General features: G+C 52.7%; 57 protein-coding genes, 1 pseudogene and 4 riboswitches (2 of these 62 running past the window's edge). Of the genes and pseudogenes, 36 read left to right on the top strand and 22 right to left on the bottom strand.

The genetic code is table 11. The annotated features are described in order from the left end of the window. Together PEH01S_RS05700 and PEH01S_RS05695 are read left to right on the top strand one after the other, a co-directional pair. A protein-coding gene (locus PEH01S_RS05700; RefSeq protein ID WP_025850112.1) for a carbohydrate ABC transporter permease crosses the window boundary here: on the top strand, positions 1 to 520 show its 3' portion. The gene continues 374 nt to the left of window position 1, outside the view; the window shows 520 of its 894 coding nt (coding positions 375-894); its start codon lies off the left edge, out of view; it ends in the stop codon at positions 518 to 520. Positions 521 to 535: 15 nt separating this feature from the next. Continuing rightward, positions 536 to 1,372: a carbohydrate ABC transporter permease gene (locus tag PEH01S_RS05695; protein WP_025850113.1), complete on the top strand. Its 837-nt coding sequence runs from the start codon at positions 536 to 538 to the stop codon at positions 1,370 to 1,372. Positions 1,373 to 1,469: 97 nt separating this feature from the next. Here PEH01S_RS05695 and PEH01S_RS05690 read toward each other — a convergent pair whose 3' ends face one another. Beyond that, complete coding sequence (locus PEH01S_RS05690) at positions 1,470 to 2,456, bottom strand: NAD(P)/FAD-dependent oxidoreductase (RefSeq protein ID WP_025850114.1); 987 nt, start codon at positions 2,454 to 2,456, stop codon at positions 1,470 to 1,472. A 418-nt stretch (positions 2,457 to 2,874) separates the two neighbouring features. On the opposite strand from PEH01S_RS05690, the gene PEH01S_RS05685 reads away from it, so the two are divergent. Both PEH01S_RS05685 and PEH01S_RS05680 read left to right on the top strand, forming a co-directional pair. Continuing rightward, on the top strand, positions 2,875 to 4,065 hold the full coding sequence (locus tag PEH01S_RS05685) for an NAD(P)/FAD-dependent oxidoreductase (protein WP_025850115.1): 1,191 nt from the start codon (positions 2,875 to 2,877) through the stop codon (positions 4,063 to 4,065). 4 nt (positions 4,066 to 4,069) lie between these two features. Continuing rightward, entirely contained in the window at positions 4,070 to 4,327 is a 258-nt protein-coding gene (locus PEH01S_RS05680; protein WP_010493665.1) for a hypothetical protein, read from the top strand. A 68-nt stretch (positions 4,328 to 4,395) separates the two neighbouring features. Here PEH01S_RS05680 and hemQ read toward each other — a convergent pair whose 3' ends face one another. Beyond that, positions 4,396 to 5,142, bottom strand: coding sequence for a hydrogen peroxide-dependent heme synthase (hemQ, locus tag PEH01S_RS05675; RefSeq protein WP_025850116.1), 747 nt, complete (start codon positions 5,140 to 5,142; stop codon positions 4,396 to 4,398). A gap of 400 nt (positions 5,143 to 5,542) precedes the next feature. Between hemQ and PEH01S_RS05670 the strand changes: the two genes are divergently transcribed. After that, positions 5,543 to 5,827: a YuiB family protein gene (locus PEH01S_RS05670; RefSeq protein WP_025850117.1), complete on the top strand. Its 285-nt coding sequence runs from the start codon at positions 5,543 to 5,545 to the stop codon at positions 5,825 to 5,827. Between the two features lie 11 nt (positions 5,828 to 5,838). Here the strand turns inward: PEH01S_RS05670 and PEH01S_RS05665 are convergent, their stop codons facing one another. After that, complete coding sequence (locus tag PEH01S_RS05665) at positions 5,839 to 6,777, bottom strand: DMT family transporter (RefSeq protein ID WP_025850118.1); 939 nt, start codon at positions 6,775 to 6,777, stop codon at positions 5,839 to 5,841. Positions 6,778 to 7,011: 234 nt separating this feature from the next. On the opposite strand from PEH01S_RS05665, the gene PEH01S_RS05660 reads away from it, so the two are divergent. The 5 genes from PEH01S_RS05660 to PEH01S_RS05640 all read left to right on the top strand — a co-directional run bounded on the left by PEH01S_RS05660 (position 7,012) and on the right by PEH01S_RS05640 (position 12,806). Beyond that, positions 7,012 to 8,511, top strand: coding sequence for a replication initiation and membrane attachment family protein (locus tag PEH01S_RS05660; RefSeq protein ID WP_127484228.1), 1,500 nt, complete (start codon positions 7,012 to 7,014; stop codon positions 8,509 to 8,511). Positions 8,512 to 8,592: 81 nt separating this feature from the next. Further along, positions 8,593 to 9,549: a primosomal protein DnaI gene (gene dnaI, locus PEH01S_RS05655; RefSeq protein ID WP_025850120.1), complete on the top strand. Its 957-nt coding sequence runs from the start codon at positions 8,593 to 8,595 to the stop codon at positions 9,547 to 9,549. A gap of 75 nt (positions 9,550 to 9,624) precedes the next feature. Next, on the top strand, positions 9,625 to 10,653 hold the full coding sequence (locus tag PEH01S_RS05650; protein WP_127484227.1) for a helix-turn-helix transcriptional regulator: 1,029 nt from the start codon (positions 9,625 to 9,627) through the stop codon (positions 10,651 to 10,653). 109 nt (positions 10,654 to 10,762) lie between these two features. Next, positions 10,763 to 11,557 carry an SDR family NAD(P)-dependent oxidoreductase gene (locus PEH01S_RS05645; RefSeq protein WP_127484226.1) on the top strand — a complete coding sequence of 265 codons (795 nt, stop codon included), beginning with the start codon at positions 10,763 to 10,765 and terminating at the stop codon, positions 11,555 to 11,557. Positions 11,558 to 11,906: 349 nt separating this feature from the next. Beyond that, entirely contained in the window at positions 11,907 to 12,806 is a 900-nt protein-coding gene (locus PEH01S_RS05640) for an SDR family oxidoreductase (protein WP_127484225.1), read from the top strand. An 86-nt stretch (positions 12,807 to 12,892) separates the two neighbouring features. Here PEH01S_RS05640 and PEH01S_RS05635 read toward each other — a convergent pair whose 3' ends face one another. Further along, a complete protein-coding gene (locus PEH01S_RS05635) occupies positions 12,893 to 13,042 on the bottom strand; it encodes a YqzM family protein (protein ID WP_127484224.1) in 150 nt (49 codons plus the stop codon). A 217-nt stretch (positions 13,043 to 13,259) separates the two neighbouring features. Between PEH01S_RS05635 and trxA the strand changes: the two genes are divergently transcribed. Further along, complete coding sequence (gene trxA, locus PEH01S_RS05630) at positions 13,260 to 13,577, top strand: thioredoxin (RefSeq protein WP_025850123.1); 318 nt, start codon at positions 13,260 to 13,262, stop codon at positions 13,575 to 13,577. Positions 13,578 to 13,667: 90 nt separating this feature from the next. Next, on the top strand, positions 13,668 to 15,737 hold the full coding sequence (gene uvrC / locus PEH01S_RS05625; protein WP_127484223.1) for an excinuclease ABC subunit UvrC: 2,070 nt from the start codon (positions 13,668 to 13,670) through the stop codon (positions 15,735 to 15,737). A gap of 130 nt (positions 15,738 to 15,867) precedes the next feature. Here uvrC and PEH01S_RS35345 read toward each other — a convergent pair. Next, positions 15,868 to 16,113: pseudogene (locus PEH01S_RS35345) on the bottom strand (CPBP family intramembrane glutamic endopeptidase); the annotation flags it as partial. A 1,453-nt stretch (positions 16,114 to 17,566) separates the two neighbouring features. Beyond that, a riboswitch (cyclic di-AMP (ydaO/yuaA leader) is annotated at positions 17,567 to 17,711 on the top strand. A 67-nt stretch (positions 17,712 to 17,778) separates the two neighbouring features. Between PEH01S_RS35345 and PEH01S_RS05615 the strand changes: the two are divergent. From PEH01S_RS05615 to PEH01S_RS05605, 3 genes are read left to right on the top strand one after another with little or no spacing between them, the layout of a single operon-like run. Beyond that, entirely contained in the window at positions 17,779 to 19,131 is a 1,353-nt protein-coding gene (locus tag PEH01S_RS05615) for a TrkH family potassium uptake protein (protein ID WP_025850126.1), read from the top strand. Between the two features lie 13 nt (positions 19,132 to 19,144). After that, positions 19,145 to 19,807 carry a potassium channel family protein gene (locus PEH01S_RS05610; RefSeq protein WP_025850127.1) on the top strand — a complete coding sequence of 221 codons (663 nt, stop codon included), beginning with the start codon at positions 19,145 to 19,147 and terminating at the stop codon, positions 19,805 to 19,807. Positions 19,808 to 19,861: 54 nt separating this feature from the next. Then, entirely contained in the window at positions 19,862 to 21,097 is a 1,236-nt protein-coding gene (locus PEH01S_RS05605) for a cation:proton antiporter (RefSeq protein ID WP_025850128.1), read from the top strand. Positions 21,098 to 21,115: 18 nt separating this feature from the next. On the opposite strand, the gene PEH01S_RS05600 is transcribed toward PEH01S_RS05605, so the two are convergent. Continuing rightward, positions 21,116 to 22,024 carry a LysR family transcriptional regulator gene (locus PEH01S_RS05600; RefSeq protein ID WP_025850129.1) on the bottom strand — a complete coding sequence of 303 codons (909 nt, stop codon included), beginning with the start codon at positions 22,022 to 22,024 and terminating at the stop codon, positions 21,116 to 21,118. 264 nt (positions 22,025 to 22,288) lie between these two features. Here PEH01S_RS05600 and PEH01S_RS05595 point away from each other — a divergent pair, with 264 nt between their 5' ends. The 7 genes from PEH01S_RS05595 to PEH01S_RS05570 all read left to right on the top strand — a co-directional run bounded on the left by PEH01S_RS05595 (position 22,289) and on the right by PEH01S_RS05570 (position 27,343). Continuing rightward, a complete protein-coding gene (locus PEH01S_RS05595; protein ID WP_025850130.1) occupies positions 22,289 to 22,945 on the top strand; it encodes a succinate dehydrogenase cytochrome b558 subunit in 657 nt (218 codons plus the stop codon). 15 nt (positions 22,946 to 22,960) lie between these two features. Continuing rightward, positions 22,961 to 24,721, top strand: coding sequence for a succinate dehydrogenase flavoprotein subunit (gene sdhA, locus PEH01S_RS05590; protein WP_025850131.1), 1,761 nt, complete (start codon positions 22,961 to 22,963; stop codon positions 24,719 to 24,721). Between the two features lie 2 nt (positions 24,722 to 24,723). Next, the gene (gene sdhB, locus PEH01S_RS05585) at positions 24,724 to 25,491 is read left to right on the top strand and encodes a succinate dehydrogenase iron-sulfur subunit (RefSeq protein ID WP_127484222.1); all 768 of its coding nucleotides are present in this window, start codon (positions 24,724 to 24,726) and stop codon (positions 25,489 to 25,491) included. A 183-nt stretch (positions 25,492 to 25,674) separates the two neighbouring features. Next, positions 25,675 to 26,334: a hypothetical protein gene (locus PEH01S_RS05580; protein WP_025850133.1), complete on the top strand. Its 660-nt coding sequence runs from the start codon at positions 25,675 to 25,677 to the stop codon at positions 26,332 to 26,334. After that, positions 26,327 to 26,845 (top strand): accessory gene regulator ArgB-like protein, encoded by a 519-nt coding sequence (locus PEH01S_RS05575; RefSeq protein WP_127484221.1) that lies wholly within the window; start codon positions 26,327 to 26,329, stop codon positions 26,843 to 26,845. The genes PEH01S_RS05580 and PEH01S_RS05575 overlap by 8 nt, the downstream gene beginning before the upstream one ends. Before the next feature lie 6 nt (positions 26,846 to 26,851). Beyond that, positions 26,852 to 26,983, top strand: a complete 132-nt coding sequence (locus PEH01S_RS35775; protein ID WP_275452160.1) for a hypothetical protein — start codon at positions 26,852 to 26,854, stop codon at positions 26,981 to 26,983. A gap of 18 nt (positions 26,984 to 27,001) precedes the next feature. Next, positions 27,002 to 27,343, top strand: a complete 342-nt coding sequence (locus PEH01S_RS05570; protein ID WP_025850135.1) for a LytTR family DNA-binding domain-containing protein — start codon at positions 27,002 to 27,004, stop codon at positions 27,341 to 27,343. Between the two features lie 4 nt (positions 27,344 to 27,347). On the opposite strand, the gene PEH01S_RS05565 is transcribed toward PEH01S_RS05570, so the two are convergent. Continuing rightward, positions 27,348 to 27,749 (bottom strand): LytTR family transcriptional regulator DNA-binding domain-containing protein, encoded by a 402-nt coding sequence (locus PEH01S_RS05565; protein WP_025850136.1) that lies wholly within the window; start codon positions 27,747 to 27,749, stop codon positions 27,348 to 27,350. A gap of 248 nt (positions 27,750 to 27,997) precedes the next feature. On the opposite strand from PEH01S_RS05565, the gene PEH01S_RS05560 reads away from it, so the two are divergent. Continuing rightward, entirely contained in the window at positions 27,998 to 29,062 is a 1,065-nt protein-coding gene (locus PEH01S_RS05560; RefSeq protein WP_127484220.1) for a LacI family DNA-binding transcriptional regulator, read from the top strand. Positions 29,063 to 29,121: 59 nt separating this feature from the next. Beyond that, positions 29,122 to 30,255, top strand: a complete 1,134-nt coding sequence (locus tag PEH01S_RS05555) for a glycoside hydrolase family 88 protein (protein WP_127484219.1) — start codon at positions 29,122 to 29,124, stop codon at positions 30,253 to 30,255. 91 nt (positions 30,256 to 30,346) lie between these two features. On the opposite strand, the gene PEH01S_RS05550 is transcribed toward PEH01S_RS05555, so the two are convergent. Together PEH01S_RS05550 and PEH01S_RS05545 are read right to left on the bottom strand one after the other, a co-directional pair. After that, positions 30,347 to 31,330: a cation diffusion facilitator family transporter gene (locus PEH01S_RS05550; protein ID WP_127484218.1), complete on the bottom strand. Its 984-nt coding sequence runs from the start codon at positions 31,328 to 31,330 to the stop codon at positions 30,347 to 30,349. A 445-nt stretch (positions 31,331 to 31,775) separates the two neighbouring features. After that, a complete protein-coding gene (locus PEH01S_RS05545; protein WP_025850140.1) occupies positions 31,776 to 32,381 on the bottom strand; it encodes a DUF1349 domain-containing protein in 606 nt (201 codons plus the stop codon). Positions 32,382 to 32,677: 296 nt separating this feature from the next. Here PEH01S_RS05545 and PEH01S_RS35995 point away from each other — a divergent pair, with 296 nt between their 5' ends. From PEH01S_RS35995 to PEH01S_RS05535, 3 genes are read left to right on the top strand one after another with little or no spacing between them, the layout of a single operon-like run. Further along, positions 32,678 to 32,947, top strand: a complete 270-nt coding sequence (locus tag PEH01S_RS35995; protein WP_307720073.1) for an RNA polymerase sigma factor — start codon at positions 32,678 to 32,680, stop codon at positions 32,945 to 32,947. Beyond that, a complete protein-coding gene (locus PEH01S_RS05540) occupies positions 32,944 to 33,255 on the top strand; it encodes an RNA polymerase sigma factor (protein ID WP_307720072.1) in 312 nt (103 codons plus the stop codon). Before PEH01S_RS35995 ends, PEH01S_RS05540 begins: the two co-directional genes overlap by 4 nt. After that, positions 33,242 to 34,333 (top strand): DUF4179 domain-containing protein, encoded by a 1,092-nt coding sequence (locus PEH01S_RS05535; protein WP_025850141.1) that lies wholly within the window; start codon positions 33,242 to 33,244, stop codon positions 34,331 to 34,333. The genes PEH01S_RS05540 and PEH01S_RS05535 overlap by 14 nt, the downstream gene beginning before the upstream one ends. A 38-nt stretch (positions 34,334 to 34,371) precedes the next feature. Here PEH01S_RS05535 and PEH01S_RS05530 read toward each other — a convergent pair whose 3' ends face one another. The 4 genes from PEH01S_RS05530 to PEH01S_RS05515 form a co-directional block, all read right to left on the bottom strand. Further along, entirely contained in the window at positions 34,372 to 34,575 is a 204-nt protein-coding gene (locus PEH01S_RS05530; protein WP_010493609.1) for a YbdD/YjiX family protein, read from the bottom strand. Beyond that, complete coding sequence (locus PEH01S_RS05525) at positions 34,568 to 36,655, bottom strand: carbon starvation CstA family protein (RefSeq protein WP_127484217.1); 2,088 nt, start codon at positions 36,653 to 36,655, stop codon at positions 34,568 to 34,570. The genes PEH01S_RS05530 and PEH01S_RS05525 overlap by 8 nt, the downstream gene beginning before the upstream one ends. A gap of 121 nt (positions 36,656 to 36,776) precedes the next feature. Further along, complete coding sequence (locus tag PEH01S_RS05520) at positions 36,777 to 37,520, bottom strand: LytR/AlgR family response regulator transcription factor (protein ID WP_127484216.1); 744 nt, start codon at positions 37,518 to 37,520, stop codon at positions 36,777 to 36,779. A gap of 5 nt (positions 37,521 to 37,525) precedes the next feature. Continuing rightward, positions 37,526 to 39,130 carry a LytS/YhcK type 5TM receptor domain-containing protein gene (locus tag PEH01S_RS05515; protein WP_127484215.1) on the bottom strand — a complete coding sequence of 535 codons (1,605 nt, stop codon included), beginning with the start codon at positions 39,128 to 39,130 and terminating at the stop codon, positions 37,526 to 37,528. A 166-nt stretch (positions 39,131 to 39,296) separates the two neighbouring features. On the opposite strand from PEH01S_RS05515, the gene PEH01S_RS05510 reads away from it, so the two are divergent. After that, positions 39,297 to 39,689: a hypothetical protein gene (locus PEH01S_RS05510; RefSeq protein ID WP_025850145.1), complete on the top strand. Its 393-nt coding sequence runs from the start codon at positions 39,297 to 39,299 to the stop codon at positions 39,687 to 39,689. 76 nt (positions 39,690 to 39,765) lie between these two features. Here the strand turns inward: PEH01S_RS05510 and PEH01S_RS05505 are convergent, their stop codons facing one another. Beyond that, positions 39,766 to 40,077, bottom strand: a complete 312-nt coding sequence (locus PEH01S_RS05505; protein WP_025850146.1) for an ArsR/SmtB family transcription factor — start codon at positions 40,075 to 40,077, stop codon at positions 39,766 to 39,768. Between the two features lie 112 nt (positions 40,078 to 40,189). Here PEH01S_RS05505 and PEH01S_RS05500 point away from each other — a divergent pair, with 112 nt between their 5' ends. Beyond that, the gene (locus PEH01S_RS05500; protein WP_127484214.1) at positions 40,190 to 41,380 is read left to right on the top strand and encodes an MFS transporter; all 1,191 of its coding nucleotides are present in this window, start codon (positions 40,190 to 40,192) and stop codon (positions 41,378 to 41,380) included. Between the two features lie 176 nt (positions 41,381 to 41,556). Then, positions 41,557 to 42,057, top strand: a complete 501-nt coding sequence (locus PEH01S_RS05495) for an RDD family protein (RefSeq protein WP_127484213.1) — start codon at positions 41,557 to 41,559, stop codon at positions 42,055 to 42,057. 556 nt (positions 42,058 to 42,613) lie between these two features. On the opposite strand, the gene gcvPB is transcribed toward PEH01S_RS05495, so the two are convergent. The 3 genes from gcvPB to gcvT are packed head-to-tail and all read right to left on the bottom strand — an operon-like array spanning position 42,614 to position 46,572. Then, the gene (gene gcvPB / locus PEH01S_RS05490) at positions 42,614 to 44,071 is read right to left on the bottom strand and encodes an aminomethyl-transferring glycine dehydrogenase subunit GcvPB (RefSeq protein ID WP_025850149.1); all 1,458 of its coding nucleotides are present in this window, start codon (positions 44,069 to 44,071) and stop codon (positions 42,614 to 42,616) included. Next, positions 44,068 to 45,426, bottom strand: coding sequence for an aminomethyl-transferring glycine dehydrogenase subunit GcvPA (gene gcvPA / locus PEH01S_RS05485; protein ID WP_127484212.1), 1,359 nt, complete (start codon positions 45,424 to 45,426; stop codon positions 44,068 to 44,070). The genes gcvPB and gcvPA overlap by 4 nt, the downstream gene beginning before the upstream one ends. A gap of 36 nt (positions 45,427 to 45,462) precedes the next feature. Then, the gene (gene gcvT, locus PEH01S_RS05480) at positions 45,463 to 46,572 is read right to left on the bottom strand and encodes a glycine cleavage system aminomethyltransferase GcvT (protein ID WP_127484211.1); all 1,110 of its coding nucleotides are present in this window, start codon (positions 46,570 to 46,572) and stop codon (positions 45,463 to 45,465) included. A gap of 103 nt (positions 46,573 to 46,675) precedes the next feature. Beyond that, positions 46,676 to 46,803: riboswitch (glycine riboswitch) on the bottom strand. Beyond that, positions 46,804 to 46,904, bottom strand: a riboswitch (glycine riboswitch). It lies immediately after the preceding riboswitch. 149 nt (positions 46,905 to 47,053) lie between these two features. Then, positions 47,054 to 47,174: riboswitch (glycine riboswitch) on the top strand. A 153-nt stretch (positions 47,175 to 47,327) separates the two neighbouring features. Between gcvT and PEH01S_RS34465 the strand changes: the two genes are divergently transcribed. The 4 genes from PEH01S_RS34465 (at position 47,328) to sdaAA (ending at position 49,617) form a co-directional block, all read left to right on the top strand. After that, positions 47,328 to 47,465: a hypothetical protein gene (locus tag PEH01S_RS34465; RefSeq protein ID WP_164827686.1), complete on the top strand. Its 138-nt coding sequence runs from the start codon at positions 47,328 to 47,330 to the stop codon at positions 47,463 to 47,465. Between the two features lie 80 nt (positions 47,466 to 47,545). Beyond that, on the top strand, positions 47,546 to 47,944 hold the full coding sequence (gene gcvH / locus PEH01S_RS05475; protein WP_025850152.1) for a glycine cleavage system protein GcvH: 399 nt from the start codon (positions 47,546 to 47,548) through the stop codon (positions 47,942 to 47,944). Positions 47,945 to 48,025: 81 nt separating this feature from the next. Then, entirely contained in the window at positions 48,026 to 48,709 is a 684-nt protein-coding gene (gene sdaAB / locus PEH01S_RS05470) for an L-serine ammonia-lyase, iron-sulfur-dependent subunit beta (RefSeq protein WP_025850153.1), read from the top strand. Further along, entirely contained in the window at positions 48,706 to 49,617 is a 912-nt protein-coding gene (gene sdaAA / locus PEH01S_RS05465; RefSeq protein WP_025850154.1) for an L-serine ammonia-lyase, iron-sulfur-dependent, subunit alpha, read from the top strand. The genes sdaAB and sdaAA overlap by 4 nt, the downstream gene beginning before the upstream one ends. Before the next feature lie 347 nt (positions 49,618 to 49,964). Here the strand turns inward: sdaAA and PEH01S_RS05460 are convergent, their stop codons facing one another. The 3 genes from PEH01S_RS05460 to PEH01S_RS05450 form a co-directional block, all read right to left on the bottom strand. Then, positions 49,965 to 50,318 (bottom strand): VOC family protein, encoded by a 354-nt coding sequence (locus tag PEH01S_RS05460; protein WP_025850155.1) that lies wholly within the window; start codon positions 50,316 to 50,318, stop codon positions 49,965 to 49,967. Between the two features lie 34 nt (positions 50,319 to 50,352). Then, positions 50,353 to 51,555, bottom strand: coding sequence for a macrolide family glycosyltransferase (locus PEH01S_RS05455; protein ID WP_127484210.1), 1,203 nt, complete (start codon positions 51,553 to 51,555; stop codon positions 50,353 to 50,355). Positions 51,556 to 51,636: 81 nt separating this feature from the next. Next, positions 51,637 to 52,212, bottom strand: a complete 576-nt coding sequence (locus PEH01S_RS05450) for a PadR family transcriptional regulator (RefSeq protein ID WP_025850157.1) — start codon at positions 52,210 to 52,212, stop codon at positions 51,637 to 51,639. A 201-nt stretch (positions 52,213 to 52,413) separates the two neighbouring features. Here PEH01S_RS05450 and PEH01S_RS05445 point away from each other — a divergent pair, with 201 nt between their 5' ends. Then, on the top strand, positions 52,414 to 52,911 hold the full coding sequence (locus PEH01S_RS05445; RefSeq protein ID WP_025850158.1) for a DinB family protein: 498 nt from the start codon (positions 52,414 to 52,416) through the stop codon (positions 52,909 to 52,911). 299 nt (positions 52,912 to 53,210) lie between these two features. On the opposite strand, the gene PEH01S_RS05440 is transcribed toward PEH01S_RS05445, so the two are convergent. Both PEH01S_RS05440 and PEH01S_RS05435 read right to left on the bottom strand, forming a co-directional pair. Then, on the bottom strand, positions 53,211 to 54,290 hold the full coding sequence (locus tag PEH01S_RS05440) for a hypothetical protein (RefSeq protein WP_174807101.1): 1,080 nt from the start codon (positions 54,288 to 54,290) through the stop codon (positions 53,211 to 53,213). Further along, positions 54,280 to 54,855 carry a sigma-70 family RNA polymerase sigma factor gene (locus PEH01S_RS05435; protein ID WP_025850160.1) on the bottom strand — a complete coding sequence of 192 codons (576 nt, stop codon included), beginning with the start codon at positions 54,853 to 54,855 and terminating at the stop codon, positions 54,280 to 54,282. Before PEH01S_RS05435 ends, PEH01S_RS05440 begins: the two co-directional genes overlap by 11 nt. 277 nt (positions 54,856 to 55,132) lie before the next feature. Between PEH01S_RS05435 and PEH01S_RS05430 the strand changes: the two genes are divergently transcribed. Further along, positions 55,133 to 55,539, top strand: the 5' portion of a protein-coding gene (locus tag PEH01S_RS05430) for an alanine/glycine:cation symporter family protein (protein WP_025850161.1). Its footprint extends 1,069 nt past the window's final position; 407 of the gene's 1,476 nt are visible here — the first part of the coding sequence; its start codon is at positions 55,133 to 55,135; its stop codon lies beyond the right edge, outside the window.

The raw sequence follows: 55,539 nt of genomic DNA, 5'->3' as shown, positions 1-55,539 counted from the left end.
GATGTGGCTGCTGAATCCCCATTTCGGCCTGGTGAACGGCATGCTGGATAAGCTTGGGATCGCCGGTCCCGCTTGGCTGGGAAGCGAATTTTGGTCCAAGCCGTCCCTCATCCTGATGTCCTTGTGGGGAATCGGTCAGGCCGTGGTCATCTATTTAGCCGGTTTGCAGGATATTTCGCAGGATTACTATGACGCGGCGGAAGTGGATGGGGCCAACTGGCTGCAGAAAGTTCGAAACGTCACGCTGCCTTTGCTGACGCCGGTTATTTTTTTTAATCTGGTCATGGGCGTCATCGGGGCGTTTCAACAATTTACTTTGCCGTATACGCTCACCAAAGGGCAGGGAACGCCGGCCCATTCGCTCATGTTCTACGTCATGCATTTATATGATAACGGGTTCAAATATTTCAAAATGGGCTATGCTTCGGCGATGGCCTGGCTCCTGTTCTTGGCGATCATGCTGCTGACGGGAATCTTATTTGCGACCTCCAAGCGGTGGGTTCATTATCAGGGGAAATGAGGAGGCGAGTCCACGGTGAACCAAAAATTGAAGAGCAGGCTGGCGAGCGTGTCGGCCCATGCGGTTTTGCTTCTGGCTTCCGTCTTTTTCATTACGCCGTTTATATGGCTGGTCTCTACCTCGCTCAAGCCGTCTACGCAAATATTCACCTGGCCTCCGGAGTGGATTCCGAAGCCGTTTACGTGGAAAAATTACTCTGACGCCATGGTGTACATCCCGTTCTTCACCTATCTCAAGAACACGGTTGTCATTACCGTTCTAAGCACGGCGGGCGCGGTCCTCTCGTGTCCGTTAATCGCCTACAGCTTCGCCAAACTGAGATGGAACGGCAAAAAAGCGCTGTTCGCGCTTACGGTAGCGGTGATGATGATTCCCGGTCAGGTGACGATGATTCCGTTATTCGTGTTGTTTAACAAGCTGGGATGGGTCGGCACGCCGCTGCCTTTAATCGTTCCCTTGTTCTTCGGCGCTCCGTTTTTTATTTTTTTGCTCAGGCAGTTTTTCCTCGGGCTTCCGGATGAATTGCTGGATGCGGCCAGAATCGACGGGGCGCACGAATTCACGATTTATTGGAAGGTCATTCTTCCGTTAGCCAAACCTGCCGTTTTGTCGGTTGCGCTGTTTCAATTTATGAACAGCTGGACGGATTTTATCGGTCCCTTGCTTTACTTGACGAATGAAGCCTCGTATACGATGTCGCTCGGGCTTCAGCAGTTTCAGAATCAGAAGGGGTCGGAGTGGGGGCTCATGATGGCGGTGGCTACGATGATGACGGTTCCCGTCGTGATTTTGTTTTTCTTCACCCAGAAAAAATTTATTCAGGGAATTACGTTTTCAGGAATTAAGGGGTAACTGATTCGCTGGGACTTGTGCTGTGTAATAATAAAAAGATCGCTCATTACCGAAGCAGAGCGATCTTTTCGTTAAAGCCTATATAGATGAAGCATTTTTACAATTTCATGTTGCTGCTGTGACCCGGAGACAGCTTGGCTGTCGGATCGATGTACACCTTCGCGTTATTGATGGCGGTCGGCGCTTCGCCGAAGCCGACAGCGATGAGCTTCAGCTTGCCGGGGTACGTCGTAATATCGCCGGCAGCGAAAATGCCCGGGATGCTGGTTTCCATCCGCGAGTCGACGACGATGGAGCCGTTGTCGATGTTGAGTCCCCATTCGGCGATCGGGCCGAGGGAGGAAACGAAGCCGAAGTTGACGATCACTGCATCGACATCGATGACGCGCTCTTCGCCCGACTTGCAGTTGGCCAGCGTGACTTGCTCGATTTGGTCGCGGCCTTCGAGCTTCTTGATTTCGGTCGGAGTGATAACTTCCACCTTGGACTTCATCAGATTCTCGACGCTGTGCTCATGCGCGCGGAATTTGTCGCGGCGGTGAATCAGCGTGACCTTCTCCGCGATCGGTTCCAGCATCAGAGCCCAGTCTACCGCGGAATCGCCCCCGCCGCTGATCAGTACCTTTTGGCCTGCGAAGCGGTGAAGGTCGCTGACGAAGTAGTGCAGATTTTTCTTCTCGTACTGCGCGGCTTCCGGGAGTTCAAGCTTTCTCGGTTCGAACGCGCCGACGCCTCCGGTAATGATGACCGCTTTAGATTGATGCACGCCTTTGTCCGTCGTAACTTCGAACAGGCGCTCGTCTTTTTTCTCCACCTTCATTACCTTTTCTTCCAGGCAGATGGAGAGCGGGAAATGCTTCATTTGCGCTTCCAAATTATTCACAAGCTCTTGCGCCGTTACCTTCGGAAAGCCGGCTACGTCATAGATGTATTTCTCCGGATAAAGCGCTGCGAGCTGACCGCCCAGTTGTGGCATGCTTTCAATCAATTTAACGGAAGCTTGGCGCATTCCTCCGTAAAACGCCGCAAACATCCCTGCCGGGCCGCCGCCCACGATAATAATGTCGACGATTTCGCTGCTCATGGTGGGTCAAACACCTCCGAAACATAGTAAAGTCCATTCTAATTATAATCGTACGGTTACGGCATGAAAATATAAATTAAACTTTTCAATGAGTGATATAATTAATTAGCCTGATAAAGTTTTTATATGGCAAAAGGCAGCAGCCGAAGGAATCGAGGGGATACCATGGTTAGTTTGGCGATTTTCTTGGGTTTTTAAACAAAATAAAACTTGCTATTTGCCTCGTATCATTATATTATTGCATTTGAATTGGTTAAAACTGTGGTATAAATACACATCATTTGCTTATATTTTCAAACGCCGGAGGGAACCCTGTAGGAAGGAAAACCATTTTTCGGCGTTGCTTGTGTAAAATTTCACAAACAGTTTTCAAACTCATATACTATATAGAAAAATATGTGATGGAAGGGATAGAACCATGAGTCGAATTCCAAGAATAGTCATTTTAGGCGCAGGCTACGGCGGTATCGTAACGGCTATTCGTTTGCAAAAAGAGCTGAATTATAATGAAGCCGACGTCACGCTCGTAAACAAACACGACTATCATTACATTACGACCCATCTGCATATGCCTGCTGCAGGGACAGATAATCCGGAAAATGCACGCGTGAACATTCTCAAGCTGATCGACGAGTTCAAGATCGATTTCGTGAAATCGACCGTTGTTCAAATTCGGCCGCAAGAGAAAAAAGTCATTCTGGAAGAGGGCACGCTCTCTTACGATTACCTGGTCATCGGCCTGGGCGGCGAACCGGAAACGTTCGGCATTCCGGGGCTGAAGGAATATGCGATGAATATTCGCTCCATCAACAGCGTCCGCTTCATCCGCGAGCACGTCGAGTACCAATTCGCGAAGTTCAAGCGCGAGCCTTCCCGCACCGATTATCTGACTTTCGTTGTGGGCGGCGCCGGCTTCACCGGGATCGAGTTTGTCGGTGAATTGGCCGACCGGATTCCGGACCTGTGCAAAGAATTCGACGTGGATCCATCCCTCGTAAAAATATATAACATCGAAGCGGCTCCGACGGCGCTTCCGGGCTTCGATCCCGAGCTTGTGGAGTACGCGATGAACGTATTGAAAAACAAAGGCGTCACGTTCAAAATCGCGACCGCCATCAAAGAGTGCACCCCGGACGGCGTCGTGCTTGCAACCGGTGAAGAAATCAAATCCGCTACCGTGATCTGGACAGGCGGCATTCGCGGCAACCATATGCTGGAGGAAGCCGGCTTCGAGACGATGCGCGGCCGCATCAAGGTCGACGATACGCTGCATGCTCCGGGGCATGACAACATCTACGTGCTCGGCGATTGCTCGATCGTGATGAGCCCGGAAGGCCGTCCGTATCCGCCAACGGCGCAAATCTCGATGCAGCAAGCCGAGGTGTGCGCGCACAATCTGGTAGCGCAAATCCGCGGCTCCGAGCTGAAAAAGTTCGAGTATAAACCGAAAGGCACCGTAGCCTCTCTCGGACGCGGCGAAGCGATCGGGATCGTCGGCTCCAAGAAGATCAAGGGCGGCACGGCGGCCGTGATGAAAAAGCTCATCGACCTGCGCTACTTGTACATTATCGGCGGTATTCCGCTTGTGCTGAAGAAAGGCCGCTTCTAGACCGATGCGCAACTGCAGCATTCAGGTTCGGGGGTTGCTGACCCGTGAGGAGCTTGACCGGTACAACGCCCTCCTTGAAGTAGGTCATTACCTCGAATCGCAGAACCGTTACGACCTGTCGTATATCGTGCAGAAAGAAATCGACATCCTCATTCTTCCGGCCATCGAGCGGCTGAAGGAAAAATCGCGGCAGCGCGACCGGGATACGGAAGAGTACTTGCGGCGCAAAGAGCTGGAGCTCTTGGACGAGGATGACGAATAAACGAGCAAACCCTTGCAGCTTTCGTTTCGGCGAATGCCAGCAAGGGTTTTTTTGGGCTGATGGGCCCGTTACAGCTTCAGCATCGAAGCCATTTTCTCTTGATTCAGCAAGTTGCCGACATAGAAATCGCCGAACTCCCCGAAGCGGGCGCTCGTTTCGTCAAAGCGCATTTCATGGACGATTCTCTTGAATTGCAGCGCATCGTCCGCGAACAGCGTAACGCCCCATTCCCAATCGTCGAGACCGATGGAGCCGCCGATGATTTGCTTCACTTTGCCGGCATAATTGCGGCCGATCATGCCGTGTCCGCGCATAAAGTTGCGGCGGTCTTCGGCAGGCAGCATATACCAGTTGTCGTTGCCCTCGCGCTTCTTGTTCATCGGGTAGAAGCAGATATGTCCCGCTTTCGGCAGGATCGGTTTGAGGCGCGCAACCACATCCGGGTCCTGCATCGGATCGGTTCCCGGCTTGGCCATATAAGCGCCGAGCTCGACCACGGAGACGTAAGAATACGTCGGAATCGTCACTTGCGCGAACATGGATTTGTTAAACTCGGTTTCCAGCTCGTTCAATTCTTCCAGCGTTTCACGCAGATGCATGAAGACGAAATCGGCTTTTTGTCCGACAATGGAATAAAACGCGGTGCTGCCCTGCTTCTGGTCCTCGGTGCTCTGGTATTTGCCGAGCAGGGTGTACAGCTCGTCCTCGGCGCGCGCTCTTTCTTGGGCGGTCAAGCTTTTCCAGGCGTTCCAATCGATAGCGCGGAAATCATGCAAGCTATACCAGCCATCCAATGGATGTACGACTTCACTCATTAACGGACACTCCCTTATTCCTTCAATATGGGCACTGCTGCCAGCTGCTTGTTTTATTGTAGCGAAATCGGCCGCAAAGGGCAAATGCGGGTGCGTGACGAAACGGTAAACTTTTTGTGAACGGCTTCCCGGAAAAAATGCTATTACAATTCGGAGCCCGTATGCCGATGTACCTGTTAAAGGAGGCGTCCGTCATGACAAACCGGTTAACGCTAGGCATTTTGATGGGGACGCTCATCAGCATCCCGTTCTGGATCGCGGCCATCGGCTGGTACCGCTTCATCCGTTCCTTTTTCTAGCCCGCCGCACCGCCAGGTTTCATATTTCGTTCACAACGGCTCACTTTACCGCGCCTTTGTTTTTTTATACAATATAGGCATATGGAAAGGAGCTGTCCGCTTTGCTGCAATTGATCATCGTAACCGTGCTGCTGTTCGTGCTGTTTTTCGGGCTCGGTTTTATTCTAAACATGCTTATGAAAACGACTTGGTTCCCCATTTACGGGTATATAGCGCTCATGATCGGACTGGTCATTTATTGGGGCTGGGGCACCGGCTCGCTCGCTTCGAACCTGGCCGAATATTCCTTCGCGGATTATGTCCCGGCTGTCGGCGGCCTGATCGGCGCCATCCTCAGCGGCTCTACGATCAAATCCTTGCGTCAAAAAGGGTTTAAAATGTTTTAGTGAAAGCGCTCCTATCCCTCCGGCGGGTTCCGGTACGGATGGGGGTGTTTTTTTGTATCAAAAATACGACTTACGTTAGTTTGTCCGGTGCGGAGTTTTCGGCCGGCAGGCGACCAGTTTGCCAGAAAAATGCCAAGGAAAATCAGAACTCCGCCTGCATAGACGTACCATTTAATCACTTCATCCAGAAGCAGCCAGCCCGACAGCACGCCAAAAAACGGAGCCAAAAATAAAAAGGCGCTCGTTTTTCCGGGATCTCCTTTTTCCAGCAGGTAAAACCAGACGGCGAATTGGACGATGGAGGCCATGACGGCCAGCCATAGAAGAATAAACACGGAAGCCGGAGTGACGATGAGCTTCGGCGTCTCCAGAGTGACGCTCATCCCAAGCAGAACCAGTCCGCCAAAAAGCATCTGAAAAGCGGTAAGCACCCGCAGGTGAAAGGCGGCGCCCCATTTTTTGATCAGAACGGTCCCGATGGACCAGCAGAGAGCGGCTCCCAGTCCCAAAATCGTACCGACCTGCCACTGCAAATGAAATCCGAGCGTGACGTATACCCCGATAAAGCCGAAGATCACCCCCAGCCATTGGGAGAACCGGTATCGGATGCCAAGAAACAGGGTGCCCAGCAAGACGACAAGAAGGGGGTTCAGGAAGGTAAGGATCGACGACTCGCCGGCTGTAATGGTTCGGAGGCTCAAGAAGATACAGCCCATCACTCCCGCGGTTTGAAACAGTCCGATGAGAAATAATTTGGTCCAGTGTCGGGCTGTTTGCGGAAAAGGCCTCCTCATTATCCATAAAACCATAAGCAAGCCTGCAATCGTAAAGCGGCACCCGACCAATAGGAGCGGAGAGAAGTAGGCCATCCCCATTTTCCCAATCGCGAAGGACGAGCCCATTAAGGAAGTTGTGGCCAGAACAAGGAGCCCGTAATAGATCGGATTCATATTTTCCTCACCTTTCGTAATGAGCTGGAAATTCCGGGGAAACCGTGAACTTTTCCGGATCTGTTCGTTATTGTAACGGCTTTACAATTCGATTATCATCGAAATATGGATGCAGCGTGAAAATCTATCGATCCAAGGGTCTCCGCAGCCTGCTTTTTCCTTCTACCCTCTTTGTCGATTTGTGTGGTAAAATGGAGGGTAAACATTTGAATCACGGATGGAGTTTTGAACCGAATGCGGATAACGAATTTGCTGCATTTTTCCGAATATCACCGTTTCTATGTGGTGCGGGATTTCGCTTTAAGCAGCTTGGATTATAAGATGATGGCCGCGGTGTATCAGCCGATGATCGGCGCTTACGCCGTCAGCGTATACATGACGCTGTTTCAGCAGCTGCCTGCGGACAAGGTCGGGCATTCGGCGATGGAGCAGCAGCGCAAGCTGTTTCTGGCTCTGGAGCTGGAATCGAGCGAGAACGGCCGGAAGCTGTTCATCGAGCAGACTTCAAGGCTTGAGGCGGTGGGACTGCTCAAGACGTCGCGCCGGTTTGCGGCCGCTTCGGATGATTACGTATACGAGTACACGCTGTTTGCGCCCCTGCCGCCGACGGAATTTTTCCGGAATCAGCATCTGACGCTGCTGCTGCGGGATAAGGTCGGCAAATATGCGGTGTTTGCGCTGCGGGACGAGCTGGTGCTGCCCGAAGCGCAGGAAATGGCGGACGCCAACACCGAAAATTTGTCCGTGCCGTTCTACGAGCTGTTCCGTCTGAACACGCAGGTGATCGATCACGAGCTGGAGAAGGCGTTTTTCGAATCGGCGGCGGCCAAGCCTGCCGAAGCGAAGCCGGAGGTCGTGTACAAGGGCTACTCGTATGCGGAGATCATTATGCACTTCCCGCGGGAATCGGTGAACCGGGACTTTGTGGAACGGCTCAAGTACGAGCCGGAGCAGCTGGCGACGATCAATTTTGTAGCGAAAAAGTACAACCTGTTCCTGACCGACGTATGCCGGCTTTTGGACGAAGACGGCGTGTTCGACGAAGAAGGCCGTATCGTGCTCGAACTGCTGCAGCACAAGGCGAACCAAGTGTTCCGGCAGGACAAAAAGCGGACCGAAGAGCGGACACGGTATATGGCGAGGATTGCGGAAAAAAACGGCGAAAAAGACCGCGCAAGCAAGAGCACGGAACCGGCGGGAGACAAAATCGTCGAGATGGAATATTACCTCGAAGTGCCCGATTTGTTTCAAGGGGAATGCAACCAGCATCAATACAACTACATTTTGCGCAATGAGCCGTATACGTTCTTGCTGGAGAAGATCTTCAGCCAGGGCTCGATCCCGGACGGGCTGCTCGATACGCTGGCCAAGGTCGATTTGAACTATGGCCTGCGCGAGGAAGTCATGAACGTCTTGATTCATTACATGTATGTCAATAAACGTTCCTGGTCGAGAGCGTCCATCGAGTTCAGCGTCACGGACATGCTGGCCAAGCAGGTCAATACGTTCGAAGAAGCGGTGCAGTACATCCGCGAGCAGATGAAGTATCAGGAGCAGCAGCGGACGCGCCGCAGCGCAGGCGCAACCAGTGCGAGCGCTCCGGCCCGGGGAGGCCGGGGGCGGCAGAAGCCGGTCATTCCGATCGTCAAGGATACGCCGGCAGCCAAAACGCTGTCTGCGGCCGAGCGGGAAGCGCTCCGCAAAATGGCGCAGCAGCTCGACGGCAAGCTGTAGAAGTTAGAGAAGCGTCGGAGTTTATGCGTACAAGAGGTATAGGCGAATGCCCGGCTGGCAATTCATGGGGAGGTGCAGCGGATGGAGTCGCTTGGGGAACTTTTGCGGGGCGGCCAAGGCCGTCAGTTGTTGCAGCAGGCGGAAAAAAAGGTGCGGGAAATTGCATCCGATCCGCTGATCGTGAAGCTGAGAGCCAAGCACCCGGAGCTCGACAGCCAGACGATCAAGCTGAATTTGAACAAGCTGCACCAATATATTACGGAATATAACAATTGCAACAATTGCCCGGGGCTGGACCGGTGTCCGAACGATATGGAAGGCCATTACACGATGCTGAATATCGAGCCGGGAGAAGATTGGACCCGGGTGTACGACCAGAAGGTCGCATGCAAGAAATTTATCGCCAGAGCGACGCAGGATGCGGTCCGCAGCCGGATTCGGAGCTTTTATGTGGACGAGCGGGCGCTGTCCCAAGGGTACTCGTCGCTCGAAATTCTCGATAAAGATCCGGACCGGGAAGAAGCGGTCGGCCGGGTAATGGAGTATATTTTCAGCATCCGGCAGCAGGGGCTTCAGCCCACGGGCTTGTATTTGGCCGGCCATTTCGGAACGGGCAAGACGTTTCTAATGTGCTATTTACTCTATGAGCTGGCAAAAGAAGGCTACAGCGGGGCGATCGTGTACATGCCGGATTTTGCCGAGGATTTGAAAACGATGTTCCAAGATCCGCTTAAGCTCAAGGAAACGATCGATGTGTTGAAGGAGACGGACCTGCTCGTCTTCGACGATATCGGGGCGGAGAATTTGAACCCTTGGCTTCGCGACCATGTGATGGGAGCGATCCTGAACTACCGGATGAACCGCAAGCCGACGTTCTTCACGTCCAATCACGATTTGGACGCGTTGGAGAAGCACTTCAGCTTCACCAGCAAGGACGGGGACGAGGAGTTCAAAGGACGGCGCATCATGGACCGGATTCGGCCGTTCGTCGACGTGGTCATGGTGAACGGGTATAACAAACGGGGAGCACGATCCTGATTCTACAGGGTCGCGCTCCTTTTGCTTAACACGAAAAATGCTGTTTAGGTAAGAAGCTAAAGGAGGCCCATAGATATGAAGTCTTATCCCTCTGACCGTATTACAATCCCGCCGGGATTTTGGGCGGCATTACGTCAATTGGGGATTGACGCCCATGACATAGCTCGCAAAGCACGACTGCCGCTCACCGTTATTACTGAGCCAGTAGTTACCACCGCCCAATATTTCGCCATCTGGCAGGCTTATTCCGATCTCATTGGTGACACAGCCAAAGGAATCATCAAGCTTGCGACCGTCTTTGAAACAGCGAAGTACCCACCGACCGTCTTAGCGACTTACCACGCTCGTGATTACCGCGACGCTCTCAACCGAATGGCCCGGTACAAACGACTGTGCCCCCCTGAAAGCTTACGTATCATCGAGGAGGGGGAGCACTGTACAATCGAACTGGAATGGCTGTATAGCGAGCAACCCGGTCCGCCAATGCTGGTTGGGATCACGCTGGCCTGTCTTCTGGAGCTTGGGCGGCGGGGCACGGGTCAACCTTTGACGGCGCGGCTCGTCGAATTTTCGCACGCAATGGGCGATGTACAGGCCCTCGAAGCTTACTTCGGCTGCCGTATCCGGATTGGCGCAAAATGTAACCGGTTGACGCTGCACCGAAGAGATCTGGACCGCCCCTTTGTTTCGTACAACGAAGAGCTGCTGGAGATCCTGACTCCCGTTCTGGACCGATCGTTGGATGAACAGCAGCGCAGCCGCTCAATTGCCGAGATGGTCAAATGGATCATGAAACGCAGCCTCACAGGAGGGCGCCCCGATATTCAGGCTGTCGCGAAGGAGTTGGGGATGAGCGATCGTACCTTGCAGCGCCGACTTACCGAAGAAAACACGAGCTTCAAGCATCTGTTGACACAAGCTAGACATGAGCAGGCACTGGCGTACTTGGCAGACCCCTCGCTCGATATTAAAGAAGTGGCTTTCTTGATTGGATATGAAGACCAGAACTCGTTCTACCGTGCCTTCCGCCTTTGGGAAGGCGTTACTCCTTCAAATTGGCGTGCTGAACATTTAGGTACACTACAGAGAGCTAGTACTTACTGAGTTTTATCATTTGGCGTGTTAAACAAGAACTTTGGCGCCATATGCCAGTTACTGAACAATCCAGACAAGGTAATATAATCTCTATCCGGAGCACAAGGAGAAATGTATTATGGATATGGGATTAACCAATAAAACAGCTTTAGTTACAGGATCAACGAAAGGTATAGGCAAAGCGATTGCGATTGAACTTGCCAAAGAAGGAGTTCATGTACTAATTAATGGACGGAATGATGAAGAGGTAGAACGGACTGTAAAGGAAATGAAGTCGGCTTTCCCGGCTACCTCTCCTCAAAATGCTGCAGCCGATTTAGTGGATATTCAACAAAGAGAAGCTTTATTCGAAAAATACCCGAATATTGATATTTTAGTTAACAATATGGGAATCTATGAAATTATGCAGTATGAGGACGTTGACGATGAAATATGGGAGAAATACTTCCGTACCAATGTTCTTGCTGCCAATGGATTATCTAAATTTTACTTACCTAAAATGTTGAAAAATAATTATGGCCGCATTATCTTTATTGCGAGCGAGGAAGCCGTTATGCCCTCAGGTCTAATGCCTCAATATGGTATGACAAAATCAATGCTATTATCATTGTCAAAAAGCTTATCGAAATTAACAATAGGAACAGAAGTCACAGTCAATACGATCATGCCGGGACCGACACTCTCTGAAAATGTGCATCAAATCATTGAGGGTATGTACCCTAATGAAGCTATGACTTTTTCAGAAAAAGAGAAGCAATTTATGACTACAAACCTGCCTCAATCTGAAATACAGCGATTTATCAAACCTATTGAAATAGGCAGACTAACTACATTTGTGTGCAGCCCTTATGCATCCGCATTTAAAGGTTCTCCAATCCGTATGGATGGGGGAATGGTTCCGACTATTTTTTAACGTTTTTCAATTTGGTTGCAAATTCCAATTGGCATTGGTATACTAACTTTATCTAAAATGAACGGAGGGTTATGTGTGATTGATTCTTCCCGATAAGCCAACAATGCATCTTGCATTCATTTGTGCTTTCGTTCAACTCTGCCGGTCAGCAGAGTAATCGGGATGAGTCTGTCCATATGCCGTCTTGTTCATATAAAGTGTAAGCATAGCGGGTATCTCCGATATTTTTCTGGAGAAGCTTCTTTTGCGTTACTACATTACTTGAACTCATATGGTAAATTCATATTCGATTACGGTGCACAGGCAGAGAATTTGTCTGTGTTTTTATTTTTTTATAGGGGGATTCTCCATGACAACACAAAATTCCGATAAGTTTTTGGATCGTAATACTGGAAAAAGGCGTGTCTGGTTTATTACAGGGGCGAGCAAGGGGCTTGGTTATGCTTACGCCAGTGCCGCTTTAGAAGCAGGGGATCAAGTTGTCGCTGTCGCTAGAACCATTGGTCAATTAGAAAAGCTGAAAGAGCAATATCAAGACGCATTGCTGTTTTTGAATCTCGATATAAGGGATCGGGAAGCTGTTTTCGCAACGGTTAGAGTGGCAGTAGAACATGTTGGGCATCTTGATATTGTCGTGAATAACGCAGGTATTATGACTTTAGGCATGGTCGAAGAATTGAGCGAAACCGATGCAAGAGACTTGATGGAAACCAATTTTTTCGGCGCTCTTTGGGTCTGTCAGGCGGTATTTCCTTATCTGCGTCAACAGAGGTCGGGGCACTTGATCCAAATTTCCAGCATTGGAGGATTGATCTCAGGTCCAATGTCGGGCCTATACAGTGCAAGTAAATTTGCACTTGAGGGGTTGAGTGAAGCTTTGGCACAAGAAGCTGCCCACTTTGGGGTAAAACTCACGATCGTAGAACCAGGCGGATACTGGACAGATTTGTATACAACGATGCGCTATAGCAGTCCATTAGATGCCTATGCATCCCTTAGGGAAGAATTGGCCAAACAGTATGCGGAAGGCTCAATAGATAGCGATCCCGTCTTAGCGGGTGAGGCTCTCATGAAGGTAGTGGAAAGCGAGAATCCTCCCTTAAGACTTATCTTAGGAAGTATGGTCTACGACTTGGCTAGGAAAGCCTATAAAGAACGCATAACAACATGGGAAGATTGGGAAGGTGTAAGTCGATCGGCTGAAAAGGGGATTCCCGCACCGGAAGGGTATGGAGTTACTGAAAAGTAAGTATCCTTGGGTTTGATGCACAAAAAAGCCTCTGCCGCCCTCCGGAAACGGAGATCAAGCAGAGGCTTTTCGCATCGGCCGAGCCATTACTTCATCATAAGCGAAGCCGCTGTCGCGATGACGCCGATCACGAGCAGGATGGCGAAGAAAACGCCGAAGCCCGTGGCAACGTCGATAAAGTCATTCCGTTGTTCTTCGTACACGTGCAGTTCGGGATTTCTTGTCGAGTCGTTCATGCAAGGTTCCTCCTTAGGGTTGTGCCGGGCATAGCCGCCGGATGGCACAGCTTAGGCAGCTTAGCGATACTCATATACGGCTAGTATACCCAAAATCGCCTTCCATTGTAAAGGATGTAAAGTGACAATTGTGCAAACTTTGGCTCGGTTGAAAAAGGCTCTTATTGTGGTATACTTTACATGTTGACATTATTTCCGCAAAAGGAGAAATTGAATCATGGCTATCGTTAATGTGTCTGACCAATCTTTCTCAACTGAAGTAGAAGGATCCGGTACGGTTCTCGTAGACTTTTGGGCTCCTTGGTGTGGACCTTGCAAAATGATCGCTCCCGTTCTGGAGGAGCTGGATAAAGAAATCGGCGATAGCGTGAAAATCGCGAAAGTGAACGTGGACGACAACCCGGAGTCCGCTTCCCGTTTCGGCGTAATGAGCATTCCGACGCTGATCGTGTTCAAAGACGGCCAGCCGGTCGATAAAGTCGTCGGCTTCCAGTCCAAAGATGCGCTGAAAAACGTATTGAGCCGCCATCAATAATTTGGCAGCCTGCGGATCACGTGAGAAAAAGCTCTTTTTCTGCTATGCTGGAAAAAGAGCTTTTTGCCGTTGGGAAAGGGGAGATATTCGTTGACGGAATATGCAGGGGAACCGGATCGCCAGGACCGGAAAAAAATATTGGAAGCGATCAAGAACAAGCTGTCGCTCGTCCCGGAGCAGCCCGGCTGCTACTTGATGAAGAACCGGGAAGGCACGATCATCTACGTCGGCAAAGCCAAGGTGCTGCGCAACCGGCTGCGGTCTTATTTTACCGGGAGCCATACGATCAAGACGCAGCTGCTCGTAAACGATATCGTCGATTTCGAGTATATCGTGACGGCCAATAACATGGAAGCGCTCATTCTGGAGTGCAATCTGATCAAAAAATATTATCCGCGATACAACGTTCTGCTGAAGGACGACAAGTCGTTTCCATACATCAAAATTACGAACGAAAAGCATCCCCGGCTGGAAGTGACGCGCCGGGTACTGAAGGATAAGGCCAAATATTTCGGTCCTTATCCGAACCCGTACGCCGCGGGCGCGACGAAGAAGCTGCTGGACCGGCTGTACCCGCTCCGCAAATGCAAGACGCTGCCGGACCGCGTATGCCTGTACTATCATCTTGGACAGTGCATCGCGCCCTGTGAGTACGAGGTCGAGCAGGAGACGTACGACAAGATGGTTCATGAAATCAGCCGGTTTCTTGGCGGCGGGCATAACGAGATCAAGCAGGAGCTTACCCGCAAAATGCACGAAGCGGCGGAAGAGCTGAACTTCGAACGGGCGAAGGAGCTGCGGGACCAGATTCAGCATATCGATACGGTGATGGAAAAGCAGAAGATCACGACGACGGACACCGTGGATCGCGACGTATTCGGCTTCGCCGTGGACAAGGGCTGGATGTGCGTGCAGATCCTCTATATGCGTCAAGGCAAGCTGATCGAGCGTCATGCGTCGTCTTTTCCCTATTACGGCGAAGCCTATGACGATTTCCTGACGTTCGTAACGCAATATTACAGCGAGAACCCGGCGCTGCCGAAGGAAGTGTTCCTCCCGGCATGGACGGAAGGGCGGCAGATTGCTCCAAGCTTGGAAGCGGCAGCCGCCGTCGAGGCATCGGCGATGGAAGACAGGGCGGCACAAGCGGGGTTGGTGGCCGAAGCCGGAACGACGTATTCCGCAGACGACGATTCGGAGCACGGCGATGATCCGGCGGAAGCGGACGATCCGGCGGGATCGGGGTCCAAGGCCGATGTGAAGGAAGCGCTGGAAAGCTGGCTCAAGGTCAAAGTGCATATTCCGCGGCGCGGGCTCAAGAAAAATATGGTCGACATGGCATGTGACAACGCCCGGGTAGCGCTGGAAGAAAAATTCCGTCTGATCGAGCGCGACGCGGACCGGACGGTCAAAGCGGTTGAGAATTTGGGACAATGGCTTGGCATCGGAACGGTGCACCGGATCGAGGCGTTCGACAACTCGAATATCCAAGGGTCGGACCCCGTATCCGCGATGGTCGTATTTACGAACGGCAAGCCGGACCGCAAGGAGTATCGAAAGTACAAAATCCGAACCGTTCAAGGTCCGGACGATTACGAAACGATGCGGGAAGTGGTGCGCCGCCGCTACGAGCGGGTGCTCAAGGAAGGACTGCAAATGCCCGACCTGATCGTCATCGACGGCGGGCGGGGCCACATGTCCGCAGCGATCGACGTCCTGGAGAACGAGCTCGGGCTCTATATTCCCGTCTGCGGATTGGTCAAAGACGCGAAGCATAAAACCGCCCAGCTGCTGATCGGCGATCCGGCCGAAGTGGTCCCGGTGCCGCGCGACAGCCAGGAGTTTTATCTGCTCCAGCGCATTCAGGACGAGGTGCACCGCTTCGCGATCACCTTCCACCGGGAAACCCGCGCCAAGTCGATGACCGTCTCGCAGCTCGATGCGATTCCGGGAATTGGGGAGAAGCGGCGCAAGGCGCTGCTGAAGCATTTCGGCTCGCTCAAAAAAATAAAAGAGGCCGAAGTCGCAGACTTCAAGCCTCTGGGGATCGGTGAGAAGCTGGCGGGCCAAATTTTGTCGGCGTTAAACGGCCGGAATCCGGATTCGTCTCCGGAAGCGGAGGAGCGCCAGGAAGAGATACAGCAGGCGGACGCCGATTAAACCGGCTGTGAAGCCACGCAAGGATCCAGCCGACCGCTGCGGGAACAAGGAGATAAAGCGCTCCGAGGGCAATCTGCAGCGGTTCTCCCGAATACATAAGCGATAGTCCCATCAGAATGCTGTCCATAGCGGCGTGGGCGAACAGGGCGGTCAGGAAGCCGTATCTCAAAAACGCCCATCCGAAGATAAGGCCGAGCACCGTCACCTCGATCAGCCGCGTGTACACAGGATAGATCGGGTACTGCGTATGGCTCATGGCCCAGATGACACTGGGCAAGAGTACGGCCAGCACCCGGCTGCGGGTCAGTCTGAGCACAAGCGCAATCCCGAGCAGCCGGTAGACGGCTTCCTCCGAAATGGCGGCAGCCCAAGCCATTAATGGAAATAAACCCGGTACGCGCATGTTGTAAATAGAGTCCGCCGGTTCGCTAACTGCCCATACGTCGAACGCTTCCGAGGCGATAAAGAGCATCACTTGCTGCACGCCAAGAATGAACAGGCAGATCAAGTAGCCGCGTACCATAGCCGTTCTCGTCTCGCTTCCGAATTGCGGATCGCGCCATACCGGCCACGCATTCCAGCCCCGGTTCAGCCAAAGCTGCCGTCCGGCCAGGAAGGACAGGTAAGTCGAGACGGCCATCAGCGTGATGAAAATATTCATAATGATCAAATAGATAGCGGCCTCCGGTTCTGAGGGGCCGCTTCCGTGCATCGTGCGGAAGGCCGGCAGCATATTGAAGTTGTTCGTCAGGTAGATCGCCAAAAACAGCATCGTCAGCACCGCGCCGCGTCCGAAGCGGACTTCCCTCCAATAACGGATGATGACAATCAGAGCGGCAAACGTCATCATCAGAGACGCCGCCATACTGATTCTTGTCATCAGGGCCGACCGCTCGTCTTGGGCCTGCTGCCAGAAGATAAAGCTGTCCGGAGCGGGAAACGCCGGTTTAAACGATACCACCTGGCCTTCGGACACGCTGAGCCGCAGCTCCAGCTTCGCCTCGCCAATTCGTTCCGTTTTGCTCACGTAGACGAGAGCTCCGCTGCGGTCCTTGTCCGTTGTGCCGGATAACGTAAACTGCTCCGGTGCGTAGCCCATCTCCCGGATGGCTTGCTCCGCCAATCGGACGGCATCGGCTTGGGACGAGCTTACCGTATCGCTTTTCGCGAGCGGAGATTTACTGCGCTCCCAGCCGAGGATTTGCAGCGTTTTGTAATTGACGGCGAGATAATAAGTGGATCCGTTCCGCTTGTCATTGATCTCGACCTCGTAATACTCCAGCGGAAATTTGCCGCCGTAGCGCTTCATGTATTCGTCGTACAGGTGTTCTTTTTGCAGATAGCCGCTAATCGTTGTGTACGCTTGATACAGCACGTTCGTCTGAGACTCCGGGGACAGCTTGAACCTGCTGCGCGCAAAGTCGGCCGCCGCCGTGGCGGCTTGCTGCTTGGACACTTCCGGGTTGTTGGTTGGAGCTGGGTCCGCCCGCTCCGCATCCTGAAAAAAAGGCGAGACGATCATGACGCCAAAGTACAGCAGCAATCCGACGACGGCAAGCAGCGGAAGGGGAGTTGCGGAATATAATCGTTTCAGCATAAGAGCTCCTTATCGGATCCGGAATAGTAACAGTATATTCTTCTAAATTAGCATACATGCTCCGGGGAAATCCATCGATATCGCGAGCATGTCAGGGGAAAAACGCGAAAAGCGAAGCGACATAGGTGTAAGAACGCTTACATCTGACCAAAGGTTATGATTCTCGTGCCATTTCCGTCAAAAACAGCTTTGTACTTCCGTGCAAACGGGATTATAATTCAATTCATATCAATTGAATAAAAAGCCGAATTTCTTTACGAAAACGGGGGAACCATGATTTTAGGGGTGAATTCCGCAAGTCCTTGGCGGGCTTGTAGATAGGGTGCCTGTAAACCCGAATCCGTCAGCTAACCTCGTAGGCTTTCTTTGCAGGAACCTTTAAACACGACACTAGGGTTTCCAGTGTCTTTTTTGTTGCCTGAAACCTGTTAACAGAGGTGTAAGATGAAATCCATCGCCAAAAAAATCGAGCTGACGCCGCCGCAAATTTTAGTCATCGGCTTTGCGGCGATCATTCTGCTCGGAGCTACCTTGCTCTCCTTGCCGATCTCCTCGGCAAGCGGACAACCTACGCTCTTTCTGGACGCGTTGTTTACAGCCACGTCCGCCACTTGCGTAACCGGATTGGTCGTTGTGGACACGGGGACCCATTATTCCATGTTCGGACAAATTGTCATCATATCCCTGATCCAGGTTGGGGGCCTCGGCTTTATGACCATGGCGACGCTGTTTGCTTTCGTGCTCAGAAAGCGCATATCGCTGAAGGAACGGCTCATCTTGCAGGAAGCGATGAACCAAGGGAGCATGGAAGGGATCGTCCGGCTGATCCGGCGCGTTATTGTCTATTCGCTTACGATCGAATTCGCCGCAGCGGTCATTTTCTCCATTCGCTGGTCGTTCGATTTGGGCATAGCCAGAGGCATTTATTTCGGCATATTCCATGCGATCTCATTCTTTAATAACGCCGGGTTCGACTTATTCGGCTCCGTTGTCGCCCCGTTCACGAGTCTGACAACGTATGCGGACGATTGGATCGTGAATATCGTTTCGATGAGCTTGATCATATTGGGCGGCATAGGCTTCGTTGTCATCTCTGATGTCGTTGATTACAAGAAGCATAAGCGGTTATCCCTGCATTCCAAGGTCGTGTTGTCGGCCACAGGCGTTCTGATCGTGGTCGGGGCGATCGTCATCTTTGTTTTCGAGTTTACGAATCAGAGGACGCTGGGCTCCCTGAACTGGTCCGGCAAAATTCTCGCTTCGTTCTTTCAATCCGTTTCGCCGCGGACAGCCGGGGCAAACTCCCTCGATATCGGGGCGATGCGCCAGGCGTCGCAATTTTTTATCATCATCCTGATGTTTATCGGGGCGTCTCCGGGGTCGACGGGCGGCGGGATTAAGACGACAACGTTCACGACGCTGATCGGCGCAATGATCGCGATGATCCGCGGGAAGGAAGATATCGTGCTGTTCCATTACCGGCTCGGCAAGGACCGGATTCTAAAAGCGATTACGCTTACGATGATCGCCTTGTTTCTGGTCATATTCGTCACGATGCTGCTCACCACGACGGAGAGCCAATCGTTCCTGAAATTGCTGTTCGAGGTGACTTCCGCCTTCGGCACGGTCGGATTAACGATGGGCGTTACGCCGGAGCTTTCTTATTTTGGCAAAATCATGATTTCTCTCACCATGTTTGCCGGCCGTCTCGGACCGCTTACGCTCGCTTATGCGCTTGGGCCGAAAGCGGAAAAAGAATTGTACCGATACCCGGAAGGAAAAATTACGATCGGATAGGGGAAGCTAGCGAATGAAACGTAGTCAGTATGCAGTCATCGGCCTCGGCCGCTTCGGTTCCAGCCTCGCGAAGGAACTGATCAAGCTCGGTTATGAGGTGTTGGGCATCGACAAGGATGAAGAAGCCGTGGAGGAGATGAGCGACGAGCTGACGCACGTCGTGGTGGCGGACGCTACCGACGAAGAGGTGATCCGCTCGCTCGGCATCCGGAATTTCGATTGCGTTGTCGTTTCCATCGGCGATGACATTCAAGCGAGTATTTTAACGGCGATTTTGTTAAAAGACTGCGGTGTAGGCATGGTGGTGGCCAAGGCGCTGTCCGAGCTGCACGGCAAAGTGCTGCAAAAGATCGGGGTAGACCGGGTCATATACCCCGAGCGGGATATGGGCATCCGCGTGGCGCACCAGCTCGTATCGCCCAATCTGCTCGACTACATCGAGCTGTCTAAAGATTACACGATTGCGGAGCTCGCGGTGCCACGCAGCTTGAACGGCCGTTCGTTGAAGGAGCTCGATCCGAGAGCGCGGTACGGCTGCAGCGTCGTGGCGATCAACAAGAAGAACGGCGTCATCATCGCTCCGACGGCTGAAGACATGGTGGAAGAGCGCGATGTTATGGTCGTTATCGGAACGAACGAGCAGATCGAGACGTTCGAGAACGAGGTTATCCGTTAGCAGAGGGCGGTGATCGTCAGCAGGGCCGATTTTTCGGGAGGCGAAAAGGCACATATGGAAAATAGCGTTATGATCGAACACGTACTTTTTCTTATTATTTTTATCCTCCTTATCGGTATGATTTTCGGAAAAGTAGCGAGCTGGCTGAAGCTGCCGGACGTCGCTCTTTTTTTGATCGCCGGCGTCGTCGTGGGCCAAGGGCTGCATTTGGTCAACGAGCCGAGCAGCTCGTTCATGAACCAGTTCATTTTGACGACGGGATCGGCGCTTATCCTGTTCGACGGCGGCCGGAATATCAAGTTGTCGGGGCTACGCAAAGTATGGATCACCGTATCGCTGCTCAGCGTACCCGGGGTTCTGATCACCTGCGCCGTCGTTGCTTTTGCCGCACACTGGCTGCTTGGCCTTCCGATGATGTACGCGGTGCTGCTCGGCGCGATCATCTCTTCGACCGACCCGGCGACGCTCATCCCCGTTTTCAAGCAGGTGCGCATTCGTCCCAAGGTTCGGGAAACGGTCGAAAGCGAGTCCGCCTTCAATGATGCGACCGGCTCGATTCTGACCTTCTCGGTGCTTGGGGCTATTACAGGCGGACATGCCTTGTCGCTTGGCACTGGCGTAATCGAGTTTGTGCAGACGGCCGTGGGGGGCATTGTCGTGGGCGTGCTCGTCGGACTCGTTCTGGTCTTTGTCACGGCACACTTCAAGCTCGGATGGCTGCGGGATTATGCGACCATCGCCTTGATCGTCACGGCGCTTGGCGCGTATTGGCTTGGCGACGTGCTGCACGTCAGCGGCTTTATGGCGACTTTCGTGGCCGGACTCATCTGGGGCAATCACGAGCTGTTCAAGCTGGAACTGGACGATAAGCTGCATGAAATGGCTCATTTTACCGAAAATATAACGGTTGTGATGCGGATGCTCATCTTTATTATGCTGGGCAGCCAAGTGAATTTCCGGGTCATCCTCGATCACTTGTGGCCGAGCCTTGCCGTCATCGCCGTATTTATGCTGATCGCCCGCCCGTTGACGGTGCTGGCGTCGGCGCTTCCGGACCGCAAGGCCGGATGGAAGCGCAACGAAATTTTATTCATGTTCTGGGTGCGTGAAACGGGAGTGATCCCGGCGGCGCTGTCGGGGATGGTCGTCGGGATGGGCGTGAAGTATGCGGACGTGATCGCGTCGGTCACGTTTCTTGCCGTATTGCTGACCATCCTGCTGCAGGCCGGAACGACGGCGTATATCGCCCGAAGGCTCGGATTAGAGGAAAAGGCGGAAGGAGAGACCTGACGCTTCGTCTCCCGGTTCTTATAATGTATATTCGTCCGCCGTATGGTAATGCCGGACCGCTTGATCGATGAAGCGGCGGATGGACGGTTCAAGAACGGCTTCTTCCGTGAACAGGAGAGACGTCGTTCTTTTTGTTTGCTCCAGCTCGGGGATGAAGCGTACGGTCAGCTCGTTGTCTTCGATCAAGTTGCGCCGCAAATACGATTCGGGCAAGAGCGTTGCCGTTTTGCAGGTGGATACGAGCCGGGTAATCGCTTCGAACGAGTCGATTTCCATTTTGACGTCGGGGTGAACCCCGCAGCGGTGAAACATCTCATCCATCAAGACGCGGTACCATGTGCCCCGGGAAAAGAGGATCATCGGCAGCTCATGCAGATCTTGAATGGACAGTTCCTCCTTGTCGGCGAACGGATGCCCTTCGGGCAGCACCAGACAGAGCGGATCGTCGAATAAGGGCACGCAGACGATGGACGGATCTTCGATCATGGAGGCGACGAGGCCGATGTCCACGCGTTTTTCTTTGATGAGCGGCACGATCTCGTGCGTTTTGCCGGTAACGGCCTTGATGTCCGTATTCGGGTATTCGCGGGTATAGATCGTAATCAGGTCGGGCAGTGTCGACTGGAGCGTCGTCAGGCTTGCTCCGATGACGATGCTGGCGGGCTTGACGTTTGTTTTGAACGCCTGCAGCTTCTCGTGCAGCCGGCGCTCCAGCCGCTTTTGCTCGAGGGCGAACTCGTAGCATACTTCCCCGGCGCGGGTCAGCTCCAGCCGCTTGCCCTTGCGGACGAAGAGCTGGATGCCGAGATCCTCCTCCAGCCGCATAATTTTGCGCGACAGCGCGGGCTGGGAGACGTTGAGCAGCTGCGAGGCTTTATTCAAGCTCTGCTGCTCGACGACAGTGGCAAATACGTCGATAAGCTCCATGGCGGGTATCCGTCCTTTTCTTATATGTTAATAAGTTATAAGTGTATATAAAAAATCGGCACTTCCATTATAAGCGATTCAGGAGTAGTATGGAATGTGTCACTTCTTGTTCACATTTTTTGCCGCAAACGGTATAAAAGCTTGTCGAAACATGGAAAATAGGCGTAGCGTTTTTTGTTGACGCTCCCAGTATGCGGGAGTACAATGGTAAATGGTTTTGACGAAGCGGTGACAAGCCTTAATTTGAGGGGGGAACGAGTTTCAATGTTTAAAAATTCTTACTTTTCACGGAAGCTGCATTCATTGCTTGGTGTCATTCCGGTCGGCTTCTTCCTGATCGAGCACCTGCTGACGAACTACAAGGCGTTCAGCGGCGGACATGCGGCTTTTTTGGATCAGGTGTTCTGGCTGCATGAACTGCCGCTCGTGCTGCTGCTGGAAATCGTCGGCATTTGGATTCCGCTCGCCTATCACGCCATCTACGGGTTGTATGTGGCTTATACGGCGCGCAACAACGTGTCCAACTACGGCTATTTCCGCAACCAAATGTTTTTCCTGCAGCGCGTTACGGGTGTCATTACGTTCTTGTTCGTAGCGTTTCACTTCTTCCAGACTCGCTTCCAGATTACGCTCGGCAACGTAGAGCAAGCGGCGATTGGCGTTCATATGCATGACATCGCTACCAACACCGTTTACTTCATTATGTACTGTATTGGCATCGTTGCGGCCGTGTTCCACTTCAGCAACGGCATGTGGTCTTTCCTCGTCAGTTGGGGAATTACCGTGGGGCCGCGCGCGCAGCGAGTTTCGACTTACGTATGGATGGGCGTATTCGTGGTGATGTCCATCATGTTTATTCTGTCCTTGACGGCATTTATGAATCCAGATTTCAGTCAGCTGCCGAAAATGGTGAAAGGTTAAGGGGGAGGGACGATCATGGCGAATTCAAAAATCATCGTAGTCGGTGGAGGCTTGGCTGGTTTGATGGCCACCATCAAAGCGGCAGAGGCCGGAGTTCACGTCGACCTGTTCTCCTTGGTGCCGGTTAAACGTTCCCACTCCGTGTGCGCGCAGGGCGGCATCAATGGAGCGGTGAATACGAAAGGGGAAGGCGACTCCCCGTGGGAGCACTTTGACGATACGGTATACGGCGGAGACTTCTTGGCCAACCAGCCGCCGGTTAAAGCTATGTGCGAAGCGGCGCCAGGCATCATTCACTTGATGGACCGGATGGGCGTTATGTTCAACCGTACGCCGGAAGGACTTCTTGACTTCCGCCGTTTCGGGGGAACGAAGCATCACCGCACGGCGTTTGCCGGCGCGACGACAGGCCAACAGCTGCTGTACGCTCTCGACGAGCAGGTGCGCCGCTGGGAAACAGCCGGTCTCGTGAAGAAATACGAGCACTGGGAATTCTTGGGCGCTGTATTGGATGATGACGGCGTATGCCGCGGGATTGCCGGACAAGACCTGCGCAGCATGGAAGTCAATACCTTCAAGGCCGATGCGGTTATTTTGGCGACAGGCGGCCCGGGGATTATTTTCGGTAAAACGACGAACTCGGTTATCAATACGGGTACGGCGGCCAGTGCGGTATATCAACAAGGCGTTTATTACGCGAACGGCGAGTTCATTCAGATTCACCCGACGGCGATTCCGGGCGACGACAAGCTTCGTCTCATGTCCGAATCCGCACGGGGCGAAGGCGGTCGCGTATGGACCTATAAAGACGGCAAGCCGTGGTACTTCCTTGAAGAAAAATATCCGGCTTACGGAAACCTGGTACCGCGCGATATCGCGACACGGGAAATTTTCCATGTCTGCGTTGACATGAAGCTCGGCGTGAACGGCGAGAACATGGTGTATCTCGACCTGTCGCACAAAGATCCGAAGGAGCTTGACGTCAAGCTCGGCGGGATCATCGAGATCTATGAGAAATTCATGGGCGACGATCCGCGCAAAATTCCGATGAAGATTTTCCCTGCCGTACACTACTCGATGGGCGGCATGTGGGTCGACTATAACCAAATGACGAATATTCCGGGACTGTTCGCCTGTGGCGAGTGCGAGTATCAGTACCATGGCGCCAACCGTCTGGGTGCGAACTCGCTGCTTTCCGCGATCTACGGCGGTATGATCACCGGTCCGAAGGCCATTGAATATATCAAAGGCTTGGATAAGCATGCCGAAGACGTTTCGTCGACAGTGTACGACCGCTACAAAAAGCAGCATACGGACAAATACGAGAGCATCTTGAAAATGGACGGCACCGAGAATGCTTACGTGCTGCACAAAGAGCTGGGCGAGTGGATGACGAACAACATGACCGTCGTGCGCTACAACAAGCAGCTCCAACAAACGCTCGACAAAATCAACGAGCTGAAGCAGCGCTATAAAAATATCAACATCAACGACTCGGCCCGTTTCAACAACCCGGGCGTGGCCTTCACCCGCCAGCTGTGGAACATGCTTGAGCTGTCCCACGCGATGACGCTCGGCGCTCTGCTCCGCGACGAAAGCCGTGGCGCGCACTACAAGCCGGAGTTCCCGGATCGTAACGATGAGAAGTTCCTGAAAACGACGAAGGCCAAGTGGACGCCGGACGGTCCGCAAATCGATTGGGAAGACGTGGACGTATCGCTGATCGAACCGAGAAAGCGTGACTACACGACCGACAAGAAGAAGGGAGGTCATTAATCATGGCCGAAGCAACTGCAGCAGCGAACAGAAAGGTCAAGTTCATCGTTACGCGTCAGGAGTCGCCGGAAAGCAAACCGTACACGGAAGAATTTGAAGTTCCTTACCGTCCGAATATGAACGTGATCAGCGCGTTAATGGAAATTCAGCGGAACCCGGTGAACGCGAGCGGCAATAAAACGACACCGGTCTGCTGGGAATCGAACTGCCTGGAGGAAGTCTGCGGCGCCTGCTCGATGGTCATCAACGGCAAGCCGCGGCAAGCTTGCTCCGCGCTTGTCGACAAGCTGGAGCAGCCGATCCGCATCGCGCCGATGACGACATTCCCGGTCGTGCGCGACCTGGTGATCAATCGTGAGCGCATGTTTGCCGCTCTGAAGAAGGTTAAAGCATGGATTCCGATCGACGGTACGTACGACCTCGGTCCGGGACCGCGGATGGCGGAGTCCAAGCGTCAATGGGCCTATGAGCTGTCCAAATGCATGACCTGCGGCGTATGTCTTGAGTCCTGCCCGAACGTGAACGATAAAACGACGTTTATCGGTCCGGCAGCCGTCTCGCAAGTGCGCTTGTTTAACGCGCACCCGACAGGCGAGATGAACGCTCACGAGCGTCTGGAAGCTTTGATGGAAGACGGCGGCATCGAAGGCTGCGGCAACTCGCAGAACTGCGTGCGTTCCTGTCCGAAAGGCATCCCGCTCACCACGTCGATCGCGGCGATGAACCTCGATACGACGAAGCATTTGTTCAAGAAATGGCTTAGCATGTAATCATACCCGTAATAAAAGTCTCCCTTGCTGCGTTAGCAGGGGAGATTTTTTTGTTCGGGAATAGGCAGTTTAGATCATCATTTCCAAATTATGCACTTGTCGAAATTTGTAAAGGGAAGTATATTAATACAAGGCATAATCAGGAAAATATGTTGAGATAGCAATTGTGGGAGCGCGGTTGCATTGGTCGATTTTATATTGTTTATGGTCTTTTCGATAATGGAAACAATGGCGATGTATTATTTGATGTTCCGTTTGTTCAAGTTCGATATGTACCCGGTTTCGATTGTATTTGCGAGTGCGGTAGCGTCGTTTATTTCGTATACGATACGAATTAAGTATGATTTTTCTTCTATCGACATTATCATTCAAATTATATTAATGTTTATGTTTGTCTGGCTTCTTTTTAGAGTTAACGCGTTTTATGCAGGCATTATGACGAGTACCACCTATCTTTCATATGTTTTATTGCAAATGCTGTATTATCTCCTCATGAAGCACATTGGTTTTTTTGATGCAAGGGCCCCCTTTTTAAACGAGTATGGAACCTACGTGCTTCAAGTGATTACGGCCTTTACCGCCTGGTCACTAGGATTTTGGATCAAAACAAAGCGAAAAGGTTTTGACTTTGTTCCACACTCGCCATTTGGACTTGTTAAAATGAACAAAATCAATATCTCGCTTCTTAGTTTAAATGTTTTAGGTTTTTTCGGGTTAGCGGCTATTTTCTATTCTTTTCTGTTAAACAAAAGCATACAGCTGATTTATTTGTCTTTGATTTTAACGTTGATCATGTACTTCATTTTATATTTATCATATAAAAAGGATCGTAGCGATGAATAACGGGCCTGCAAACTCAATCGCGACTTGGATAAAAAATGCGAATCCTGAAAAGACGGCCAGCATCGAAGTAATGGAATATGCTTTATCTATTGTAATAAATACTGTAATAATCGTTAGCACGTCATTAATGATTGGATTTATTAGTGACGAATTCAGCGAAACCGCTATAACTTTATTTTCATTTGCTCTGTTGAGATTTTTTTCTGGCGGTATACATTTAAAGTCCAGCTTCGGATGTATAGCGACATCAATTCTAGTATGTTCTGCAATACCTCATCTTCCGGAGTTAAGTGCAAACTGGATCTTTGTGGCTACTTTTGTTTCGATTTTGCTGCTTCTTTTCTTTGCTCCTCACATCGATGGGGAGACCAAAATCAAAAAGAGCATCCGCCCCTTTTTAAAATGGTTTTCTGTTGTTATTGTTTGCTCCAATTTTATACTTTGCTCGTCAATTCTTTCGGTAATCTTTCTGGTTCAAAGCTTGACAGTTATCCCTGAGGCAAGGAGGTGAGTTCACATGAAAAAACGATTTGCACAAGGAGCTTCTCTAGTATTGTCAGCTTGTGCAGCATTTTTTTTCATTACTCTAAAGCCATTTGCTTTCAGTCCCAAGGTCCCGAAAGAATTGATGGACAAAAATAAGGATTAGTTTGGAGTTGGATTTACAATGCGAGTGCTTCGGGAGGACGGTTCGGGTTACGAACTTGACGACGATGAGATCATTTTTTTCACCACTCATAATAATGTCATCAGCGTACATACCCGCACTGAACGATATATCGTTCCGACGACGCTCGACCAGCTGAGCAAAGCGTATCAAGATTTGTCGTTCGATAAGGTGGATCGATCTTATAGCGTAAGAATGGACCGGATCGAAGGTTACCATGCCGTACGTAAGGCGGTTTATTTTGAGGAGGAAACGACGGACAACACGAAATACGCTCCCGTTTCCGAGCCCAATATGAAAAAAGTGTTAAAGCATTTGGAAAAGAAAAAAGACCAACCTTGAAAGGCTAGTCTTTTTTCGGCAGCGCTCCGGGGAGCGATTGACACCGGTTATGATTGATACGCTGATGCACGAGGTCCTGCAGCAGATGCATGAACATCCAGCTGATGGAAGCGAACTTGCTCTGCTCTGTCGGGAAATCGTCAAAGTAGGCCTTCAAATGGCGACCTACCCCTTTGACCTTCGACATGTTCACGACATTGGAGCCGTCAAGCTGCCAGAAATCTTCAATATGATTTTCCAGATCGTCCAAATCCGCGATAGCCCGGTATTCTCCGTGCAAAGTATGGAAAATAAGCCTTCCGGACTTATCCTTTTCGGTATAAAGAACATCGCTTTGGAGATCGATAACGGCGAGTCTGCTTTCTCCCGTTGGCAAAGTTTGAATAACCGACATGGGCGATTTCATGGAGGCTCTCCTTTTGTGTACTTTTTAACAAAAAATAATCTCCTAAATTATGGTTAGCTATGGAATTGTTACTAGAAATGATAACACGAATTTAGTAATTTTTTTACATTGGTTTAAAATTTAAATCATCTATTGACAAAATAACCCAAAGCTATCTATAAAATTCCGTTGACGAACAGGCAGGCTAGAATGTAAAATAGACATAAATTTAAACGTTTAAATTATGTTAAAGAATTGGAGTGCCGGTTATGAGCAAAAAGCGCCAAATCACGATCGTGGATCTGGCAGAGGCTGCCGGCGTATCGATTGCTACGGTGTCGAATGTGCTGAATCGACGGAATGTGCCGATGTCGGCCGAGACGATTCGGAAGGTGGAAGCGGCGGCAGAGCTTCTCGGCTACCGCCGCAACGTGATGGCAGCCAGCCTCAGCAGCAAAAAGTCTTACGAGCTCGGGATGCTTGTGCCAAGCTTCGGCGGGTATTACGGGCGTTTTGCCGAAGAGATGCAGCGTACCGCTCATCAGTACGGGTATCATCTGTCGGTATTTTCGGCGGCGGGCTTCGATCCGGAGATCGAGAAGCGCCACTTGGACGTGCTGCTGCAGCGCAGGGTAGACGGGTTGTTTTGTCACGGGTTGGCTATGTCTCAGGAAGCCACCAGACAGATCGTGTCGGATGGCACCCCGTTGGTCCTGTTTAACGCATGGGGATGGCCGAGCGACATCGCGGCCGGCGCGGTCAATCTTGATTTTCTTGAGGGCTGCGATGCGATTGTGCGGCATTTGTACGAGCAAGGCAGCCGGAAGATGGTTTACTTAGCGAAAGCAAAATCGCTTGGAACGGACCGCCAGCGCCGTATCGGCTTCCGCAATGGGCTGGACCGGCTTCCGGAATCGATTCCTTCCGCGATCGTGGAGATGGATGACGGGATTACGATGGATGAAGCGGTGGAACAGGTTCTCGCTTTTTCGGACGGGGTGCGGCCGATCGGGGTTATGGGATTCGACGACAATGTGGCGTTGGCGTTCATGTTTGCCGTGCTGCGTCATGGGTACAAGGTTCCGCAGGACGTGCAGATTGTCGGGGTCAACAACGATCCGTTCACATCTGTCTGCTATCCGTCGATGACGACGATGAACATTCCTTACGACAAGCAGGCCCGGCTGGCCATCCGGTTAATGCTGGAGCAGCTCGGGGAGATCGATACGATGGTGCGGATCGATGGAAATTCCGATCGTGTCGAGATTACCGATGCGCACGAGGTTCGCGTTCCGATGCAGCTTGTCCCGCGGATGTCCACACAGTCCGTCTGACGGCGGCATCGGCCTCCGGGCCTTACATAGACGACAACCAGAAAAGGAGCTTGATCCTCATGAGTTTATGGCAAAAGGCGATTGAAGACGCGGTTCAAAAAACAAAAGCCAACATCGGTAAATTTGGCGGCTTGTTTCCTCATGTCAGCGAGAACGGAAAATATATCTTAAACGACAATTGCGATTGGACGGAAGGGTTCTGGTCCGGGATGCTGTGGCTTTGCTATGAACATACCAAGGACGAGGCGTTCCGCGAAGCGGCCGTGCGAACCGTCGAGAGCTTCAAGAAACGGCTCGAAGCCCATCGGGTGCTGGACCATCACGATATCGGGTTCTTGTACTCGCTTTCGGCCAAAGCGCAGTGGATTATCGAGCGGGACCCGGCTGCCAAGCAGCTGGCGCTGGAAGCAGCCGATGTGATGATGCGGCGTTGGCGACCGAAAGGCCGTTACATCCAAGCGTGGGGGCCGGAAGGCGATCCGGAGAACGGCGGACGCATCATCATCGACTGCATGATGAACCTGCCCTTGCTGTACTGGGCTTACGAGCAGACGGGGAAGAAGGAGTACTTGGACGTAGCGGTGACGCATGCCGACAAATCACGGCGCTTCTTGGTCCGCGGGGACGACTCGTCTTACCATACGTTTTACTTCGACCAAGAGACGGGCGAATCGCTTCGCGGGGGGACGCATCAAGGCTACCAGGACGGCTCCACATGGACCCGGGGGCAGGCTTGGGGCATTTACGGGTTCGCCTTGTCTTACCGGTATACGAAAAATCCGCTGTATCTCGAAACGTCACGCCGTATGGCGCGTTATTTCCTGGAGCGGCTGCCGGAAGACGACGTGGCCTACTGGGACTTCGATGCGCCGGTTACCCCGGAGACGAAACGCGACAGCTCCGCATCTGCGATCGCGTCGGCCGGACTTATTGAGCTGCTGTCTCATTTGGACGCCGAGGATGCCGACCGGACCTTCCTGGAGGACGGGCTGCACCGCTCGATGAAATCGCTGGTCGGGAATTACTCCACGATCGGACAGCCGGATGCGGAAGGACTGCTGGAGCACGGCTCGTACAGCGTACGCGGCGGGGCGGCGCCGGACGATTATATGATTTGGGGCGATTATTACTATCTTGAAGCGCTGCTTCGGATGGAAAAAGGCATCACGGGCTACTGGTACGAAAGAAGCTAGAATGAATGGGAAAACTCCCTTACGATCCGATCCGCATAGGATGGCGTAAGGGAGTTTTTTGAATTTGCATGAAAGCGGGAGGTTCGCCGTGTCAATTTTGCAATGGCCTCATGACCGGGCCCTTCTCCGCTTGTTTATGTTTATGACGCAAAAATTGTTTGCCGTACTCGCCGTGCGGATGGATGTTGACATGCTCCGTTTGGATAGTCGAATGCTCGATGCCGTATTTTTCCTTGAGCGTCTCATTGATGGCGAGAATGATGCAAAACGGTTGAATCTTGTCGTCGATAAACACGTGGGCTGTCAGCGAGTAGTGGTCGGTCGATACGGCCCACAGGTGCATTTCGTGCACATCCTCGACCCCTTCAACATCCCGGATCGACTGGCGGATCTCGTCCAAGTCGTAGCGGCTGGGTACCGATTCCATAAGAATGAGGTACGATTCTTTGATGATTTTAGCGCCGCCGGTAAAAATAATGCCGCCGATGACCATACTGATAAGCGGGTCGAACCATTTCAAGCCGGTAAAATAAATGATGACGGCCGAGACAATAACTCCGATCGAGCTGAGCAAATCGCCGATAAAGTGCCATAGGGCGCTTTGGACGTTCAGGTTCTCTTCTTCCTTCATGCTGCGGCTGAGCACAAGGGTGAGCACAAGGTTGACGACGAGACCGATGGACGCGATGATCAGCATCAGCTTCAGGTCGATTTCTTCCGGCGTAATGAACCTGCGGATGCCTTCGATGAAGATGCCTGCGGCGATAATGGCCAACGCCAGCCCATTCAGGAAGGAGGCGATGATTTCGAAGCGCAGATAGCCGAACGTAAACCGCGCATTCGGCGGCCGGGTAGCCAAATAGATGGCAATCATGCTGAGGCCCAGAGCGATAACGTCGGAGATCATATGAGCCGAATCGGAGAGAAGGGCCAGCGAGTTCGACATCAAGCCCCCGATAATTTCGACGATCGTAAAGAAGGTGGTCAAAATGAGCGTAACCCAGAGCGTCTTCTTGGACCGGCTTTGTTCTTTGACATGATGAAGATGATGGAAATCGTAATGATCATCTTGCATGGGTAACACCGTCCTTTCGAGCTGCTGTATGTAACGGATTATACGTCAAGTTCTGAATTTTGGCAAATACTTTAATTGAGATCGTTTATCACTGATTTTATGGGCTTATTCTTCGTTTTTGAGAAGTTTTATCACTTTTTTGATAACTTTTCTCAGTGGAGTGAAAGCGATTATCGTTTTCGTAAAATGGAAACGATTACAATTTTGTTACATAAATGAAATATTCCTGTTACGTATTTAACATGTTGGGGGTGTAATATAATAAGCAAGACCCCCTTTTTAATATATAAACCATTTGAAGGCTCGCCCTGTTGGCGGGCCTCTTTTTTTGTTTCGGGGCGGGAAAGCCTTGATAACCATGGAGCAGGGGGGCTAAATATCAAAAGAGTCCTAGCCGGTCGATTGAACCGGTCAGGGACTCTTTTTGCGGGTAAGCTCAGCTTCATTATTCCATTGGCGGGTCTATATGCAGCTCCTGATCCGCTTCGGTGAAAGACCAACGGGTAAAAGTGACCTCCAGACCGTCACGAGTCGGTGAGCATGTGAAGGGCCCAGCCAGATTGCCGGAAGGGTATGGGAAACGGGCGACGCGAATGGTTCGCCATCCGTGCCTCCCGGTGCGTGCCCGAATAATCACTGCATCCTTCATAACGGAAGCACGAATTGTAACCTCCTCTCCCTCCCATTCCGGTACAGCAGCCAAAGACCAATCGGAATATCCATCCGTTACTACTGCAGCCAGATGAGGAATTCCATCATTGATTTCAATTCCGGCTTTAATCCATTGCTCTGGTTCGTGATATAACAAAATACCGGCTTGATCATACAGCTCTGTGAAGGAAGTCAACAGAAAAGACACTTCTACAGCGCTGTCCGTTTGCCAGTCTGCTAACAGGGCAGCACCGTCTTCAAATTCAAAATCGTATAAAGTCTTTTTCCAAAAATCCCTTCCCTTTTCCGGTACGACCTTCAGATGATCGCCCTCTTGCCGAGCTGATAAAGGCTGGTTGATCCATTTACCTTGCTCCCAATTCAGTATACGTTTAGTCATTAGCTGGTTCCTCCTTGTTAAGAAGCGCCTGTTTGCCATACATCAACACGTGCTCTTTCCACTCCCGCTTCGATTATATCATGATGATCACTTTTCACACGTTCCACAGAGGATTATCTTTTTTATCAAATCTCAAAAAAATAGTAATAATTTTAATTCTGTCGTTCAGTAATTTCATATTGTTCCTCCATTTGTTTAGACAAGGTATGACATTAGACCGTTACCTTGGGGACGGTCTATTTTTTTGTAACCTTTTCCGTATTTGAAGGATCTAATAATTGAACTGAGAGAAGAAAATGGCAACAGGGATCGTTTTTTATGGAAAGGTGGCTGTGTTGGTGGATTGGAAAGAAGACGATGTCCTTAAAGCGCAAGCAGGGGATAGCGAAGCATTCATCGATCTGATGAAGGAATTGGAGCTGCCCTTGTATCGAATGGCCTGGGCGATTGTCAAGCAGGAGGCGGATTGTGCCGATGTCGTACAAGAGGCGATACTGAAAGCGTACAAATCTCTGCATACGTTAAAAATCCTGCTTTTTTCAAAACGTGGATCTATCGGATTTTGATTAACGAGTGCAATAAACTGCTGAAGAAGCGGATGCTGTTGATGACGGGAGACGAGCTTCCCAGCCGTCCTTCGGGTATGGCGGAGTATGAAAATATCGATTTGCGGGAGATGGTGGACCATTTGGAAGAGAACCTGCAAATCGTCATTGTCCTGCATTATTTTCAGGATCTCCCTCTCTCCGAAGTGGCTGATGTGCTCGGTATATCGACGGGAGCGGTGAAGACCCGCCTGCATCGGGCAAGAAAGCTGTTATTGTCTTGGCTAGGAAATAGTCCGGAAAGGAAGATGAGCTGTGGCGCGCAATGAGTTGGACAATAACTTGATCGAATGCAGGAATAAGCTTCCCGACCACATCACGGCAACGATGCGTTCACGTTTAGACGAAACGTACATGATGATCCGGCAAATGGAGAAGCAAGCGGACAAGCTTCCCGGCGAAACAACCATAAAGCGGATGCTGCTTCGGAAAGGGTTAGTCATTGCCGTCGCCGCAGCCATTCTTGGGTTATTGATTCTGAGTCCCGTGCTGATCTCCCCGACGATGGCCGAAGCATTGAATAAGTTGCCGATCGTGGGGAACATTTTCAAGCTTGCAGGGGATTCTGGGCTTCAGAAGGCCGAAGAGGAAGGGCTTGCGACAACCGTAAATGAAAGTGCAAGCCATGACGGCTTCACCATAACGACTACGAAGGTGTCTTACGACGGAATACGAATTGCATTGGAGTTAACAAGAACGGCCCCGGAGGGAACCGAAGGCGCGCTCTATCATTTGCGTTCAATCATGAATGATACGGCGAAGAAGGGTTCTTTTGAAAATATTCAGGTTTGGTTGCCTTCCGGAAAATATGGAAGTCTTAGCTTGGGAACGGATATGGTTACCGAACCTTCGGAATCCGTGCTTGTGCAAATTCAAGATTTATCCGGGGATATTCCGGATCAATTCGATTTGACGGTCAAGATGGGGTTAAGAGGGTATAAACAACCGTTTGAATTAAAAGTGCCGGTCGTCAAAATGGCCGGAACTACGGTTCTTACAACCGAAGAGACGAAAACCTATGAGGGCGAGAGCTTGAAAGTAGCCGCCAAATTGGAAATGACGCCTATCACAACCCGCCTCACGGTCAACTTAGCGGATGAGTATCTCTTGAAAGATTTGCGGTTTGATATCGTTGACAATGAGGGGAACTTTCCCAAATCGCTCGGCGGGGGAGGAGGCAACTATGAAAATGACAAAGCGGATTATACTTACGAGGCTTTCCGGACCAGGCCGAAATCAATAACGGTCAAGCCGTACTTCGATAGGTTTAGGCAGGAGAAACAATATGTCTCCGAACTGGAATTTACAATGCTGGTGCCCGAGAATCCCGAAGACGGGAGCAAATGATTTAAAAAGGCCGACCCGACGAGGATCGGCCTTGGCTCTCAGCAGCAGCGCGAAACTTTGCCGCCTTTGGCGTTGTATCGGGCTTCCTGCGCCTCGCGGAAAAACTCCTCCCGCGTCTGGATCGGCTCGCCCGGATGGCATTCCTTCCGATGCTCGACGTACCGCTCGTAGTTCGGCACCCCGACGAGCAAGTCGAGGAACTGTCTGCGGTACTTGAGCACGTCCTTGACCGCCTCAAACATACTTCGGCACCTCCCGGACGCCGTCCGCGCCGCGCGCCACGTAAGGCGCTTCGCTCAGCCCGACAGGCAGGCCCTTCAGCACGCGGTACCATGTCCGCATCGATACGAGGAGCACGGCCAGTACGATGATCATAAACAAGCCGCATAGGATCGCATCCACGTAATCGTTCGTGATGATCTGCTGCATTTGCGCGGCTGTTTTGGCCGGGGCCAGCAGCTTTCCGGCGTTCATCGCGTCCTGATACTGCTGCGCGTGGGTCAGAAACCCGATTTTGGCGTCGGGGTGAAACAGCTTCTGCCAGCCGGCCGTCATCGTAATGGTAAGCAGCCAGACCGTCGGTACCAGCGTCACCCAGGCGTATGCCTTCTTGCCCATTTTCAGCAGGATGGTCGAGCCGAGAATGAGCGCCATGCCCGCCAGCATTTGGTTGGCGATACCGAATAGCGCCCAAAGCGAGTTGATGCCGCCAAGCGGATCAATGACGCCTTGGTACAAGAAATAGCCCCAACCGGCCACGCAAAGCGCCGTAGCGACTACGTTGCCGAGTGTCGATTCGGTATTGCCGAGCGGCTTGACGACGCTGCCGAGAATTTCTTGAATCATGAACCGGCCTACCCGGGTTCCCGCGTCGATCGTCGTGAGAATAAACAACGCTTCGAACAAGATGGCAAAATGATACCAGAACGCCATCAGCGCCTTGCCGCCGATGACCCCGGACAAAATATGCGCCATGCCGATGGCGAACGTCGGCGCGCCGCCGGTTCGCGAAAGAATCGTGGATTCGCCGACGTCCTTGGCCAAATTCGTCAGATCGTCCGGCGTGATCGTAAAGCCCCATGACGTCAGTGTGGCCGCCGCTTTCACCGCATCGGTGCCGATGGCGGCAGCCGGGGAGTTAATGGCGAAGTAGGCGCCCGGCGTAATGACGCAGGCGGCGATCAGCGCCATGATGGCGACGAACGATTCCATCAGCATCGCGCCGTAGCCGATCGGCCGGGCGTGCGTTTCCCGCTCCAGCATTTTCGGCGTCGTGCCGGACGAAATCAGCGAATGGAAGCCGGAGACGGCGCCGCACGCAATCGTAATGAACAGGAACGGGAACAGATTGCCGGCGAAGACCGGCCCCGTGCCGTCGATAAACTTGGTTGTGGCCGGCATCGCGAGATCGGGCATGACGAACAGGATGCCGAGCGCCAATCCTACGATGGTGCCGATTTTCAGAAACGTGCTCAAGTAATCGCGCGGGGCCAACAGCAGCCAGACCGGCAGCGCGGAAGCGATAAAGCCGTAAGCGATCAGCATGAGCGCAATCGTTTCGCCGTTGAACGTAAACAGGCCGGAAAGCACCGGGCTTTCGGCTACGTACTTGCCCCCTACGAGAGAGCCCAGAAGCAGCACCAGCCCGATCAGCGAAGCTTCGGCTACCCGGCCGGGACGAATAAACCGCATGTAAATTCCCATGAGAACCGCGATGGGGATGGTGGCTGCGATGGTGAACATCCCCCAAGGGCTGCCGATCAGCGCTTTGACGACAACGAGCGCCAATACGGCGAGCAGAATGACCATAATGGCGAGAATGCCGATCATCGCGATGACCCCGGCGGTCGGGCCGATCTCTTCCTTGATCATCTCCCCGAGCGATTTGCCGCCCCGTCTCGTCGAGGCGAACAAAATGACGAAGTCCTGCACGGCTCCGCCGAGAATAACGCCGATTACAATCCAGAGCGTACCGGGCAAATAGCCCATCTGCGCCGCAAGCACCGGACCGACGAGCGGCCCTGCGCCGGCGATGGCGGCGAAGTGGTGCCCGAACAATACCCATTTGTTCGTCGGCACATAATCCTTGCCGTCATTGTTGATCTCGGCCGGCGTCTTGCGGTTGTCGTCCAAACCGAGCACTTTGCGGGCCAGAAATTTACTGTAGAAGCGGTAAGCGACGGCATAGCACGAGACGGCGGCGACAATCAGCCAGACCGCGTTGACCGATTCTCCGCGGTTCAGCGCAATCGCCGCGAATCCGAAGGCGCCGAGTACCGATACGAGTCCCCATAAACCGATGGATTTCAAGCTTTTAGCCATAGCGGTTCCCTCCACCTGTGAATTGCTTCCATCATGGCAGCGTTTGCAACCAAGTATAAACGCTCTGTTGCCCGAGGGAAACCGCTTGGATCGCATGATGTCCGGAACCCGGTTCAAGATGTCAGATTTCCAGCTTCAAACGCAGCTCCTTCACGTAATTCCGGCTGACGGGAACGCGGCTGCGGACCGCATCGTCCATTCGTACGTCGTAAGCCCCGTTGACCCACGACTTCAATTCCGTGATCGCTTCCAGCCGGACCAGATAGCTTTTGTGGCAGCGGAAAAAACCGTACGGCGCCAGCTTCTGCTCCAGCTCTTGCAAGGTGTAGGAGACCTCGTAAGCGTCCTGGAGGGTATGGACCTGAACCCGCTTGCCTTCCTTGCTGATATAAACGATATGTTTCGGCGATACGTACTTGATGCCGTCGTCCAATTCAAGCGCCAGCTTCACGCAGGCGTCCCCCGCTGCAGGCTTGCGCGAATCCGGCGCAAAGCTCTTCTCCGCGGCCTGCCGCAGTTCCCGAAAGACCGCACCGAGATCGTCCTCGTCATACGGCTTCAATATGTAATGAAACGCGCGCAGCTTAAAGGCGTCGACCGCATAATGATCGTAAGCGGTGGAAAAGACGATTTTGACCCCCGGGTCGAGCTCGCCTACGATTTGCGCCACCTGCAGTCCGCTGAGGTCCGGCATCTCCATATCGAGAAACAGCACGTCCGGCGTCAGCTCCTTCACCTTGCGGATCGCGTCCATCCCGCCGACCGCCTGCGTCACCTGCGACACGTCGGCGATCTGCTCCAGCAAATAGGCGAGCTCCTCCCGGGAAGGTGCTTCATCATCGGCAATCACCACATTCCAGCCCATTCTTGTCACCTCACCCAAAAGCTAACTTTCGTGCCTTTCCCCGGTGTACTTTCGATCTCCAGCGGCTGCTCCGTACCGTAATGATAGCTCAGCCGCTGGACGATATTGCGCAGCGCGACGCCCGCATGCTCGTCCGCCGCCCCCGGCACGCCCCGGCCCATCCCGGTGCCGTTATCCTCGACCGTGATCCGGGCGCGGAATTGTCCACCGTATGATTCGTGCTTCACGCCGAGGCGGATCATACCGGGCCTGCCGATGTTTTGGAGCCCATGCACAATCGCATTTTCCACCAGCGGCTGAATCGTAAACGGAGGAATACGGCAGTCCAGCGCCGCTTCGTCAATATCCGTCACAAACTCAAGCTGATCGCCGAGCCGTGCTTTGGTCAAGCTCAGGTAGGACATAACAAGCTCGAGCTCGTCGCGGACCGAGACCAGCGTTTTGCTGCTGCCGTTTATATTTTTGCGGAGGAATTTGGACAGGTGCGTGATGAGCTGCCGCGCTTCCTCCGGTTTCGTGCGGATGAACGATTTGACCGTATTCAAGACGTTGAATAAAAAGTGCGGGCTCATCTGCGCCTGCAGCGAGCGGATTTCGGCATCAGCCAACAGCTGTCCCTGCCGCTCCGCCTCCACAAAAGCGTACTGCTGGGAAATAAGCCTCGCGAGCGTTGTCATCATCCGCCGCCGGGACGGGGTATCCTCCTGCTTCCGCTCGTAAAACAACCGGAAGCGGCCGATCAGCTTCTGATTTTGCATTTCCATCGGCAAATCGACCCAATACGGCGTCTTGCGGCCTTCCTTAACCCATTCCGTATCGTTTTTGTAAAAATAAGCGCCGACGGCCTTCGTCTCCTCGTGCAGCGTTCTCGCAACCTCCCGGACCGCCCGGTCAAAATCCAACCGCCATAGCGGCATCGTCAAATCGGCGATGTGCAGCGCTTTGCGCGCGTGCTCCGTTCCGATCCGGTCCTCCTCGCTTTCCATCGTATGATACACGATGAAAAACAGCGAGACGCCGATCCCATTCGCGACAATTTGCGGAATTCCGATCAGCGCGACCAACCCGAGCGCTTCGTTCCACGGCTTCGCCAGCAGCAGGATCAACGCCATCTGAACCGCTTCCGCGAGCAGACCGACGGCAAACGCCGGCTTGGCCGAAGCTGCGTGCCGGAACCGCCGTTTGACGGCATTGCGGAATAGTCCCGCCATGATGCCTTGGGCGACAGGCGCCAGCATGCACGCGACGGCGACGAAGCCGCCGAGGCTGTACCGGTGCAGGCCGGCAATGACGCCGACGATCAGCCCGCTCTTTACCCCGCCGAGCAGTCCGGCGATGACGACCCCGATCGACCGCGAGTTGGCGATGGCGGCTGTGGGGGAGACTTCGCCGATCCATGGCGCCGGCTGGTACGAATACGGGGTCACGGTTACCCCGGAATATGTGCCGAGAATCGCATACAGGCTGAAAAAGACGACGAAGCGCCACTGATGAGCCTGCTCCCCTTGGTAGCTCATGGAGCTTCGCATCCACCGGCTGCGCGAGAAGACGAACGCCAGCGCAATCAGGAAGCCGACGCGCTCCAGCATATCGACAAAAAGATGCAGCATCCTTACACATCCGTTTTAGAGGAATCTCAGTATCTTGTTGTCTATTATATCGTATTTGCTGCGCATTGAATGCCGAGTCGATGAAAAAATGGGCTTATTTTGAAAATATTGTATTTCTTTTTTTGGTATAATAGAGTAGTTTCGTTAACCGGAGAGGAGGATAAGTATGGGTGAAGCGTATAAACTGGAATGCGGTCATTGCGGTTATCATACGAACGTTTTTGTTGGAATCGGATTTTCGTACGTCTATCTGCATTCCATCGCTTCATTCGTGCAGGATGTGTCGCTTAAGAAGCGGATTGCCGACTTTGAGAAGGAACCAAGCACTCGATACAAGGCTTATGACGCTTTGTACCGGTGTAGGGCATGCCGTGCGATCCAAAATGAGCTTTATCTGGAAATGAAGTCCGATAACGATTATTTTGTCACCTCCTGCTGCTGCCGGAGATGCGGGGAAGCGATGCATCCCGTGCCGGACGATCCGAGAACGGTTCGGTTGGATTGTCCCGAGTGCGCCAGCGGCAAGCTGACGGCGACCTTTTACATGGATTGGGATTAGACAATCGGCTTATTCAGCCTGAAGCAAAGGCCACCTTCGTTAAGAAGGCTGGCCTGTTTGCGTTCAGGGACAGCAGCTATGCTCGGGGGGCCAATCCCTGAAGAATGGCCTGTAACAAACCGGGAAAGCGAGCATTCAGATCGTCGCAGCGCAGCGAGACAAACCGCTGGGTTCCTTCGATTCGCGTATGCGTAACCCCCGATTCTCTCAGCACCTTGTAATGATGGGAGAGAGTCGAATTCGGAATCGGGATGTCCAGCTGGTTGCAGGATTGCTCCCCGTGATCCGCCAGGCTTTTGATGATTTGGAGCCGAATGTCGTCACTGAGCGCATAGAGCACGGTAGACAAATTGATTTCATCAACATGCGGGTGAAAAAGCTTCCTCAAGATCGATCGCCTTCCATACAAAAATTATCGGTAGTTGAATTATATCAAAGGGAGTGCTATATTTCAATTATTCGAATATTTTCGAAATAACGAAATAAAGGGGATACGGATCTTGAACAGAGTAATCGCGTTGTTTTTCTGCATGATGTTTATTATCGGCACCGATACGTTCATCGCTTCGCCTTTATTGCCGACGCTGCGGGAGGCCTTCGGCATTTCGGTCGAACGTTCGGGATGGATCGTTTCCTCCTACGCTTTAGGCTATGCGCTGTTTGCGCTCGTGGCCGGACCTCTCTCGGACGGGTGGAACCGGAAAAAAGTCATGATCGCGGGGATGATCAGCTTCGGTGTGTTTACGCTGCTTTGCGGGCTTGCCGCCAACTTTTGGACCATGCTGCTCTTCCGCTTTTTGGCGGGGGTGAGCGGTGCATTTGTGTCGCCGCAGGTATGGGCGGCCATCCCGCAAGTCGTGCCGTCCGGCAAAGTATTAAAAGCGATGGGGATCGCCACGGCCGGACTTGCGGTTGCGCAAATGCTCGGAGTGCCCATTGGCAGCTATCTTGCCGCATACGGATGGCATACTCCGTTTATTGCGATTGGGGCCGCCTCGTTTGTTATCGTGATGCTCATTGCGCTGGTGCTGCCGTCGATTCCGGCGCCGCCGGCTGAGGGGAAAGCTCCTTCCATTGTCGGACGCTATCGTGGGCTGCTTCGCGAATCCAGGGCGAAAAAAGCTTTCCTCGCTTATTTTGTGTTTCAGCTCGGCAACTTTGCCACGTTCTCCTTCATCGGAACCTGGCTCTCGGACCAATTCGGGCTCAGCGTCGGGGGGATTGGAACGGTGCTGCTGTTTCTTGGCTTGGGCAATACGCTCAGCAGCTTTTTTGGCAGCAGCGTGGTGCAGAGGGTGGGGGGAAGAAGAGCGTTCGTTTCGGGGATGGTATTGCTCGTTCTGATTTTTCCAAGCCTCTCCTTTATGGAAAGTATTACATACGTAAAGCTGGCTTACTTTTTGATTTATTTTATGATGGGGATGCTTTTCCCGCTCATCATGAGCTGGCTGCAAGGCTTGTCTTCTACGGCACGCGGAACGATCTCTTCCTTGGCGAACGCGTCCATGTATTTCGGAGCTACGATCGCTTCGTCCGTAGCCGGAATTTTGTACACGCATTTTCATGGGTTTGTTTCGGTCAGCCTGTTTACCGTTCTTTGTTTGCTCGTTTCCTTGCTCTTGTTTCAGCGAAGCGGGGTATTGCCTGCCGGTTCGCGTAGCGAATCCCGCAGCGCCGCCGTTATGAAATAGGCACGCGATTCGCTTTCCCCTCCCAAACGATTTCAGAACATTTTCGCGGATGAATGCTCTTCATTTTCCTAAAGTGTAAGAAAAATTAGGACTTCTGCCGATAATAATTTGGAAATCGCAGGATCAAATAGTAAGATATTATGGCAATCCGAAGAGAAATGGGAGGAAGAGAGAGAATGTATTCGGGATTTTGGAAACGATTGTGCGCTTATATTATCGATGGCATCATCCTTTATGTAGCCAGTGTGATTCTGGGCAGCGTATTTACCATGTTTGAATACCTGCTTATGATTCCATTCGCTCTTAATTTAACCCAATCCGCCACTACCTTCGTTTGGGTTACCGTAGGGGCTCGGTTCTTGCTCATTATTGCTACCGGATGGCTGTACTATGCCTTCATGGAATCGTCAAAATGGAAGGCAACGTTAGGAAAGCTTGCGACAGGCAGCGTCGTGGTGGATGAAAGGAACGAAAGGATCTCTTTCGCGCGGGCGAGCGGCAGATATTGGAGCAAGCTGATTTCCGTTTGTACTCTGTACGTCGGCTTCATCATGGCCGGATTCACTCAGAAAAAACAAGCGCTGCACGATATGATTGCAAAGACTTATGTGGTGGATAAAAATGTGCTCGAACTCCAAGCGGAGGGTTATGGGAATGCGGATGTGAGAGAAATTTGAATACAAGTGATGATAAAAACTGCTGAACTCAGGGAAAGGTGCATTGAATCAGTGCTAACTAAGTTTTGCCGATACTTTTAGACAGGACTAAGTCATGATTTAAAATATACAAACCAAACTGTTATAAGCAACATTGGCATAAATGGAAGAGGAGGAGAGAATGGTACTTACGGAATCGAATATGGAGAACGGATTTCTAGCGGTCGATCTTTTAGCAATCATAGAATAGAAAATTGCTCAATTCATGAACATAGCTATGGAATACAGGCTTCAAATTCCGGACTATTTACAATAACCAAAAACAATATATCCATGTGTTATAAATCGGGTATAGCTTTTTGGGAATATGTATTTTGACGGAGGCGCAGTTTTAGTAACGGGATAAAAACGTAATCATGTCGGCGCAATGGCGAGTGCCGTCTATATTAACGCCAAAAATAGTATCACGCAGAAAACCCCGGCCGCTTCGGCGGAGTCCTGTAACAACGGACTTCCGCAGGCGGCCGGGGTTTTTGTTTTTTCTGCGCTGTGCGAGTGTTATTTTTAAAGCTCTAGCTTACCCGCAGGTGCAGTTCAGCACGGGCTTACGGGCGGCCAGCGTTTCGTCGAGCCGTCTGACGACGGTCGTGTACGGCGCGTTTAGCAGCAGGTCCGGCTGTTCCTCGGCTTCCTTGGCGATCCGGATCATCGTCTCGATAAACGCGTCGAGCGTCTCCTTGCTTTCCGTCTCCGTCGGCTCGATCATGATGCATTCCTCGACGTTGAGCGGGAAGTAGATGGTCGGCGGATGGTAGCCGAAATCGAGCAGGCGCTTGGCGACGTCGAGCGTCCGCACGCCGTACTTTTTGAGGCCTCGTCCGGACATGACGAACTCGTGCTTGCAGACGCCCGGATAAGGCATTTCGAAATACGGAGCAAGCCGGTGCATCATGTAGTTGGCGTTCAGCACGGCGCATTCCGATACTTCGCGGAGTCCCTCCGGACCGTACGTGCGGATGTACGTATACGCCCGGACGAGAATGCCGAAGTTGCCGTTGTAAGCCTTCACCCGTCCGATCGAGTCCGGACGGTCGGAGTCGAGGTAGAACGTGCCGTCCTCGCGGCGGGCCACGATCGGCTTCGGCAGGAACGGAATGAGCTTGCTCTTCACGCCGACCGGCCCTGCGCCCGGACCGCCGCCGCCGTGCGGGGTGCTCATCGTCTTGTGCAGGTTGAGATGCACGACGTCGAAGCCCATGTCGCCGGGGCGCGTAATGCCCATGATGGCGTTGGAGTTGGCTCCGTCATAGTACAGCAATCCGCCTGCCTCGTGGACGATTTCTGCGATCTCCACGATGTGCTCCTCGAACAAGCCGAGCGTGCTCGGGTTCGTCAGCATGAGCGCGGCCGTGTCGGGACCGACCGCCGCGCGCAGCGCGTCCAGATCGACGAGTCCCTGCTCGTTCGACTTGATCGTCAGCGTCTCGAAGCCGGCCGTCGTCGCGCTGGCCGGGTTCGTTCCGTGGGAGGAATCCGGCACGATGACCTTGGTCCGGGTTTCGCCCCGGCTTTCGTGGTAAGCGCGGATCATCATGAGTCCCGTCCATTCGCCGTGCGCTCCCGCGGCCGGCTGAAGCGTAACCTGATCCATGCCGGTGAGCGCCGCCAGATCGTTCTGGAGCGTGTACAGCAGCTCCAACGCTCCTTGAACGCTCGATTCCGGCTGATACGGATGAATCCCGGCAAACCCGGGGAAACGCGCCGTATCTTCGTTAATCTTCGGATTGTATTTCATCGTGCACGAGCCGAGCGGGTAAAAACCGTTATCTACGCCGAAGTTGAGGCGCGACAGCTCGGTGTAATGCCGGATCACGTCGACCTCGTACACTTCCGGCAGGGCGGCGGGCTCGCTGCGAAGCAGGTGAGACGGAATCAGCTCGGCGGCCTCCGTCTCCGGGACGTCGCAGGCGGGCAGCGAGTACGCGACGCGCCCCGGCTGGCTCAGCTCGAAAATGAGCGCTTTTTCCGGTTTCATACGAGTTCCCCCAATCGTGCTGCAAATTCGTCAATTTCAGCTTTGGTCCTTTTTTCGGTAACGGCGACGAGCATATGGTTCTGAAGCTCCGGATAATAGCGGCCCAGATCGAGCCCTCCGATAAATCCGGCTTCCAGCAGCCGTTCGTTCAAGTCTGCGATATTGGCGTTCGCCGGAAGGCTCACGACGAATTCGTTGAAGAAAGGCGCCGTGAACGGCAGCGACGGGCCTTCGAGCTTCGCCAGCTCGCGCGCGGCATAATGGGATTTCTGCAGATTCAGGCTTCCCACCTCGCGAATCCCTTCCTTGCCCATCGTCGACAGATAGACGGAGGCGCACAGCGCCAGCAGCGCCTGGTTCGAACAAATGTTCGAGGTCGCTTTCTCGCGCCGGATGTGCTGCTCCCGGGCTTGCAGCGTCAACACGAAGCCGCGCTTGCCGTCGCGGTCGACCGTCTGGCCGACGATCCGGCCGGGCATGCGGCGCATCAGCGGCTCGGAGACAGCGAAGAATCCGCAGGTCGGTCCGCCGAACGCCGGATGGATGCCCAGCGGCTGGGCATCGCCTACGACGATATCCGCCCCCAGCTTGCCGGGCGCTTCCAGCAGTCCGAGCGACATCGGATTCGTGCTGACGACGAACAGCCCTTTGCGGCTGTGAGCGATCGGTTCGATCGCCACGAGATCCTCGATGCAGCCGAAGAAGTTCGGCGACTGTACGATGACGGCGGCGGTATCGTCGGTCACTGCGGCTTTCAGCTGCTCCAGATCGGTCACGCCGTCCGCATAGTCGACCTCTACCACGTCAAGGTTCAGGCCGCGCGCCGTCGTGCGCATAATTTCGCGCGCCTCGGGATGGACGGTCCGCGAAACGACAATCTGCTTCCGCTGCGTGGCTCCGCTGGCGAGCGCGCCCGCTTCGGCCAGCGCCGTCGCGCCGTCGTACATGCTGGCGTTAGCGACCTTCATGCCGGTCAGTTCGCAAATGTACGATTGGAATTCGAAAATCGCCTGCAGCTCCCCTTGGCTGATTTCCGGCTGATACGGCGTATAGGCCGTATAAAATTCGGAACGGGAAATAATATGATTGATGACGACGGGCACGTGATGATCGTACAGGCCCGCGCCCAGAAAGCTGGCGTATTGGCTCGTATCCGCATTGCGCGAAGCCAGCTGCTTCATATGCTTCAGCAGCGAAATTTCGTCCAGCGCGCCGGACATCGGCAGCGTGCCGCGGTAGCGGATCGGTTCGGGAATGTCTCGAAACAGCTCTTCGACCGAGTCGACGCCGATCGTGCGAAGCATATCGGCCCGGTCCCGGTCGGTCATAGGCAAATACCGGTGTTTGACGCTCATCGTATGGGTTTCACTCCTTGTCGTTTCTTGCTTCTGTTAGGATTTCATGTTTCGCCGATAGAACGGCGCTTTGACGACAACGGCCTTCAACCGGTTGCCCCGGATTTCCACTTCCACTTCGGTGCCCGGCTCGCCATATTCCGCCTGAATCAGCGCCAGACCGAGATTTCGCTTAAGCGAAGGGGACTGCGTCCCGGTGGTCACCTCGCCGATCTGCCGGTCACCGGCATAGACGGGATAGTGGGAGCGGGGAATGCCGCGGTCGATCATCTCGATGCCGACGAGCTTGCGCGGCACGCCTTGTTCTTTCTGGCGGAGCAGCGCGTCCCGGCCGATAAAGTCCTCCTTCCCCAGCTTGACGAAGAAGCCGAGGCCTGCCTCCAGCGGCGTAATCTTGTCGGACAGCTCCTGCCCGTACAGCGGCAGCTTGGCCTCAAACCGCAGCGTATCCCGCGCGCCTAGCCCGGCAGGCGTCAGGCCGAGCGGCTCGCCCGCTTCCAGCAGCCCTCTCCACAGCACGGGGGCATCGTCCGCGGCGACATAAAACTCGAAGCCGTCTTCGCCGGTATAGCCGGTGCGGGAAACGAGCACGGGCACGCCGCATACCCTGATTTCAGGAATAAAATGGAACGGTGACAGCGCATTCAAATCGGCGTCCGTGACGCGGGCGGCAATCGCTTGGGCGTTCGGGCCCTGCAGGGCGAGGAGCGCCGTCTCGTCCGATTTGTTCTCCAAGGCGACATCGCCGAGCAGATGCGATTCCAGCCACTGGAAATCCTTGTCGATATTGGAGGCGTTGACGACAAGCATAAATTGATCGGCCGACAGCCGGTAGACGAGCAGATCGTCGACGACGCCCCCGTCTTCGTAGCACATCAGCGTATACTGCGCCTGGCCGTCGGCGAGCCGCGAGACGTCGTTCGTCGTGACCCGCTGGAGGAACGTCTCCGCGAACGTGCCGGTCACGAGAAATTCGCCCATGTGCGATACGTCGAACAGGCCGGCCTGCTGCCTGACCGCTTCGTGCTCACGCCCGATGCCGGTGAATTGCACCGGCAGCTCCCAGCCGCCGAAGTCGATACAGCGGACACCGGGGTACTCGGCATACAAAGGGAATAACGGCGTTCTTTTCAATGACGGATTCAATCGAATCACCTCGGTCGTGGTATGGGATTACGATGCGCTTTCATGTCAAAAAAGGACAGGACGAAAAGGCAACCAAGCATGCCAAAATCGCATGCCTGCGCTGTCCTTCCGCTCTGTCCTTTGTACCTGAGAGTTACCTTGCAGCCGGCTTCCGGATAGGAAGCGGCCGTACAAGTTTCCCCTTGGGTGACCCTGACCTGCTTACAGCAAGCGGGGTGCTCTCCAGAGATGCGTCCGGTAGAGGTCCTTTTGCCTGAGAGATTCACCCGGCTTGGCGGGCTTACTCCTTCGGCGCTACCGTACGTTCCGGTAATCTCTCCCTTTACGTTCATCCGCGTTATTCGGTTATATAGCTCTATATTCATTAATACTCTAAAGAGCGGGCCTGTGTCAACCGCAAACGTCAGGCAAGTTTTTGGCACGGATTCTTGACATCCCTATCCGGTTGAATTACTCTTGAAGGAGATGTGAATACAGCGAATGACGATGGTTGGGAGAGACCGGAGCGGCCGCAATGAGGCTCGCGCAAGGCACCGAAGGAGCAAGTCGCCAAACCTGCCGAATGGCGATTAATCTCTCAGGTAAACGTACCGCCATCCGACGCGCCTCTGGAGAGAGCGTAAGCCACCAAAGGGGTAACGGCGCGACGAAGCGGCCCTAAACTCTCAGGTACCCGGGACAGAGAACAAGGCGAGATGCCTTTTCCTGTCCTTTTTTGGCGTTTGCGAGCAAGCGGGCGCAGCCGGACAATCTGAGTGGAAGCGCTTCAATCCGGCAACGGCGAGGTTGGCGTTTCGGCGGATGCGGATAAAGCGCCGGCCTTGGCGGATACGCTAAGTGGGAAGCAGGCTGCTTCGCCGGAAGGTAATCAAGGCGGAGCGGAAATAGGATAGGGGCAGAGCCCCGTCATGCTGCTGCCCGCGTTTTCAAAGCGATAGGGATCTATTCATTTCAGGAGAAAAGGGTGCTGACGATGAGTGAAGTGAAAGCGGGATTGCGTTATACGGAAGAGCATGAATGGGCGGAAAAGATCGGGCCGACGTCCGTGCGGATCGGCATTACGGATTTTGCCCAGCATCAGCTTGGGGACATCGTGTTCGTCGAGCTGCCGAAGCTCGGCGCCAAGCTGGAGGCGCATGCGCCGATGGGAACGATCGAATCCGTCAAGACGGTATCCGATCTGTTCAGCCCGGTAGCAGGGACGGTGACGAAGGTGAACGAAGCGCTGCTCGATTCGCCGGAGCTGGTCAACAGCGAGCCGTACGGAGCCGGATGGATCGTGGAAGTGGAAGTCGACGGGGAGCTCGGCCAAGCGCTGGACAGCTTGCTTACCGCCGAAGCCTACGGCGAATTCGTCGCGAGCCAGGACTAAACGTCCGGCAAAACGGGCAGCAGCGTAAGGAACAAAAACCGGCGGTTAAAGCGGACGAACCGTTGAAAGAGGGTATGTCCAATGCGCTTTAAGCATGTATTTACGATTATCGGCCCGGCGATGGTCGGTCCGTCCAGCTCCCACACGGCCGGTGCGGTTCGCATCGGCCGTGTGGCGCGGCAGCTGCTCGGCTGCAGGCCGGAGAAAGCCCGCGTACTCCTGTACGAATCGTTCGCGGAGACGTACTGGGGCCACGGCACCGATCTGGCGATCGCCGGAGGGCTGCTCGACTACGATACAGACGACCCCCGCATTCCGCATGTGCTGGACGAAGCCCGGTCGCTAGGCATGGAGATTACGTTCGAGCCGGGAACCGGGGCCGCGCCTCATCCGAACTCGGCCAAAATCGAGCTGTGGTCGGGCGATCGCTATGCGGAGGTATTGGGCGCTTCCATCGGCGGGGGCAATATTGAGATTCATTCGCTGAACGGTTTTGATGTCAGCTGCACGGGGCAGTACCCGATGCTGGTGATCAAGCATTCGGACCGTACGGGAATTCTCGCCTCGATTACGAAGGTCGTCAGCGAGGCGGGGGTCAATATCGGGTTTATGGATGTCGACCGCAAAGGTCGTCAAGGCGAAGCGATGACGGTTATCGAGATGGATTCGGCTCCGCCGGAGGGCATGCTGGAGTCCATTCGCCTGCTGCCGGACGTGGCGGACGCGACGATCATCGATTTGGCACAAAGGAGCGGGAGAGCATGAGATTTCAAACGCTGCGGGAATTGGCCGAACTATGCCGCTCGGAATCGACGACGGTCGCCCGCCTCATGATTGAGGAGCAGGTTAAAGAAACCGGCGAGACGAGGGAGCAGGTCATTCGCCAAATGGCGGAGTATTATCAAACGATGAAGGAAGCGGTACGCCGGGGGATCGAACAGCCGACCGCGTCGCGGAGCGGACTGACGGGCGGCGACGCCGGCCGGGTCGCTGCCTTCGCGGCGAGCGGCGATCCGTCTTCCGGCCGGGAAGCGTGCACGGCGATGGCCTATGCGCTTGCCGTATCGGAAGTGAACGCTTCGATGGGCCGCGTGGTGGCGACGCCGACGGCAGGCTCCTGCGGCATCATCCCCGGCGTATTCGTCAGCTCGCAGGAACGGTTCGGCTGGCCGGACGAGAAGCTGGTCGAAGGATTGTTTTGCGCCGGAGCGATCGGGTATGTCATCGCCAACAACTCGTCCATTTCCGGGGCGGAGGGCGGCTGCCAGGCCGAGGTCGGCTCCGCCATTGGGATGGCGGCTGGCGCGCTGGTCGAAATGCGGGGCGGCACCCCGGAGCAGGCGATGCACGCGGTCGGCTTGGCGCTAAAAAATACGCTTGGCCTGATCTGCGACCCGGTTGCCGGACTCGTGGAAATTCCGTGCATCGTGCGCAACGGGCTCGGCGCCGTCAATGCGCTTGCTGCCGCCGACATGGCGCTGGCCGGTGTGCGCAGCGTCATTCCGTCGGATGAAGTGATCGGCGTCATGCTGTCGGTTGGCCGGGCGATGCCGCGCGAGCACCGGGAGACGGCGCTTGGCGGGCTGGCGCAGACGCCGACGGGACGGAAGCTGACGGAGCAGCTGCGCAGCCGCAAGCGCTCCGAGGCGGACGAGCAGAAGGAGCATGTCTAGCCGTGAAGCTGGCTGTAATACTCGATACCGATCACCAATAATAGAAACAGCAGCAGGAAGAACGCTTTCAATAAACGGATTTGGTAGTCTGACATAGAATGGCTCCTCCTTGGAATAAGAGATCAAGCGATGGATTCTGTCAGATTTAACATTATTATACACCTAATAAACACAAAAATGTAAATGTATAAGGGCAGCATTGTAATTAAACGTGGAATTTATTGTCGTTGTACTCCTGCTGGGCATCGGTCATTCAAAAAGCCGATTTTTCCTACTCTGAGGAAGAATCGGCTTTTGTTCGCTTATTGTGCTATCGCTTATTGTGCTATAGATAGCCGTTTCATGGCTTAACGATTGCAAATCAAGTAAAGAAGATTACCATCAGGATCATTGAAGTGTGCGAGCCGGGTTCCATTGTTTTCCATAATATGTTGAAATTCAACGCCACGAGATTTCAGTACCTCGATTGCTGACTCCAATTCCTGTACTTCAAATCCAATAGAAATGCTTTCTGACTTTCCCGGTTGAACACCTTGTTCTCCGGTAGGATGCAGCAGCCCGATAGTCAATCCCGGTGCTTCAACCTGTGCAAAATGCCCTTCCACTTGGTGTTGTAATTGTAATCCAAGAGTCTCTACGTAAAATTGTACCGCTTTTTTAAAATCAGCTACCATGATAGTCACATTGCCACTTTTGAACATCGTATATGACCTCCATTTGTAAATAAATCTTATATTAATTGCTCAATCCTAGACTTCGTTTATACACGAAAATCTCCTCGACGGCTTGACGATACCCACCCGCAGCCCGGAACGAATCGCCAATTTCATCGCATGTCTTTCGAATTGACGAATCCTTAAGCACGCGTTCCGCCGCCTCTCTGAGATCCCATGCGGTTAAGCCATCTTGATTTAGCTGGATGCCTGCGCCGATTTCAGCCACACGCCGCGCCACAATAGGTTGGTCGGCACTTTGGGGGAGTACGATCAGCGGTACGCCATAATAAAGTCCTTCACTGGCACTATTCATGCCGCCGTGTGTGATAAACAACTTGGCGCGTTGCAGTACTTCGAGTTGCGGTACGTAGCTGCGGACGATAAAATTCGAAGGCAGGTCTCCCAAATCCGCAATCCGGGTTTTTCCGCCAACGGATAGAACCACGGTGTACTTCGTCCCGGCGAACGCAGCAATGCAGCGCCTGTAAAAATCTACGGCTTGATTGAAAACGGTGCCGAGAGAAATATAAATCAGATGATCCGTATCCGCCTGGGAGAAATCAAATTGAACGTGTGTGCGCGGCACGATGGACGGTCCAACAAACTTGTACGTCTCGTCGAAGCTTTCTCCACCGGGTTGGAAGCGTGTCGAAGTGTAAACGATGGTCATTGGCGCCGGGTTGCAGAAAACCTCATAGGCGGAGCCTGCTTGCACATTGTATTTCGCTCGCACGTTACTGACAAGCTGTTGAAACTCCTGTTGCGCACGTTCGTTCACGTCTGCTGTAAATTGGCGCGAGAGGTGATCTTGCATACTGTCAAAGCTGTTTTGATGAATGGCAAAACTCGTACACGAGCTGATTGCCGGCAAGTCAAGGATTTGCGCAAGCACACGCCCACAGCCGAACATTGAGTCATGAATGATGTAATCGAAACGTTCTCCTTTGGTTTGCTCCAGAACGCTGGGAATAACGATGTCGGCAGTGCGCAAAAGTCCACCAACTCGTGCCCAAAAATTTCTTCCACCGGCAAGGAACGCTTCCACAAATTTGTTGCCATCGAACGTGATCACCTTGGCGCCCGTTGGCTCGACGAGATCACGATACTGTTCCGCTGTGCAGTAAACCACCTCTTCGCCGCGGCGGATAAGTTCTTGAACAACGCCGAGGGTTGGATTGATATGTCCTTCGGAACCTCCGTTAATCAGTAAAAGGCGTGCCATAGTCATCACCTTTCGTCATGAAGTACACGGCTTCAAGCGCTCGCCATTTACGGCCGGGCCGTCGCCTCGACTATCCCCAATTCACTCACGCTTATCCTCTTCTCCATTCATTCGAAGGTTATGGATTAACTGTAGAACCCACTCTTCGTCATAACGGAGTTTGTCCAACCGATGCCTGAACCAGATCAGATTGTAATGACGTTCCCCATCGGGCATCATTTCGTCTTTGCTCACATACTCCACCCGTTCTTCCTCATGGCGGAGTTCAAACCGCAGGTAATCCTTGTACTGGTGCAAAATCAAAAACTGCTGCTCCTTGCCGATCATGTCAAAATTCGAAAATTTGGCATAAAAATGCAGATCATAATCCGGCGAGTATGGAATCGGTTCTTCCATCAGCCGAAAAAAGCGGCGTCTGCCTTCCTCCGTTATTCGGTACATTTTTTTCTTCTTTCCTCTTCCCTGCCGGACACCTTCCTGTTGTTCATCGGGGACCTGCTCGATCAGCCCGTCTGCAAGCAGGCTATGAATGAGCGGATAAAGCACCCCCCAGCTGATTTTTCGCGTAGGTCCAATAATCCCGTTCAAGATCGTGTGCAGCAAATAGCCATGCATCGGAGCTCCCGTCAATTCGCCGAGTATGAATAATTCGATCAAGCCTAAGGCCTCCCTAATAGGTTTATTTGATTTTATTATATCAAAAAGATATATAATTACAATATATTGTTTCGTTATAAAATACCCGACCTGAATTATAGTCCATATAAATACGTTTGCCAATTTGATGCTGCAAAAGCCATCGCTTTCCACTCGACCGGAATTTATAGTATGCTAAACCATAAGGGAGGAGATGAATTTATGGTCAAACAACTGATCGTCGGCGATGCAACGCATGAACTGGCCACAACGCGCCGTACTCTGGAATGCTTGCCCGAGGAGCACATGTCGTGGAAGCCGCACGAAAAATCGATGACGCTCGGCGGGCTGGCCACGCACCTGATCAACCTGATAAACTGGCAAATCGCGATTTTCCAGTATCCGGAGCTCGATCTTTCGACCGTGCCGCTGCGGCGGGAGCCTTTGGAAAAACGCGCTGATGTTCTGGAGGAGTTCGATGCGAACGTCGGCAAGCTTGAAAAGCTGCTCGCCGAATGCGACGAGAAAACGCTCGGCGAGGAATGGACGCTGCGCCACGGCAACCATATTATCCTCCGTAAGCCGCGGGCGATCGCGCTCCGCACCTTCGGATTAAGCCATATGGTCCACCACCGGGCGCAGCTCGGGGTATACTTGCGGCTTCTCGATATTCCGGTGCCGGGCGTCTACGGTCCCTCGGCCGATGAGGAAGCGCAATGAACTAAGTTTCTCGATCCGATACGCGCCAAACCGTCGCAGGGCACCGGCATGACCGCCGGCACTCTGCGACGGTTTTTATTGTCGTGGGCTATGAGTTCGATCTTCCGGTGTAACTTGTGCTTGGCATCGCCGCGATAGAAATATCTCCGTTCTGTCCATTCGTACCTTTGATATAAACACAAATGACCCGCAGGAGGGACACTTTTTTAAAGTGTTCCATCTTACGGGTCACACGGATAGTATTGTCTTAAATAAAGCTTCTCAAGCGATGTTTTGCCAACCTCATCCGCCTTGACTTGTTATTTCTTCAAGGTTGTTTCGGTTTTGTGTTCAATAACCTGTAATACTTTTGGCTCAATGTCTTTCATCATTTGTTCCATGAAACGATTGCTTAGCGTGACTCCATTTTGTTCAGCTTGAACCTGGTTTTCAACCTGTGTTTTTGCAATCACATCAATCACTTGTTGTTTAGAGACATTTTTAGATGCTGCAACCTCCACAACAGATTTACCTTTTGCTAATTCTTGTTTTAAATCTGTCGGGCTAATTTGTAGTAAAGAAAACAGTTTTTCATCGTTTAAAAAGTCATCAGCAAAATAATCAGGCTTACCATTTAAAGAGAAATAACCTTCCACTTTATTGTTTGAAGGTGTAGTCTCACCTCCGATCAGAGAAACACTGATTGTATTGCCCTGAACAAATACCTGGTAGAACGGTGTTTTTGCTCCCTTTTTGCTGTAATTCAACATAAACGTTTTTTGATCCGGGTTCTCCATTTGCTCCATGTCAACCTCGTACTCTTTGATGCTGCCATACATTTTATCAATGAGAGAATTTACCTTCGCCTTGATTTCCTGATCGGTTAAAGTAATAAGCGGCTTCTCCTTAGGCTCCCAATTCTCTTGAGTCAGGTCTTCAATCTCACCCGTAATACCGTTAGTATGAAGCGTAAACTTTTTCCCGGTTCCTCCTTTTTCCTGCAGTACGATGCTTTGTTGGACCGTTTTCGTATCGGTTGAATTCGTGGGGTCTCCAAGGTAGCTTGCATCGATAATCTCAAACGATCTTGTTTCGGGAAATGCGCTGTACAGCTTCTCAAGGGTTGCTTTGCCAACCTTATCCACCTTGACTTGTTCAGCAGTCATTGGTTTTCTGGTAATCATTTCAATCAGGGGAGGAGCCCCGAATGCCGCGGTTGGAATCAAAATCGCAGCAGCAACTATTCCGCCAATTAATCGTTTTTTCATGGTTGTTTCGCTCCTTTTTCGTTGCAAATATTGAGAATACGATTGTTCTATTCGTTTGGAAATGGCCGGAGGGCACTCCATGGTTTCTGCCTCTTCGTGCAGATGTTCACGGATTTTACGCTCAATAGTCATGAATCTTTTCCATCCTTTCCAAGGGGAGGTTCCTTAAGTTTTTTCGAAGCGCCTGGAGGCCAGCATGATATCTGGACTTGACTGTACCCAGCGGAATATCGAGCAAAGTCGCAATTTCCTCAAGAGTATAGTCGTGAAAAAAGCGGAAGATAATCACGGTCCGCTGTTTGTCGGTCAGCTTTCGCAATGACTGCGATATCATTTGGTTCGTCCCATCCATCAACGCAGTATGTTGATCCCAATAACAGTCTTCCCGAGAGAAGGCACGGATGCGTTCGAAAATTCGGAATCTCCGCCAGCTCTTAACCCGGAATCGCTGCACTTGACGGATTACCAAGCCGTGTAGCCAGAAGTGGAAAGGACGGTTCGTATCGTAGTTAGCAAGTGAGGTCCACATTTGCATATAGATCTCGTTCATGACATCTTCCCGATCCTGCTGATGATCCACCAGAAAGGAGACTGTCCGGTAGACGTCCTGATGGGTGGCATCATACATCGTACGAAACGCTTGTTGATCACCCTCTTTCATTTTTACGAGTAATTGGTACATACATTCATTTTTCATTCGGAGGGCCCTCCTGAGTAAGCAGCTTACACCCTATATTGTCGCTGTATCGGAAAAAGGTTCGGTTCTTTATTTTTTTATCTTTCTTTCGATGCTTTGGCCGCCTGATTTTTGGGTTCATTGGAACAAAGTTTTTCTGGACGAAATTCTTGGCGTTTTGTAGTTTCCCGTTTTTTGACGTAGTCCGGGATGTAAAATGAGTCACAGTTTTCGATTTGAAAGCGTTTACCAATTTGCGGAATAAGTAAACTTTTATTATGGGATATGAGGTGAAGGTATGCAAGAGCTGCTTCAGGGCATTGTTGGCGAGACAAACGATTTTCTCTGGTCCAAATTATTGATTGTTATGCTTGTCTCTTTAGGAATTTATTTTACATTCAAGCTGAAGTTTCTGCAGGTTCGCATGCTGAAAGAGATGGTTCGCGTTCTAAAGGAAGGAAGAACGGGGTCCAAGGAGGACATTTCCCCGTTTCAAGCATTCTGTATCAGTATGGCTGCCCGCGTAGGGACGGGCAATATTACGGGGATTGCGATTGCGGTCGCCTTGGGCGGGCCCGGTTCGGTCTTCTGGATGTGGATTGTGGCCATCATCGGCTCGGCCTCCAGCTTCGTGGAAAGCACGTTAGCGCAGATTTACAAAATTAAAGACAAGAACGGGTTCCGCGGCGGACCGGCGTATTATAT

The sequence above is a fragment of the Paenibacillus ehimensis NBRC 15659 genome (assembly GCF_004000785.1).
Classification (GTDB): Bacteria; Bacillota; Bacilli; order Paenibacillales; family NBRC-103111; genus Paenibacillus_G; species Paenibacillus_G ehimensis.
Note: the sequence above shows the minus strand (reverse complement) of the source record. Positions and strands in the feature narration are given on the sequence as shown.

Excerpts from the sequence above, each read along its gene's own strand:
- PEH01S_RS05690 (WP_025850114.1), bottom strand. The coding sequence starts at position 2,456 with ATGAGCAGCGAAATCGTCGACATTATTATCGTGGGCGGCGGCCCGGCA.
- PEH01S_RS05685 (WP_025850115.1), top strand. The coding sequence starts at position 2,875 with ATGAGTCGAATTCCAAGAATAGTCATTTTAGGCGCAGGCTACGGCGGT.
- PEH01S_RS05680 (WP_010493665.1), top strand. The coding sequence starts at position 4,070 with ATGCGCAACTGCAGCATTCAGGTTCGGGGGTTGCTGACCCGTGAGGAG.
- hemQ (WP_025850116.1), bottom strand. The coding sequence starts at position 5,142 with ATGAGTGAAGTCGTACATCCATTGGATGGCTGGTATAGCTTGCATGAT.
- PEH01S_RS05665 (WP_025850118.1), bottom strand. The coding sequence starts at position 6,777 with ATGAATCCGATCTATTACGGGCTCCTTGTTCTGGCCACAACTTCCTTA.
- PEH01S_RS05660 (WP_127484228.1), top strand. The coding sequence starts at position 7,012 with ATGCGGATAACGAATTTGCTGCATTTTTCCGAATATCACCGTTTCTAT.
- dnaI (WP_025850120.1), top strand. The coding sequence starts at position 8,593 with ATGGAGTCGCTTGGGGAACTTTTGCGGGGCGGCCAAGGCCGTCAGTTG.
- PEH01S_RS05650 (WP_127484227.1), top strand. The coding sequence starts at position 9,625 with ATGAAGTCTTATCCCTCTGACCGTATTACAATCCCGCCGGGATTTTGG.
- PEH01S_RS05645 (WP_127484226.1), top strand. The coding sequence starts at position 10,763 with ATGGATATGGGATTAACCAATAAAACAGCTTTAGTTACAGGATCAACG.
- PEH01S_RS05640 (WP_127484225.1), top strand. The coding sequence starts at position 11,907 with ATGACAACACAAAATTCCGATAAGTTTTTGGATCGTAATACTGGAAAA.
- PEH01S_RS05635 (WP_127484224.1), bottom strand. The coding sequence starts at position 13,042 with ATGAACGACTCGACAAGAAATCCCGAACTGCACGTGTACGAAGAACAA.
- trxA (WP_025850123.1), top strand. The coding sequence starts at position 13,260 with ATGGCTATCGTTAATGTGTCTGACCAATCTTTCTCAACTGAAGTAGAA.
- PEH01S_RS05615 (WP_025850126.1), top strand. The coding sequence starts at position 17,779 with ATGAAATCCATCGCCAAAAAAATCGAGCTGACGCCGCCGCAAATTTTA.
- PEH01S_RS05610 (WP_025850127.1), top strand. The coding sequence starts at position 19,145 with ATGAAACGTAGTCAGTATGCAGTCATCGGCCTCGGCCGCTTCGGTTCC.
- PEH01S_RS05605 (WP_025850128.1), top strand. The coding sequence starts at position 19,862 with ATGGAAAATAGCGTTATGATCGAACACGTACTTTTTCTTATTATTTTT.
- PEH01S_RS05600 (WP_025850129.1), bottom strand. The coding sequence starts at position 22,024 with ATGGAGCTTATCGACGTATTTGCCACTGTCGTCGAGCAGCAGAGCTTG.
- PEH01S_RS05595 (WP_025850130.1), top strand. The coding sequence starts at position 22,289 with ATGTTTAAAAATTCTTACTTTTCACGGAAGCTGCATTCATTGCTTGGT.
- sdhA (WP_025850131.1), top strand. The coding sequence starts at position 22,961 with ATGGCGAATTCAAAAATCATCGTAGTCGGTGGAGGCTTGGCTGGTTTG.
- sdhB (WP_127484222.1), top strand. The coding sequence starts at position 24,724 with ATGGCCGAAGCAACTGCAGCAGCGAACAGAAAGGTCAAGTTCATCGTT.
- PEH01S_RS05575 (WP_127484221.1), top strand. The coding sequence starts at position 26,327 with ATGAATAACGGGCCTGCAAACTCAATCGCGACTTGGATAAAAAATGCG.
- PEH01S_RS35775 (WP_275452160.1), top strand. The coding sequence starts at position 26,852 with ATGAAAAAACGATTTGCACAAGGAGCTTCTCTAGTATTGTCAGCTTGT.
- PEH01S_RS05570 (WP_025850135.1), top strand. The coding sequence starts at position 27,002 with ATGCGAGTGCTTCGGGAGGACGGTTCGGGTTACGAACTTGACGACGAT.
- PEH01S_RS05565 (WP_025850136.1), bottom strand. The coding sequence starts at position 27,749 with ATGAAATCGCCCATGTCGGTTATTCAAACTTTGCCAACGGGAGAAAGC.
- PEH01S_RS05560 (WP_127484220.1), top strand. The coding sequence starts at position 27,998 with ATGAGCAAAAAGCGCCAAATCACGATCGTGGATCTGGCAGAGGCTGCC.
- PEH01S_RS05555 (WP_127484219.1), top strand. The coding sequence starts at position 29,122 with ATGAGTTTATGGCAAAAGGCGATTGAAGACGCGGTTCAAAAAACAAAA.
- PEH01S_RS05550 (WP_127484218.1), bottom strand. The coding sequence starts at position 31,330 with ATGCAAGATGATCATTACGATTTCCATCATCTTCATCATGTCAAAGAA.
- PEH01S_RS05545 (WP_025850140.1), bottom strand. The coding sequence starts at position 32,381 with ATGACTAAACGTATACTGAATTGGGAGCAAGGTAAATGGATCAACCAG.
- PEH01S_RS35995 (WP_307720073.1), top strand. The coding sequence starts at position 32,678 with ATGGCAACAGGGATCGTTTTTTATGGAAAGGTGGCTGTGTTGGTGGAT.
- PEH01S_RS05530 (WP_010493609.1), bottom strand. The coding sequence starts at position 34,575 with ATGTTTGAGGCGGTCAAGGACGTGCTCAAGTACCGCAGACAGTTCCTC.
- PEH01S_RS05525 (WP_127484217.1), bottom strand. The coding sequence starts at position 36,655 with ATGGCTAAAAGCTTGAAATCCATCGGTTTATGGGGACTCGTATCGGTA.
- PEH01S_RS05520 (WP_127484216.1), bottom strand. The coding sequence starts at position 37,520 with ATGGGCTGGAATGTGGTGATTGCCGATGATGAAGCACCTTCCCGGGAG.
- PEH01S_RS05515 (WP_127484215.1), bottom strand. The coding sequence starts at position 39,130 with ATGCTGCATCTTTTTGTCGATATGCTGGAGCGCGTCGGCTTCCTGATT.
- PEH01S_RS05510 (WP_025850145.1), top strand. The coding sequence starts at position 39,297 with ATGGGTGAAGCGTATAAACTGGAATGCGGTCATTGCGGTTATCATACG.
- PEH01S_RS05495 (WP_127484213.1), top strand. The coding sequence starts at position 41,557 with ATGTATTCGGGATTTTGGAAACGATTGTGCGCTTATATTATCGATGGC.
- gcvPB (WP_025850149.1), bottom strand. The coding sequence starts at position 44,071 with ATGAAACCGGAAAAAGCGCTCATTTTCGAGCTGAGCCAGCCGGGGCGC.
- gcvPA (WP_127484212.1), bottom strand. The coding sequence starts at position 45,426 with ATGAGCGTCAAACACCGGTATTTGCCTATGACCGACCGGGACCGGGCC.
- gcvH (WP_025850152.1), top strand. The coding sequence starts at position 47,546 with ATGAGTGAAGTGAAAGCGGGATTGCGTTATACGGAAGAGCATGAATGG.
- sdaAB (WP_025850153.1), top strand. The coding sequence starts at position 48,026 with ATGCGCTTTAAGCATGTATTTACGATTATCGGCCCGGCGATGGTCGGT.
- sdaAA (WP_025850154.1), top strand. The coding sequence starts at position 48,706 with ATGAGATTTCAAACGCTGCGGGAATTGGCCGAACTATGCCGCTCGGAA.
- PEH01S_RS05460 (WP_025850155.1), bottom strand. The coding sequence starts at position 50,318 with ATGTTCAAAAGTGGCAATGTGACTATCATGGTAGCTGATTTTAAAAAA.
- PEH01S_RS05455 (WP_127484210.1), bottom strand. The coding sequence starts at position 51,555 with ATGGCACGCCTTTTACTGATTAACGGAGGTTCCGAAGGACATATCAAT.
- PEH01S_RS05445 (WP_025850158.1), top strand. The coding sequence starts at position 52,414 with ATGGTCAAACAACTGATCGTCGGCGATGCAACGCATGAACTGGCCACA.
- PEH01S_RS05440 (WP_174807101.1), bottom strand. The coding sequence starts at position 54,290 with ATGACTATTGAGCGTAAAATCCGTGAACATCTGCACGAAGAGGCAGAA.
- PEH01S_RS05435 (WP_025850160.1), bottom strand. The coding sequence starts at position 54,855 with ATGAAAAATGAATGTATGTACCAATTACTCGTAAAAATGAAAGAGGGT.